48 protein-coding genes (1 of these 48 only partly in view) are annotated in these 56,538 nt (G+C 72.7%); 17 read left to right on the top strand and 31 right to left on the bottom strand.

The window, feature by feature from the left end; all coding sequences use genetic code 11:
- Positions 1–253: hypothetical protein (locus ACFYP3_RS16375; protein ID WP_388832217.1), on the top strand; the 253-nt coding region annotated here is incomplete at its 5' end.
- Between the two features lie 181 nt (positions 254–434).
- On the opposite strand, the gene ACFYP3_RS16380 is transcribed toward ACFYP3_RS16375, so the two are convergent.
- Positions 435–1,442, bottom strand: coding sequence for a stage II sporulation protein M (locus ACFYP3_RS16380; RefSeq protein ID WP_388832220.1), 1,008 nt, complete (start codon positions 1,440–1,442; stop codon positions 435–437).
- A 111-nt stretch (positions 1,443–1,553) separates the two neighbouring features.
- Between ACFYP3_RS16380 and ACFYP3_RS16385 the strand changes: the two genes are divergently transcribed.
- Both ACFYP3_RS16385 and ACFYP3_RS16390 read left to right on the top strand, forming a co-directional pair.
- Positions 1,554–2,534 carry an RDD family protein gene (locus ACFYP3_RS16385; RefSeq protein WP_388832223.1) on the top strand — a complete coding sequence of 327 codons (981 nt, stop codon included), beginning with the start codon at positions 1,554–1,556 and terminating at the stop codon, positions 2,532–2,534.
- Between the two features lie 17 nt (positions 2,535–2,551).
- Entirely contained in the window at positions 2,552–2,857 is a 306-nt protein-coding gene (locus ACFYP3_RS16390; RefSeq protein ID WP_388832226.1) for a hypothetical protein, read from the top strand.
- Positions 2,858–2,882: 25 nt separating this feature from the next.
- Here the strand turns inward: ACFYP3_RS16390 and ACFYP3_RS16395 are convergent, their stop codons facing one another.
- Both ACFYP3_RS16395 and ahcY read right to left on the bottom strand, forming a co-directional pair.
- Positions 2,883–3,503, bottom strand: a complete 621-nt coding sequence (locus ACFYP3_RS16395) for a hypothetical protein (RefSeq protein ID WP_388832229.1) — start codon at positions 3,501–3,503, stop codon at positions 2,883–2,885.
- A 163-nt stretch (positions 3,504–3,666) separates the two neighbouring features.
- A complete protein-coding gene (ahcY, locus tag ACFYP3_RS16400) occupies positions 3,667–5,103 on the bottom strand; it encodes an adenosylhomocysteinase (protein WP_388832232.1) in 1,437 nt (478 codons plus the stop codon).
- Positions 5,104–5,562: 459 nt separating this feature from the next.
- Here ahcY and lepB point away from each other — a divergent pair, with 459 nt between their 5' ends.
- Positions 5,563–6,270 carry a signal peptidase I gene (gene lepB / locus ACFYP3_RS16405; protein WP_388832235.1) on the top strand — a complete coding sequence of 236 codons (708 nt, stop codon included), beginning with the start codon at positions 5,563–5,565 and terminating at the stop codon, positions 6,268–6,270.
- Between the two features lie 91 nt (positions 6,271–6,361).
- Here lepB and ACFYP3_RS16410 read toward each other — a convergent pair whose 3' ends face one another.
- The 6 genes from ACFYP3_RS16410 to ACFYP3_RS16435 all read right to left on the bottom strand — a co-directional run bounded on the left by ACFYP3_RS16410 (position 6,362) and on the right by ACFYP3_RS16435 (position 12,034).
- Positions 6,362–7,285: a cation diffusion facilitator family transporter gene (locus ACFYP3_RS16410; RefSeq protein WP_388832238.1), complete on the bottom strand. Its 924-nt coding sequence runs from the start codon at positions 7,283–7,285 to the stop codon at positions 6,362–6,364.
- A 72-nt stretch (positions 7,286–7,357) separates the two neighbouring features.
- Positions 7,358–8,518 (bottom strand): mannose-6-phosphate isomerase, class I, encoded by a 1,161-nt coding sequence (manA, locus tag ACFYP3_RS16415; RefSeq protein WP_388832241.1) that lies wholly within the window; start codon positions 8,516–8,518, stop codon positions 7,358–7,360.
- A 40-nt stretch (positions 8,519–8,558) separates the two neighbouring features.
- Complete coding sequence (locus tag ACFYP3_RS16420) at positions 8,559–9,692, bottom strand: SIS domain-containing protein (RefSeq protein ID WP_388832244.1); 1,134 nt, start codon at positions 9,690–9,692, stop codon at positions 8,559–8,561.
- 44 nt (positions 9,693–9,736) lie between these two features.
- Positions 9,737–9,922, bottom strand: coding sequence for a Trm112 family protein (locus tag ACFYP3_RS16425; RefSeq protein WP_030015246.1), 186 nt, complete (start codon positions 9,920–9,922; stop codon positions 9,737–9,739).
- 289 nt (positions 9,923–10,211) lie between these two features.
- Complete coding sequence (locus tag ACFYP3_RS16430; protein ID WP_388832247.1) at positions 10,212–11,582, bottom strand: phosphomannomutase/phosphoglucomutase; 1,371 nt, start codon at positions 11,580–11,582, stop codon at positions 10,212–10,214.
- A gap of 77 nt (positions 11,583–11,659) precedes the next feature.
- Positions 11,660–12,034: a DUF3499 domain-containing protein gene (locus tag ACFYP3_RS16435; RefSeq protein WP_319734150.1), complete on the bottom strand. Its 375-nt coding sequence runs from the start codon at positions 12,032–12,034 to the stop codon at positions 11,660–11,662.
- Positions 12,035–12,127: 93 nt separating this feature from the next.
- On the opposite strand from ACFYP3_RS16435, the gene ACFYP3_RS16440 reads away from it, so the two are divergent.
- Positions 12,128–12,604, top strand: a complete 477-nt coding sequence (locus tag ACFYP3_RS16440; protein ID WP_078893109.1) for a metallopeptidase family protein — start codon at positions 12,128–12,130, stop codon at positions 12,602–12,604.
- Between the two features lie 51 nt (positions 12,605–12,655).
- Here ACFYP3_RS16440 and ACFYP3_RS16445 read toward each other — a convergent pair whose 3' ends face one another.
- From ACFYP3_RS16445 to ACFYP3_RS16455, 3 genes are all read right to left on the bottom strand, one after another.
- The gene (locus tag ACFYP3_RS16445; RefSeq protein ID WP_388832250.1) at positions 12,656–14,140 is read right to left on the bottom strand and encodes a DUF5719 family protein; all 1,485 of its coding nucleotides are present in this window, start codon (positions 14,138–14,140) and stop codon (positions 12,656–12,658) included.
- Complete coding sequence (locus ACFYP3_RS16450; protein WP_388832253.1) at positions 14,137–17,784, bottom strand: glycosyltransferase; 3,648 nt, start codon at positions 17,782–17,784, stop codon at positions 14,137–14,139. The genes ACFYP3_RS16445 and ACFYP3_RS16450 overlap by 4 nt, the downstream gene beginning before the upstream one ends.
- A 244-nt stretch (positions 17,785–18,028) precedes the next feature.
- Positions 18,029–18,292: a WhiB family transcriptional regulator gene (locus ACFYP3_RS16455; RefSeq protein WP_003983763.1), complete on the bottom strand. Its 264-nt coding sequence runs from the start codon at positions 18,290–18,292 to the stop codon at positions 18,029–18,031.
- Between the two features lie 630 nt (positions 18,293–18,922).
- On the opposite strand from ACFYP3_RS16455, the gene ACFYP3_RS16460 reads away from it, so the two are divergent.
- The 3 genes from ACFYP3_RS16460 to ACFYP3_RS16470 are packed head-to-tail and all read left to right on the top strand — an operon-like array spanning position 18,923 to position 21,794.
- Positions 18,923–19,492 carry a cysteine dioxygenase gene (locus tag ACFYP3_RS16460; protein WP_388832256.1) on the top strand — a complete coding sequence of 190 codons (570 nt, stop codon included), beginning with the start codon at positions 18,923–18,925 and terminating at the stop codon, positions 19,490–19,492.
- A 32-nt stretch (positions 19,493–19,524) separates the two neighbouring features.
- Entirely contained in the window at positions 19,525–20,484 is a 960-nt protein-coding gene (gene cofD, locus ACFYP3_RS16465) for a 2-phospho-L-lactate transferase (RefSeq protein WP_388832259.1), read from the top strand.
- Positions 20,481–21,794, top strand: coding sequence for a coenzyme F420-0:L-glutamate ligase (locus ACFYP3_RS16470; protein ID WP_388832262.1), 1,314 nt, complete (start codon positions 20,481–20,483; stop codon positions 21,792–21,794). Before cofD ends, ACFYP3_RS16470 begins: the two co-directional genes overlap by 4 nt.
- Before the next feature lie 69 nt (positions 21,795–21,863).
- On the opposite strand, the gene ACFYP3_RS16475 is transcribed toward ACFYP3_RS16470, so the two are convergent.
- Positions 21,864–22,856: a DNA-3-methyladenine glycosylase family protein gene (locus ACFYP3_RS16475; RefSeq protein ID WP_388832264.1), complete on the bottom strand. Its 993-nt coding sequence runs from the start codon at positions 22,854–22,856 to the stop codon at positions 21,864–21,866.
- Positions 22,857–23,203: 347 nt separating this feature from the next.
- A complete protein-coding gene (locus tag ACFYP3_RS16480) occupies positions 23,204–24,610 on the bottom strand; it encodes a peptidoglycan recognition protein (RefSeq protein ID WP_388832267.1) in 1,407 nt (468 codons plus the stop codon).
- A gap of 140 nt (positions 24,611–24,750) precedes the next feature.
- On the opposite strand from ACFYP3_RS16480, the gene ACFYP3_RS16485 reads away from it, so the two are divergent.
- The 4 genes from ACFYP3_RS16485 (at position 24,751) to ACFYP3_RS16500 (ending at position 30,763) form a co-directional block, all read left to right on the top strand.
- Positions 24,751–25,503 (top strand): TIGR03089 family protein, encoded by a 753-nt coding sequence (locus tag ACFYP3_RS16485; RefSeq protein ID WP_388832270.1) that lies wholly within the window; start codon positions 24,751–24,753, stop codon positions 25,501–25,503.
- Between the two features lie 226 nt (positions 25,504–25,729).
- The gene (locus ACFYP3_RS16490; protein ID WP_388832273.1) at positions 25,730–27,028 is read left to right on the top strand and encodes an LCP family protein; all 1,299 of its coding nucleotides are present in this window, start codon (positions 25,730–25,732) and stop codon (positions 27,026–27,028) included.
- Between the two features lie 222 nt (positions 27,029–27,250).
- Positions 27,251–28,993, top strand: a complete 1,743-nt coding sequence (locus ACFYP3_RS16495; RefSeq protein WP_388832276.1) for an LCP family protein — start codon at positions 27,251–27,253, stop codon at positions 28,991–28,993.
- Positions 28,994–29,053: 60 nt separating this feature from the next.
- Positions 29,054–30,763, top strand: a complete 1,710-nt coding sequence (locus ACFYP3_RS16500; RefSeq protein WP_388832279.1) for an LCP family protein — start codon at positions 29,054–29,056, stop codon at positions 30,761–30,763.
- 99 nt (positions 30,764–30,862) lie between these two features.
- Here the strand turns inward: ACFYP3_RS16500 and ACFYP3_RS16505 are convergent, their stop codons facing one another.
- Positions 30,863–31,888 carry a glycosyltransferase family 2 protein gene (locus ACFYP3_RS16505; RefSeq protein WP_388832282.1) on the bottom strand — a complete coding sequence of 342 codons (1,026 nt, stop codon included), beginning with the start codon at positions 31,886–31,888 and terminating at the stop codon, positions 30,863–30,865.
- Positions 31,889–32,181: 293 nt separating this feature from the next.
- On the opposite strand from ACFYP3_RS16505, the gene ACFYP3_RS16510 reads away from it, so the two are divergent.
- Positions 32,182–33,561, top strand: coding sequence for an LCP family protein (locus tag ACFYP3_RS16510; protein WP_388832628.1), 1,380 nt, complete (start codon positions 32,182–32,184; stop codon positions 33,559–33,561).
- Positions 33,562–33,597: 36 nt separating this feature from the next.
- Here ACFYP3_RS16510 and ACFYP3_RS16515 read toward each other — a convergent pair whose 3' ends face one another.
- On the bottom strand, positions 33,598–34,134 hold the full coding sequence (locus ACFYP3_RS16515; protein ID WP_388832285.1) for an acyl-CoA thioesterase: 537 nt from the start codon (positions 34,132–34,134) through the stop codon (positions 33,598–33,600).
- A 106-nt stretch (positions 34,135–34,240) separates the two neighbouring features.
- Here ACFYP3_RS16515 and ACFYP3_RS16520 point away from each other — a divergent pair, with 106 nt between their 5' ends.
- On the top strand, positions 34,241–35,554 hold the full coding sequence (locus ACFYP3_RS16520; RefSeq protein ID WP_388832287.1) for an LCP family protein: 1,314 nt from the start codon (positions 34,241–34,243) through the stop codon (positions 35,552–35,554).
- Positions 35,555–35,584: 30 nt separating this feature from the next.
- On the opposite strand, the gene ACFYP3_RS16525 is transcribed toward ACFYP3_RS16520, so the two are convergent.
- Both ACFYP3_RS16525 and ACFYP3_RS16530 read right to left on the bottom strand, forming a co-directional pair.
- Entirely contained in the window at positions 35,585–36,667 is a 1,083-nt protein-coding gene (locus ACFYP3_RS16525; protein ID WP_388832290.1) for a sugar phosphate nucleotidyltransferase, read from the bottom strand.
- 108 nt (positions 36,668–36,775) lie between these two features.
- Complete coding sequence (locus ACFYP3_RS16530; protein ID WP_030387007.1) at positions 36,776–37,933, bottom strand: acyl-CoA dehydrogenase family protein; 1,158 nt, start codon at positions 37,931–37,933, stop codon at positions 36,776–36,778.
- A 206-nt stretch (positions 37,934–38,139) separates the two neighbouring features.
- Here ACFYP3_RS16530 and ACFYP3_RS16535 point away from each other — a divergent pair, with 206 nt between their 5' ends.
- Positions 38,140–39,483, top strand: a complete 1,344-nt coding sequence (locus tag ACFYP3_RS16535) for a UDP-glucose dehydrogenase family protein (RefSeq protein ID WP_388832293.1) — start codon at positions 38,140–38,142, stop codon at positions 39,481–39,483.
- Positions 39,484–39,637: 154 nt separating this feature from the next.
- Here the strand turns inward: ACFYP3_RS16535 and ACFYP3_RS16540 are convergent, their stop codons facing one another.
- The 4 genes from ACFYP3_RS16540 to ACFYP3_RS16555 form a co-directional block, all read right to left on the bottom strand.
- Entirely contained in the window at positions 39,638–40,693 is a 1,056-nt protein-coding gene (locus ACFYP3_RS16540) for a membrane dipeptidase (RefSeq protein ID WP_388832296.1), read from the bottom strand.
- A 142-nt stretch (positions 40,694–40,835) separates the two neighbouring features.
- A complete protein-coding gene (locus ACFYP3_RS16545) occupies positions 40,836–42,014 on the bottom strand; it encodes a dipeptidase (protein ID WP_388832299.1) in 1,179 nt (392 codons plus the stop codon).
- Positions 42,011–42,547: a 5-(carboxyamino)imidazole ribonucleotide mutase gene (purE, locus tag ACFYP3_RS16550; RefSeq protein WP_388832302.1), complete on the bottom strand. Its 537-nt coding sequence runs from the start codon at positions 42,545–42,547 to the stop codon at positions 42,011–42,013. Before purE ends, ACFYP3_RS16545 begins: the two co-directional genes overlap by 4 nt.
- Positions 42,544–43,683, bottom strand: a complete 1,140-nt coding sequence (locus ACFYP3_RS16555; RefSeq protein ID WP_388832305.1) for a 5-(carboxyamino)imidazole ribonucleotide synthase — start codon at positions 43,681–43,683, stop codon at positions 42,544–42,546. The genes purE and ACFYP3_RS16555 overlap by 4 nt, the downstream gene beginning before the upstream one ends.
- Positions 43,684–43,871: 188 nt before the next feature.
- On the opposite strand from ACFYP3_RS16555, the gene ACFYP3_RS16560 reads away from it, so the two are divergent.
- Entirely contained in the window at positions 43,872–44,396 is a 525-nt protein-coding gene (locus ACFYP3_RS16560) for a GtrA family protein (protein WP_388832308.1), read from the top strand.
- A 34-nt stretch (positions 44,397–44,430) separates the two neighbouring features.
- Here ACFYP3_RS16560 and ACFYP3_RS16565 read toward each other — a convergent pair whose 3' ends face one another.
- Positions 44,431–45,696, bottom strand: a complete 1,266-nt coding sequence (locus tag ACFYP3_RS16565) for an ATP-binding protein (protein ID WP_388832311.1) — start codon at positions 45,694–45,696, stop codon at positions 44,431–44,433.
- 117 nt (positions 45,697–45,813) lie between these two features.
- Positions 45,814–46,491: a response regulator transcription factor gene (locus ACFYP3_RS16570; protein WP_030296931.1), complete on the bottom strand. Its 678-nt coding sequence runs from the start codon at positions 46,489–46,491 to the stop codon at positions 45,814–45,816.
- Positions 46,492–46,989: 498 nt separating this feature from the next.
- On the opposite strand from ACFYP3_RS16570, the gene ACFYP3_RS16575 reads away from it, so the two are divergent.
- Entirely contained in the window at positions 46,990–48,510 is a 1,521-nt protein-coding gene (locus tag ACFYP3_RS16575) for a peptide MFS transporter (protein ID WP_388832315.1), read from the top strand.
- 63 nt (positions 48,511–48,573) lie between these two features.
- Here ACFYP3_RS16575 and ACFYP3_RS16580 read toward each other — a convergent pair whose 3' ends face one another.
- The 7 genes from ACFYP3_RS16580 to ACFYP3_RS16610 all read right to left on the bottom strand — a co-directional run.
- The gene (locus tag ACFYP3_RS16580; RefSeq protein ID WP_388832318.1) at positions 48,574–49,887 is read right to left on the bottom strand and encodes a hypothetical protein; all 1,314 of its coding nucleotides are present in this window, start codon (positions 49,885–49,887) and stop codon (positions 48,574–48,576) included.
- Between the two features lie 14 nt (positions 49,888–49,901).
- Positions 49,902–51,026, bottom strand: coding sequence for a hypothetical protein (locus ACFYP3_RS16585; protein ID WP_388832631.1), 1,125 nt, complete (start codon positions 51,024–51,026; stop codon positions 49,902–49,904).
- 5 nt (positions 51,027–51,031) lie between these two features.
- Positions 51,032–52,120, bottom strand: a complete 1,089-nt coding sequence (locus ACFYP3_RS16590) for a hypothetical protein (RefSeq protein WP_388832321.1) — start codon at positions 52,118–52,120, stop codon at positions 51,032–51,034.
- Positions 52,121–52,137: 17 nt separating this feature from the next.
- Positions 52,138–52,791, bottom strand: coding sequence for an LPXTG cell wall anchor domain-containing protein (locus ACFYP3_RS16595; RefSeq protein ID WP_388832325.1), 654 nt, complete (start codon positions 52,789–52,791; stop codon positions 52,138–52,140).
- A gap of 113 nt (positions 52,792–52,904) precedes the next feature.
- Positions 52,905–54,086, bottom strand: a complete 1,182-nt coding sequence (hutI, locus tag ACFYP3_RS16600) for an imidazolonepropionase (protein ID WP_388832328.1) — start codon at positions 54,084–54,086, stop codon at positions 52,905–52,907.
- A gap of 110 nt (positions 54,087–54,196) precedes the next feature.
- Positions 54,197–55,537: a formimidoylglutamate deiminase gene (locus ACFYP3_RS16605; RefSeq protein WP_388832331.1), complete on the bottom strand. Its 1,341-nt coding sequence runs from the start codon at positions 55,535–55,537 to the stop codon at positions 54,197–54,199.
- Positions 55,528–56,538: the 3' portion of an allantoate amidohydrolase gene (locus ACFYP3_RS16610; RefSeq protein ID WP_388832633.1), read on the bottom strand. It continues 180 nt past the right edge of the window; only the last 1,011 of its 1,191 coding nucleotides appear in the window; its start codon lies beyond the right edge, outside the window; its stop codon occupies positions 55,528–55,530. The genes ACFYP3_RS16605 and ACFYP3_RS16610 overlap by 10 nt, the downstream gene beginning before the upstream one ends.

The following is a 56,538-nucleotide window of genomic DNA, read 5'->3' on the forward strand; positions in this document are numbered from 1 at the left end:
TGGCGTTGATTTTTGGCACGCTGTTGAGTTCTCAAGGAACGGACGCTTCCTTTGTACTCACCCTCTCGGGCTTTCCTCCGGGCTTTCGTTCTGTTGTGTTGCTGTGTTCTTGCGTTTCCGACTCTATCAGACTCTTTCGCGTCCGACTTCCTCGGTGCTTTCCGGTTCCGGCGCTTTCGCGCTTTCCCTTTCCGGCGATTCCGACTCTATCAGAAGTTCTCCACCGGATTTCCCGGCTCGGATTCCTGAATGAGGAGTCGGCTACGCCCCACTGGAATTCAATTCCTTGATGGGGGCGAGAGATAGGTTAAACCATCGCTGCCGAACTTGTCCAGTTCGAGGCAACCGTTCGAATCTACCTCCCCGCGCGCTCCGTGTCAACGGTCCTCGCGGGACGACGAGGAGACTAGCAGCTCAGCGCTCTGGTGCGCACATCAGGCAGCGGTCGGGAGGGTCGCCGTCCGGTCCGCGGCTTCCACGTCGCCCACCTCACCCGCACGGGAGGCCCGGCCGCCCAGGACGAAGACGTAGATCAGGAAGGCGGCCTCGGCGAGGATGCCGATGGTGATGCGGGCCCAGGTGGGGAGGCCGGACGGGGTCACGAAGCCCTCGATCAGGCCCGAGACGAACAGGACCACGGCCAGGCCGATGGCCATGCCGAGGGCCGCGCGGCCCTGTTCCGCCAAGGCGGTGCGGCGGGTGCGGGGGCCCGGGTCGATGACCGTCCAGCCCAGGCGCAGGCCGGTGCCCGCGGCCACGAAGACGGCGGTCAGTTCGAGCAGGCCGTGCGGGAGGATCAGTCCGAGGAAGACGTCGAGGCGGCCGGCGGAGGCCATCAGTCCCAGTCCGACGCCGAGGTTGGCCATGTTGAGGAACAGGATCCAGAGCACGGGAAGTCCGAGGAAGGCGCCGAGGACGAGGCAGATCGCCGCCGCCTGCGCGTTGTTCGTCCAGACCTTCGCGGCGAACGAGCCCGCCGGGTGGCTGGAGTAGTACGTCTCGTACTCGCCGCCCGGCTGCGTGAGCGCCTTCAGGTCCGCCGGGGCCGCGATGGCGCCCTGGACCTCGGGGTGCGTGGCTATCCACCAGCCGATGAGCACGCCGAGAGCCGTGGAGAGCAGCGCGGTCGGTATCCACCAGCGGCGGCTGCGGTAGACCGCGGCCGGGAAGACCGCCGTGAAGAAGAGGGCGGCGTCGCGCCAGCCGGCCCGGCGGGTGCCCGTCACCGTGGCGCGGGCGCGCGCGACCAGCTGGGTCAGCCGGCCCGTGAGCATCGGGTCGGGGGCGCTGGACTGGAGCAGGGAGAGATGGGTGGAGGTGCGCTGGTAGAGCGCGACGAGCTCGTCGGCCTCCTCACCGGTGAGCTTGCGGCCGCGGCCCAGGAGCTGCTCCAGGCGGTCCCATTCCGCCCGGTGTGCCGTCACGAAGACGTCGAGATCCATCCGGTTGCCGCTCCCCTGCCCCAGGTCACCTGCTGCTGCCTACTCCTCGTGTGGTCAGCTTGGCAGACTGGAGGCCGACGGGGCGGGGCAGGTCACATGAGAGGTGCTGCGGTGAGCGATCTGGTGACGGGGGACGCGGTCGTCCTGGGGTTGCGGCCCGCGAGGCTGCCGAGCCGCGGGCTGGCGATCGTCCTGGACCTGATCGTGTACGTCACCGGCTACGTGCTGCTCTCGGTCGGCCTGGCCCTCGCGACCTCTTCGCTGGACGACGCCGCGCAGGCGGCGGTGGGGGTGGCGAGCTTCCTGCTGTTGATGGTCGGTGTGCCGATCGCGGTCGAGACGCTGTCCCACGGGCGTTCGCTGGGCAAGCTCGCGTGCGGGCTGCGGGTGGTGCGGGACGACGGCGGGCCGATCCGGTTCCGGCACGCGCTGGTCCGCGGGGCCATGGGGGTGGTGGAGCTGCTGCTGACCTTCGGGACGGTGGCGTGCATCGCCTCGCTGGTCTCGGCGCGCGGCCGGCGGCTCGGGGACGTCTTCGGCGGGACGCTGGTGGTCCGCGAACGGGTGCCGGGGGCCCGGGTGATGCCGGTGCCGCCGCCTCCGCCGTGGCTGGCCGGGCGGTTCACCGGGCTGGACCTGTCGGCGGTGCCGGACGGGCTGTGGCTGGCGATACGGCAGTACCTGACGCGGATGAACCAGCTGGATCCGCAGGTGGGCGCCTCCATGGCGGCGCGGCTCGCGGACGACCTGGTGGCGCGCACGGGGGCGCCGCCGCCGGTGGGTGTGCCGGCTGCCGCGTTCCTGATGGCGGTCGTGCACGAGCGGCAGAGCCGGGACGCGGCCCGCGCCTTCGGACCCGGTGTCGCGCCCGCGTACGCGCCGCCCGGCGCGCCCGCGACGCCCGCCGCGTGGGGGCAGCCGGGCCCCGGGGCGTACGCACCGCAGGCCGCTCCGCCGGCGACACCGCAGGCCCCGGCCCCGGCCCTCGCCCCGGCCCACGAGCCGGCTCCGGCTCCGGTCCCGGTGCCGGGCGCGATGCCCGAGCCGCCCGTGCCGCCCCGCCCCGCGACGGGGTTCGCGCCCCCGGCCTGATCGTCTAGCCTGCGCGCATGTCAGCGAACCTCGCCTTCACCTTCCGCGTCACGGGCATCGACGACGAGGCCGGGGCGCAAGCCGTCGTCGGGGAACTCCGCGAACTGATGCGCGACGAGTGCATCGACCGCCAGGTCACGATCGACGTCCGGCGGGAGGACGGCGGCCACGTCGTCGTCGGCGCCACCGACTTCCCGGTCTCCGTCAGCCGCGCCCACCTGTGGTGCCCGGAGTTCGAGAAGTCCGTCGCCTGGTACGCGAAGGAAGCCGTGCCCTCGGCGGCCTGCGCCGTCGAGTGGAGCCACCCCGACGAGCAGGGCTGACCCGGGCCGGGGAGCCGGGCGGGCGTCAGTCCTCGGGAAAGGTCGAGGGCGGGGTCTCCAGGTGTTCCAGTTCGATGCCCGGGGCCGCGAGGACGACGTCACCCGCGAGGTGGACCGTATGGACCTCGCCCGTGTCCAGGGCGGTGACCTGGTACTCGTCCACCAGGAGCGGGCCGCTGTCGGTGGGGTGTTCCTCGCGGCCGAGGAGGGCCCACGCCTGGTCGACCGTACGGGGGGCCAGGACCGGGTCGGTGAGGGCGAGGAGCCGGACGCGGGTGGCGGGGGCGCCGGGGGTCAGGCGCAGCAGGCGGGCCGTGGCGACGAGGAAGGCCGGGGAGGTCCCGGTGAAGCCGGGCGCGGCGATGTTGCCCTCGGTGGCTTCGGTGCCGGTGGGGTCGGTGCGGACCCAGGTGACGCCGTCGATGGCGGCCCCGCGGACCTGCCAGCTCGCGGCGTTGACTTCGAGGCGGATGGGGCGGCCGAGCTCGTCGATCGCGAGGTCGACGGAGCCGCGGTGGTCGCCGTTCGGGGCGGTGAGCTGGGAGACGTAGCGCCAGCCGGAGGGCCCGGGGGCGCAGTGGAAGTGCTCCTCGCCGAGGGGGGTGTGGTCGTGCGGGTCGTGGAGGGAGTAACGGCCGCGGGGCATGGTGCGCACACTTCTTGGGATCGAGGGCGTCGGGGGCTCGGGGCGTCGGCTGGTCGAGGGATACGGGGCAGGCCCCCGGCACGGATGCCGGGGGCCTGCTTCACGTTGCCGCCGCTGATCAGGCGTTCTTTCAGGAGCTGATCAGGAGCTGATCAGGGGGTGATCAGTAGCGGTAGTGGTCCGGCTTGTACGGGCCCTCGACCTGCACGCCGATGTAGGCGGCCTGCTCCGGGCGCAGGGTGGTGAGCTTGACGCCGAGGGCGTCGAGGTGCAGGCGGGCGACCTTCTCGTCGAGGTGCTTGGGCAGCACGTAGACCTCGGTCGGGTACTCCTCGGGCTTCGTGAAGAGCTCGATCTGGGCCAGGGTCTGGTCCGCGAAGGAGTTCGACATCACGAAGGACGGGTGCCCGGTGGCGTTGCCCAGGTTCAGCAGACGGCCCTCCGACAGCACGATCAGGACCTTGCCGTCGGGGAACTTCCAGGTGTGGACCTGCGGCTTGACCTCGTCCTTGACGATGCCCTCGATCTTCGCGAGACCGGCCATGTCGATCTCGTTGTCGAAGTGGCCGATGTTGCCCACGATGGCCTGGTGCTTCATCTTGGCCATGTCGGCGGCCATGATGATGTCCTTGTTGCCGGTGGTCGTGATGAAGATGTCCGCCGTCTCGACGACGTCGTCCAGGGTGGCGACCTGGTAGCCGTCCATCGCCGCCTGCAGCGCGCAGATCGGGTCGATCTCGGTGACGATCACGCGGGCGCCCTGGCCGCGCAGCGACTCGGCGCAGCCCTTGCCGACGTCGCCGTAGCCGAAGACCACGGCGGTCTTGCCGCCGATGAGGACGTCGGTGGCACGGTTGATGCCGTCGATCAGCGAGTGGCGGCAGCCGTACTTGTTGTCGAACTTCGACTTCGTCACCGCGTCGTTCACGTTGATCGCCGGGAACAGCAGCGTGCCCTCGGCCATCATCTCGTAGAGGCGGTGAACACCCGTGGTGGTCTCCTCCGTCACGCCGCGGATCTCGGACGCGAGCTGGGTCCACTTCTGGGGGGACTCGCCGAGGGTGCGGTTGAGCAGGGTGAGGATGTGGGCGTACTCCTCGGAGTCCGCGGTCGACGGGTCCGGGGCCGCGCCGGCCTTCTCGAACTCGACGCCCTTGTGGACGAGGAGGGTGGCGTCACCACCGTCGTCGAGGATCATGTTCGGGCCGCCGGTGGGGGTGTTCGGCCAGGTCAGCGCCTGCTCCGTGCACCACCAGTACTCCTCCAGCGTCTCGCCCTTCCAGGCGAAGACGGGGATGCCCTGCGGGTCCTCCGGGGTGCCGTTCGGGCCCACCGCGATGGCGGCGGCCGCGTGGTCCTGGGTGGAGAAGATGTTGCAGGAGGCCCAGCGGACCTCGGCGCCGAGGGCGGCCAGCGTCTCGATCAGGACCGCGGTCTGGATCGTCATGTGCAGCGAGCCGGTGATGCGCGCGCCGGCCAGCGGCTGCGCCTCGGCGTACTCGCGACGGATCGACATCAGGCCCGGCATCTCGTGCTCGGCCAGGGTGATCTCCTTGCGGCCGAACGCGGCAAGGGACAGGTCTGCGACCTTGAAGTCCATGGGTGCTGCTCCTCATGGTTCGAGAGGTGGGTACGGCTGGTCCGTGCGCCGTCCTGGGGACGGGACACCGAGCACAGTCCGTCGGGGGTCCTCTCTCCCCTCGGCCGGTCGCGAGGACCGCCCGACCCGCCATCAGCAGCGACGCCTGACACTGACGACGAATCTACACCGATCGGTGGAGTGAGCCCCAGTCAGACGAGGAAGGACGGGGAAGAAGGCGTGCGGCGGTGTGAGGCCCCCCGGCGGGCGTTTTCGGGACCCATCGGACGAACGCGCCCCGTGACAACGATGTCAGACAGGCGGTGCGGACCGGGCCGGCCCCCGTCGTGGCGGTCGGCGGTCTGCTCCTCGCCGACGCACGGACATCCCGGACGTGCTGCGCGAGATCCCCTGGTCACGGCCCCGACCGCGGTCCGTACGATGCGGCGCGCACGGGAAACGGATCGAAGGGCGGGGCGGATGGAACGCAGGCGGGGCCGCAGACGCGGCATCGGGGCGATCGTGCTGCTGGTGGCGGGCGGGTTGCTCGTACTCGGCGGGACGGTCTATGGGGCCGTGTCCGACGGGCACTCGGAGGTGGACTACGAGAGGCACCGCGTACCGAGCGTCCACATGCGGCCGACGTACGCGTCGGGGGACAGCGGCTGGTTCTCCATGGGGGCGGCGGGCGAGGAGCTGGAGATCGGGCGCGGGGACGTGGTGCTCGCGTCGGTTCCGCAGTGGCGGGCCGGCGGGCTCCTGCTGTCGCGGGTGGTGGCGCGCGGCGGCGACCGGATCGAGCACCGGCGGGGCGAGAGCACGCTGCGGCTCAACGGGGAGCCGTTGGAGGAGCCGTACATCCTGGACCGATCGGTTCCGGCGGTCGTGCAGTTCGACGTGACGGTGCCCGAAGGGCGGATCTTCGTCATGGGTGACAACCGCGGGAACTCCGCGGACTCCTCGATGCACCTCGCCCAGGACGGCGGCACCATCGCCCTGTCGGCGATCCGCGGCGAGGCCGTCGCGGAGCCGACGGAGCTCGTCGTCGCGGGCGGCCTCGGGGTCGTCGGCGCCGTCGTGTTCCTGCTCGGGGGCGTGCTGGGGGTCGTCGCGCTGGTGGCGCGCCGCGGGAAGCCGGCGGCGGCGCAGCCCGCCTGGGGTGTCGCCGCCCCCGGCTCCTCGGACTGAGGGCCGGCGCCCGCGGGGCGGGGTGTGCGGGGCGGGGTGTGCGAAGGCCCCCGCGGGCCGGTGCTCGCGGGGGCCTTCGTGCGTCCGTGGGTTACTTGGCGGCTTCGGGGCGGTAGATGTCCGGCTCCAGGTAGATCACGCGGGCGATCGGGACGGCCTCGCGGATGCGGGCCTCGGCGGCGTTGATCGCGTCCGCCACCTGGGTCGCGGTGTCGTGGCCCTCGACGGCGATCTTGGCGGCGACCAGGAGCTCCTCCGGGCCGAGGTGCAGGGTCCGCATGTGGATGACGCGGGTGACGACGTCCCCGTCGACGAGCGCGGTCTTGATCTTCTCGATCTCTTCGAGGCCGGCGGCCTCGCCGAGCAGCAGGGACTTGGTCTCCGCGGCCAGGACGATCGCGATCGCGATGAGCAGGGTGCCGATGCAGAGGGTGCCGACGCCGTCCCAGACGCCGTTGCCGGTCAGCAGGGCGAGGCCGACGCCGCCGAGCGCCAGGACCAGGCCGATGAGCGCCCCGAGGTCCTCCAGGAGGACGACGGGCAGCTCGGGGGCCTTGGCCCGCCGGACGAACTGGGTCCAGGTCTGCTTGCCCCGGATCTCGTTCGACTCCTTGATCGCGGTGTGGAAGGAGAAGGACTCGGCGATGATCGCGAAGAGGAGGACGCCGACCGGCCAGTACCAGGCCTCGATCGGGTGCGGGTGGTTGACCTTCTCGATGCCCTCGTAGATGGCGAACATGCCACCGACGGTGAAGAGCACGATGGAGACGAGGAAGGCGTAGATGTAGCGCTCGCGCCCGTACCCGAAGGGGTGTTGCGGGGTCGCCTCGCGCTGGGCCTTCTTTCCGCCGAGGAGCAGCAGGCCCTGGTTCCCGGAGTCCGCCAGCGAGTGGACGCTTTCCGCGAGCATCGACGAGGAACCGCTGAAGAGGAATGCCACGAATTTGGCTACAGCGATGGCGAGGTTGGCGGCGAGTGCCGCCACGATCGCCCTGGTACCGCCCGACGCGCTCATGGGTGCAGGATGTCCTTCCTAGCCACTGATTACCGGCCGCACATTGTTGCAGCCGACGGGACGGACACGGCGTCAGACCACCACGGTGGCCCGGAAGACCGTCCCGCTTCCGGACAGTTCGACCTTTTCGCCCGCCGGTACGAAGACCGATTCGCCGGGGGTCAGCGGCAGTTCGCCGGCCGTCACCGAACCGGCCGTGCAGAGCAGGATCTGCGGGGCGTCGTACGCCAGCACGCGGGAGGCTCCGCCGGGCGCGAGGAGGAAGCGGGAGAGCCGGAACTCGTCGATGGGGCTCTCGTAGACCTCCTCGCCGCCGTCTCCTTCGGGGCGCAGCACGTTCGGGTCGCCCGGCTCGAAGCGCGCGATCTTCAGCAGTTCGGGCACGTCCACGTGTTTGGGGGTGAGTCCGGCGCGCAGCACGTTGTCGGAGTTGGCGAGCAGTTCGACGCCGAGGCCGTCGATGTAGGCGTGCGGGACGCCGGCGCCGAGGAACATCGCCTCGCCGGGCTGGAGTCGGACGTGGTTGAGCAGCATGGCCGCGATGACCCCCGGGTCGCCCGGGAAGTGGTGGGCGAGGGTGGCGTACGGGGCGTACGGTCCGCCCAGGCGCTCGGCGGCGACCGCGGTCTCGTGGACGGTGTGGGCCATCTCGGCGCGGTCCGCGGTCAGTACGGCGGTGAGCATCTCGCGCAGGGCCGCCTCTTCGGGGTGCGCGTGCAGCAGGTCGACGTACGGCTTGAGGCTGTCCACGTCCAGGCCCGCGAGGAGGTCGGCGGCGTCCAGCGGCGCGCGGAAGCCGCACAGTCCGTCGAACGCGGTGAGCGCGCAGATCATCTCGGGCTTGTGGTTGGGGTCCTTGTAGTTGCGGTGCCCGGCGTCGATCGGGACGCCGCGGCGCTCCTCGTCCTCGAAGCCCGCCTTGGCCTGGGCCTGGTCGGGGTGGACCTGGAGGGAGAGCGGCGCGCCCGCGGCGAGGATCTTGAGGAGGAAGGGCAGCCGGGGACCGAACTTGGCGACGGTGGCCGCGCCGAGCTCGCCTTCGGGGTCGGCGGCGATGACGTCCGAGAGGGCGACCTGGCCGGCGCCGCGGTCGAGGCGGGAGGGGGCACCGGGGTGGGCGCCCATCCACAGCTCGGCCTGGGGCTCACCGGTGGGTTCGACACCGAGGAGCGCGGGGAGGGCCGTGGTGGATCCCCAGGCGTAGGGGCGGATCGTGTTCGTCAGGCGGTCCATCGTCGTCTTCCTGGATAGAGCCGGGGCAGGTGCGTGAACCTCAGCCGTGTCCCCCGGAGGCCAACGCCAGGTAGGCGGTGGCGAAATCCGTGACGGCGAGGAGTTCGGCGAGCTGCTCCAGCTCGACGCCCTCCTCCGGTTCGAGCTCGCTGATGGCCGTGTCGTGGCTGAGGGCGAGCTCGCGTGCGGCGGGGGCGGCGGTGAGGCCGCCCGCCGGCCGGTCACGCAGCAGGACGACGCGGGCGCGCAGGGCCTGGGGCTCTTCGACCCGGTCGCGGAAGAAGTCGTCGGGGTCGGCGCCCGCCGCGAAGGCCCCGGCGAGCAGGATGCCGTGGGCGGGCAGCGCCTCCGGGAGCGCGGCGGCCAGTGCGGGGCGGCCGGCGAGCTCGGCGAGGGTGGCGGCGAAGCGGCGGCCGGCGGGTGCGGCGCCGGCGCCCTCGCTCCAGATGAGCGGGAGGGAGTCGGCCAGCTCGGCGGCGAGGGTCTTGGCCGGGTTGGAGTAGGTGGCGATGGCGGGGCCGCAGCGTTCGGCCGTGCGGTCGAGCCGGTCGGCGACGAGCTGGAGGGTGTCGGGGGCGGCGGTGATCAGGCCGACCTTGTCCAGGAGCAGCAGCAGGGGCGTGAGGAGGGCCCACAGGGCTCCGGGGCCCGCGGCGGCGGATTCGTCGTACTCCTGGTACGGGGCCTTGGCCATCGGGACGAGGAGTCCGTGCGCGCCGTCCACGGCCTCGCTGAGCGGCGAGCGCTCGGGGGCGACGGCGACGACGGTGCAGCCGCGCCGGTACGCCTGCTCGGCGAGGACGGCCAGCCCGGGCTCGGTGCCGTCGGTGGTGGCGATGAGCAGCAGGTCGATCGGTCCGGCCCAGCCGGGCAGGGCCCAGCGCAGGGCGCCGGCGGCGTGCGCGACGCCGGTGGGGTCGAGCCGGATCACCGGCGCGGAGGCGCCGGCGAGGGCCCCCAGCAGGTCGGCGACGCCCGTGGCGGCGGTGCCGGGCCCGGCGATCAGGACCGCGCGGGGGCGGCCGTCGGGCCGCAGCTCCGCGAGGCCCGCCTCGTTCGCGTGCCGGGCCGCGGTACGGACTCTCGCGCCGGCCTCGGCCGCGCCGCGGAGCAGGCCCCGTCGGTCGACGCGGGCGAGATCGTCCGGTGCGTCGAGGAGCGACTCGTCGAGCATGGCGGCCTCCGGCGGTGTTGACGGATCCAGGGTTGCGGAAGTGATCAGGCGGGGCGGCGGGCCTCGTCGACCAGGAGCACCGGGATGCCGTCGCGGACCGGGTACGCGAGGCCGCAGTCCTGGCCGGTGCAGATCAGCTCGGGGGCCGTCTCGTCGGCCGACTTGTCCTCGAGGGGCGAGTGGCAGGCGGGGCAGGCGAGGATCTGCAGGAGGCCGGCTTCGAGCGGCATGGGGCGTTCCCTTCGGGCATACGGATGGTTCCGGGGTGGGGCGAGGTCAGCGTACCGCCGAGTCAACTCCGGTGCGGTGTCGTGGGGGCGCCGTCGGGCCCGAAGCCGCAGCTGGGGCGGCGGTCCGCCGGGGCGGGCGTGGCCGCGGGAACCCGGCTCCGCGCGGCGGTCCGCCGGAGCGGGCGGCTGCGGGAACCCGGCTCCGCCGGGCACCGGGCTCCGCCCGGACCCGCGCCTCGAACGTCGGCGGGCTGGAGGGGGCGGAGCCCGGGTGTCGGCCGGTGTGCGGTCAGGCGCGGATGAGGGTGAGGACCTCGTCGCGGACCTTCGCCAGGGTGACCTCGTCCCGCGCCTCGACGTTCAGGCGCAGCAGGGGTTCGGTGTTGGAGGCGCGGACGTTGAACCACCAGTCCCCGGCCGTGGCCGTCAGACCGTCCAGCTCGTCGATCGTGACACCCTCACGGCCGCCGTAGGCGGCCTTCACCGCCGCCAGCCGGGCCGCCTGGTCGTCGACCGTCGAGTTGATCTCCCCCGAACCCGCATAGCGGTCGTAGGAGGCCACCAGCTCCGACAACGGACCGTCCTGGCCACCCAGCGCCGCCAGCACGTGGAGCGCCGCCAGCATGCCCGTGTCCGCGTTCCAGAAGTCCCTGAAGTAGTAGTGCGCCGAGTGCTCACCACCGAAGATCGCACCCGTCTTCGCCATCTCCTCCTTGATGAAGGAATGACCCACCCGCGTACGCACCGGGGTGCCGCCGTTCTCCCGCACCACCTCCGGCACCGACCAGGAGGTGATCAGATTGTGGATCACCGTGCCCGACCCGCCGTTGCGCTCCAGCTCACGCGCCGCGACCAACGCCGTGATCGCCGACGGCGACACCCCCTCACCGCGCTCGTCCACGATGAAACAGCGGTCCGCGTCACCGTCGAAGGCGATACCCAGGTCGGCGCCCTCCGCCAGGACACGGGCCCGCAGGTCCACGATGTTCTTCGGGTCCAGCGGGTTCGCCTCGTGGTTGGGGAACGTGCCGTCCAGCTCGAAGTACATCTCCGTCACCTCCAGCGGCAGGCCCTCGAACACCGTCGGGACGGTGTGACCGCCCATGCCGTTGCCCGCGTCCACCACCACCTTCAACGGACGGATCGACGACAGGTCCACCAGACCCTTCAGATGCGCGGCGTAACCGGTGAGGGTGTCCTGCTCCGTGACCGTGCCCGCGACGGTGCCCTCCGCAATCGCGGGCGCGCCCTCCTCGGACCACTTCTCCACCAGCTCACGGATCTGCGACAGACCCGTGTCCTGACCCACCGGAGCCGCGCCCGCCCGACACAGCTTGATGCCGTTGTACCGCGCCGGATTGTGCGACGCCGTGAACATCGCACCCGGCAGCCCCAACGAACCCGACGCGTAGTACAGCTGGTCCGTCGAACACAGACCGATCAACGTCACATCCACCCCACGCGCCGCCGCACCCCGCGCGAACGCCCCCGACAGACCCGGCGACGACGGCCGCATGTCATGCCCCACCACGATCGCCGAAGCACCCGTCACCTCGACGAACGCACCACCGAACAGCTCCGCCAAGGACTCGTCCCACTCGTCCGGCACGACACCACGCACGTCGTACGCCTTGACGATGTTCGAAAGATCTGCGGCCACTGCCTGCCCTCCTGAGGTTCTGTGCGGTTCGGCAAACCTACCTTGAACCAGGAGTGCCTTCCGAGGCGATCGGGGCGTCAGGAATCGGGCGATCTCAGGACGCGCAGGTGTCCGCGACGGGTCTCGCCGGTGACCGGGCGGCCCTGGCCGGAGCCGCCGGCCTCGGCCGCGCGGCCGGGCGGCCGGGCGGCTTCGCGGACCGCGTTGGCGAGGGCTTCGAGGTCGTCGCCGCTGGGGCGGGACGGCCCGGAGCCGTCGGACAGGCGGACGACGTCCCAGCCGCGCGGGGCGGTCAGGCGCTCCGAGTGCTCGGCACACAGGTCGTAGCAATGGGGTTCGGCGTAGGTGGCGAGCGGGCCGAGAACTGCGGTCGAATCGGCGTAGACGTACGTCAGTGTCGCGACGGCAGGGCGGCCGCACGCGGTGCGCGAACAACGACGTACAAGGCTCACGACGTTGGACGGTACCGCACTCTTGACCGGGCCGCGACGACTCCACCGCCGCTCACTCCCCCGTGTCGTGCTCGGGGCTACCCTGCGGGGGTGATGGACACCCCTCTGCCCCCCTGCCCCGGCGAGCCCCCCGCGGGGGCTCCCACCGAGCCGCGTCCGCGCCGGCGGGACCGGCACGGACGCGGGATGCGCGGGCCGGTGGCCCCTCCGCAGGTGCCGCTGGCGGCGAGCCGGGCGGAGTTGTTCGGGGACCTCGTACGGGACTCCGTGGAGCGGCTGGAGCGGCGTTGGCCGCAGCTGGCCGAGGTGGAGTTCCTCGTCGGTGACGTCCCGGGTCCGCCGGGTGGCGCGGACGGCGGCTGGAACGACGAGGCGGTGCCGCTGGGTGCGGTGTCGGAGTCCCGCGAAGGGCGGCCGGCCCGGGTGGTGGTCTTCCGGCGGCCGGTGGAGATCCGCACGAAGACGCGGGACGAGAAGGCGATGCTGGTCCACGAGATCGTGGTGGAGCAGGTGGCGGAGCTGCTGGGGCTGTCGCCCGAGACCGTGGACCCGCGGTACGGGCAGGACTGACGGAGGCGGGGACCCCCGGGGGTCCCCGCCTCGTCGTCCGGTGGATCCGGGTTACCCGGTCAGGACCGAGAGGTCCTGGGCGGCCCGGGGGACGGCGACCGTGGAGTGGTCGTCCGACAGGGTCTGGACGGTGAACATCGCGATGCCCTCGGCGGGGAGGGACAGGGTGCGGGCCGCGTGGACCGGGCCGCCCGAGAGGGTCTCGACGGTCAGTGCGTAGGAGCCCTTGCCGCCGGCCGGGGCCGGCGACAGCGTCTGGGTGGTGCCCGCCTTGACGGTGACCTCCTGGGAGGCCGGCTCGCCGCCGCCGGTGCCCGGCGAGGCCGTCACCTTGACCTTGGCGTCCGCCGCGGGGGCGGTCAGCGACAGCAGGGTCGTGTTCTCGTCGGGCCGGTTGTCGGCCACGGTCGCCCGGGTGCCGACGGGTCCGGCGGCCGGGACGAAGCCGAGCTCCTGCTTGGCGCCGCTGCCGCGGACCACCCGTACCGCCGCGACGACCGGGGCGGCCTTCTTGGCGTCGGCCGGGCCCAGCAGCAGCGAACCGGGCTCGCCGCGGGTCAGGTCCTTGAGGTCCAGGACGGCCGTCATACCGGCCTTGACGTGCAGTTGTTCGCTGCCGGCCGGGCTGATCGCGCCGCCGGGCGCCGCCAGGCGCACCTTCAGGTCCGCGTCCTCCTCGCCCGGTACGAAGGCCACGAGCCGTACGGAGGCGGCGTCGGCCGGGATGCCCGGCAGCACCAGCGAGCCCGCCGGGTCCGTGGAGGCCGGCAGCCAGTCGGCGCCGACGCCCTCCTCGGCGACCTGCACCGAGGCGCCCACCCGGCCCGCGCGGGTCGTCACGTGGGCGGTGGCGTCGGCGAGCTGGGCGCCCGGGACGAGGGAGGAGAGCAGGACGGTCTTCGTGGACTTGGGGTCGACGCGGATGTTCTCGCTGGTGCCGCCCTCGGACTTGGCCAGTCCGTCCGGGCCGAAGAGCTTGATGTCGACGATGGCCGCGGCGTCGTCGGGGTTGGTGAGGTGGACGTAGTCCTCGCGGCCCTTGGCCGTGCTCACCGCGGGGAACCAGAAGTCGGTGCCGGGCGCGGTGCAGCCGACGCCGAGCACGCCGCGGGCGCGGCCGACCGAGACCTTGGTGGTCAGCTGCGCCGTCCAGCCGGGGGCGAGGACCCCGTCGGCGCTGCCGGTGAGGGCGGGCGCGTCGGCGCCGTTGGCGGTGGCTCCGACGGCCTTGCCCGGTTCCTTGGCCTCCAGCACCGGCTTGGCGTCCTTGGTCGCGCCGAGCAGCCGGGCCGAGCCCTTGCCCTCTCCGGCGGGGGCGCCCGGGGTGAAGGAGGTGTACGTGGTCTCCGCGATGTCCGAGGAGCTGGGCCCCGGGCACACCAGCAGGGACCGCTCCACCGGCATCCGGGCCGCGGTGGCCGCCTTGCCGTCGGCGGTCTTGCCGTCGGCGGCGGGGGCGGTGAGGGCGGCGATGCCGGTGAGGGCGGCGAGCGCCGCGGTCACGGCGGCCAGCGTCAGGGGTGCGCGCTGCTTCACTGCTGGGGGCTCCCGTCAGGACGCGGGTCGTGCGGTGCGTGGGGGTCGTACGGTGCGTGGGGGTCGTACTGCTCGTACTGCTCGTACTGCTCGTACGGGTACTGCTGCGGGTACGGGGCCTCGTAGGCCTGCTGTCCCTGCTGTCCCTGCTGGCCCTGGTCTCCCGGCCGGCCCTGGTCGTATCCCGGGCACTGCTCGTACGGGCCCGGCTGCTGGGGCTGCGGCTCGTAGGCGTAGCCGCCCTGGTCGCCGTAGGGCTGGTAGGCGTACGCCTCCTCGCCGTAGACCGGCTGCGGCGGGATCTGCGCGTACGGGTCGGCGACCGCGGCGGTCTCCACCGGTACGGGGGCGGGCTCGGCCTCGGCGCGCAGCCGACGGGCACGACGGCCCTCGCCGGCCTCGCCCGGGCCGGGCTGGGACGGGATCGCGGCCTCCTCCTCGGGCAGGTCGTCGTCGAGCCGGGCGCGACGGCCCGGCAGGGCCATCACCAGCAGGACCAGGGCGAGGAGGCCCTGTGCCCAGTACCAGGCGCTCTGCACGAGGGAGTCCTCGTGGACGAGGTCGAGGCGGCCGCCGGCGGCGGGCAGTTCGAAGCCCTGGGCCCAGCCGTCGAGGGTCTTCGCCTTGAGGGGCTTGCCGTCGAGGGTGGCCTGCCAGCCGGCGTCGGCGCGGTCGGCGATGCGCAGCACGCGGCCGGCCTCGCCCGAGGGGATCTTGCCGTGGGCTTCGACGGGGCCGGCGGCGACCGGGATCGGGGCCTCGCCCTGCTTGCCGGAGATGATGACGGCGCGGGGCAGCCAGGGTTCGACGCCCCACAGCGAGGTGCCGTCCTGCTGGTGGCGCCGGCTCAGGCCCGGGGTGGCGTCGAGGACGCGGCGGATCTCTTCGGGGCCGCCGGGGCGGAACATCACGAAGCGGATGGCGTAGGCGCTGAGCTGGCTGGACTGGTCGGCGCCGGAGCCGGCGACGAGATTGGAGACGACCTTGTCGAGGCGGGGGTCGCCGCCGGTCCGGGCGGTGATCTCGGCGTCGCCGAGGCGGCCGCCGGAGCCGCGGACGAGGCTGTAGGAGACGGTGGCGGGCGGGTCCAGGTCGAGGATCAGGGTGCGGGTCTGGTTGTCGTCGCCGCCGGCGTCGGCGACGAAGGCGGGGACCTGGACGGGGTCGCGGCGTTCCAGCGGGCCGTCGGCGCCGGCGATCATCCAGGTGGCGGCGGCGACCAGCGGGCCCGCGGCGGCGGCGAGGGCGATGAGCGCGGCGAGCGGCTGGCGCCAGCCGAAGCTGCGGGCGGCGACCCGCTCCTTGGCACCGTCCGCGCCGATCGCGGCGGCCGCGAGCAGGGCCAGTCCGTAGACGAGGCTGGCGGGGCCGGCCCAGGCGGTCCGGTTGACGAGGACGGCGAGGAGCAGCGCCGCCAGGGCGGCGGCCCAGGCGGTGTGGACGGCGAAGCGGCGGTCGGTGCGCAGCAGGGCGGCCAGCGCGGCGAGGACGATGCCGGCGAGCAGCAGGCCGGCGCCGGTGCCGGGGCCGCCGGGGTCGATGCCGAGCAGGTCGAGGGCGCCGGCGGCGCCGGTTCCGTAGGGCAGTCCGGCTTCCCGGAGGAGGCGGCCGGGGTGCGTGAGCAGGCCGATCGACCAGGGGGCGAGCACGACCAGCGGGACGGCGAGGGTGGCGAGCAGCCGGGGGGCGTACGCCTTCCAGTGCGCGCGGCGCAGGACGAGTGCGGCGGTCCCGAGGACGGCGGCGAGCGGCCAGACGACGGGGGTGAAGGCGGTGGCCAGGGTCAGCAGGAGCGTGTACGTCCACACCGCGCGCAGGCTGCCCCGCCTGTCGGCGGTCGCCTCGCCGCCGCCGAGTGCGAAGGCGGCGACGGCGGAGCGGGCGATGAGCGGCAGCACGACGGCGAGGACGGCGGTGCCGAGGCGGCCGCCGGCGAGGGCTCCGGTGACGGCGGGCAGGAAGGCGTAGGCGATGGCGGCCCAGGCGCGCAGCAGTCGGGACTCGACGAGCGGCCGGGAGGCGAAGTAGGCGGTGAGGCCGGCGAGCGGGACGGATCCGACGAGCAGCAGGGTCAGTGCGGCCTGGGTGGAGCCGAACAGCAGGGTGGCGAGGGCGCCGAGGACGGCGAGGTAGGGGGGCGCGGAGGCGGTGGAGCCGGTGCCGACGGCGTGCCAGCCGTCGGTGTAGGCGCGCCATAGGTCGGGGCCGCTGTCGGGGGCGGGGAGCAGGGCGCCGCCCATCAGGGAGCCGCCGACGAGGAGGGCGCGGCAGGCGGCGAGGGAGACGAGCAGGAGGAGGCCGAAGAGGACCGGCGCGGGGTTGCGGGCGATCCGCTTGAGGCGGGCGAAGCGTTCCTCGGCCACGGCGTAGTCGCCGTCCTCGCCGGGGGCGGTCAGGATGCTGCCTCCGCCGTGCCGGCCGGCGGGGGCGACGTCGGTGTCGCGGTCGCCGCCGAAGTAGCCGGCGAGCTGTTCCGCGTTGGCCCGCAGGGAGGCTCCCGGCGGGGGGAAGAGCGGGCGCAGGTCGGCGGCGGGGACGACGGGGCGGCGGCGGGCCTTGCGGGCGGCGAGGATCCGGCCGGGGCGCAGCAGGGTGGCGAGGAGGCCGGTGATCTCGTCGACGGCCTGGCCGGGGGCCTTGCCGATGAGGTAGGCGAGGGTGCGCAGGACGGTGCCGAGCAGGACGCGCAGCAGGACGTAGGGCAGGGCGCGGCCGGAGCTGTTGGCGAGGATGGTGTAGACGGCGCCGGCCTTGTCGACGCGGTGCGGGCCGGCCGCGGTGCGGCCGGCGCAGTCGACGGTGCGGCGTTCGCGGGCGGAGGCCTCGGCGTGGCGCAGGACGGCGTCGGGGGCGACGAGGACGGTGTGGCCGGCGCTCTGGGCGCGCCAGCACAGGTCGACGTCGTCGCGCATCAGCGGCAGGCGGCGGTCGAAGCCGCCGAGGTCGTCGTAGACGTCGCGGCGGACCAGCATGCCGGCGGTGGAGACGGACAGGACGGGGCGGACCTGGTCGTGCTGGCCCTGGTCCTGTTCCCGGCGGTCGAGTCCGGTCCAGCGGCGGCCGCTGCGGGCGATGGTGACGCCGGCTTCGAGGAGCTGCTTCTTGTCGTACCAGCCGCGCAGTTTGGGGCCGATGACGGCGGCGTCGGGGTTCTCCTCGGCGACGCGGAGCAGTTCGGTGAGGGCGTCGGGTTCGGGGGCGCTGTCGTCGTGCAGGAGCCAGAGCCACTGGACGGGTTCGCCGTGGGGGAGTTCGGGGAGGTCGTACGTGTCGTCGCGCCAGGTACGGCTGACGGGATCCCAGCCGCTGGGGCGCTTGAGGTACGGGAGGTCCTCGGGGGTCAGGGTGCCCGCGCTCCGGGCGGCTTCGTCCACGGCCGTACCGAATCCGGTGCGGCGGGCGAGGTGCAGGACGCGGTCGTCGCCGAGGGCCTCGGTGAGCAGGCGCGCGGATTCGTCGGCGCTGCCGGTGTCGGCGGCGACGTGGTTCTGGGCGGGGCGTTCCTGGCCGAGGAGGCCGGCGAGTGTCCGCGGCAGCCAGCGGGCGCCGTCGTGGGCGACGAGGACCGCCGTGACCACGTGCCGGGGGAACTCGGGTGTGGCGGGGGCCTGGTGGGAGGCCGCCGACTGGCTGTGCAGGGACATCGCGCTACTGGCCCTCCGGCCTGGGGGTCCCCCCGGACGGGGCCGGGGGGAGGGTCCGGGGGTGGTGTGCCCTCGGAGGCTGCTGGACAGCGCCCCACCCTAACGGCTGGCAACACAACGGTCCGCCTCCTGCGGGGAAGGTGCAGGAGGCGGACCGTTCGTCGTGCTGTGCGTGATTCGTTCCGTGCGTTCGATATGTCGTGCGTGGTGCGGTGGGTGCCGGGTCGGTGGTGCCCCGGCCGTTTCAGACCGCTGCCTTTTTCAGCCGGCGGCGCTCGCGCTCGGACAGGCCGCCCCAGATGCCGAATCGCTCGTCGTTGGCGAGGGCGTACTCAAGGCATTCGGAGCGGACTTCGCAGGCGAGGCAGACCTTCTTGGCCTCGCGGGTGGAGCCGCCCTTCTCGGGGAAGAAGGACTCGGGGTCGGTCTGGGCGCACAGAGCGCGCTCCTGCCATCCGAGCTCCTCGTCCGCCTCCTCGACCAGCAGTTCCTGAAACAGCTCGGTCATGTGCGCCCCTCGCTCTGTCTGTGCGTCCCCGTGGTGATGCCGTCACTGATCGCTACGTAACGACACGAGTGAAATTACAAGTGCGTGGCTCCGGAGCAGTCAAGCCGGGATCTGCTATTGGGCCCCTTATTCACTCTGCGGAACCAAGCGTATGCAGAAAGTGTTCATATCGCCAAAAATCGTGACACATGCATCAGGTGTCGCGAGACTCCCCCCTTCACCCGTTATCCACGTGCCACCTGCGGGCGGGGTTGCGATCCGTCCGGAGAAGCGGCGCAGATCACATTCCGGTCACGAGATGACGGGTTGGGTTTGAGCCCTGGCACAGCGCCACTTGCCCTGCCGTGCATTGCACAAACCTTTCTCCGTACGCAGTAACCGGATGAGGTGAAACTTTTACACCAAACCGGACATTGGGTTGACAGTCCGACCTCCGAACCGTTCTCCTTGTTCGCATGTCAGCGCCCGCAGTCGCCACCCGGACCCCCATTCGTGGGTTCCTGTGCGCTGCCCAGGTTCGCTGTTGCTGTTGCAGCTGTTGATGCCCCAGGAGCCCCGGCTCCCGTGAGCTCCGGCCCGCCCCCACAGCAACCGCCAGCACGACTGACATCCGTCGAGGTAACCCCCACGATGAACAGCACGTACAGCGCCACCCCCACCGCCGCCGCCCCTGCCGCCGCCGGGCCCGCGCCCGTCGAGAGCGACCTGCAGATCGCCGGCGACATCCTCGCCGTCCAGCACCTCCTCCAGCCCGCCCGGGAACATCCGGCCACCGTCGCCGAGTTCGTCGGCCTCGCCCGCTCCATCGCCGAGGACCGCGCCTCCTGGGAGCACCTCGTCCGCTACGACGCCACCACCCGCTGGTACCACCGGCTGCGCACCGGCCCCGGCTACGAGGTCTGGCTGCTCAGCTGGGTCCCCGGCCAGGGCAGCGGCCCGCACGACCACGGCGCCTCCTCCGGCGTCCTGACCGTGCTCGAGGGCGAGCTCACCGAGCACACCTCACGCGGACGGCTCACCCACCGCCCCGGAACCCAGCGCGTCCTCGCCCCCGGCTTCGCGCACGAGGTCGTCAACGACACCCTCGACGGCGCGGTCAGCCTGCACGTGTACTTCCCCGGCCTGACCGAGATGCCGATGCACAGCTGCTCCCCGGCCGAGTCCCGGCCGGAGACCGAGACCGAGTCCGTACCCGCCTGACCCTCCCGCCGCACCGCTGACAGACTGTCCGCATGCGCATTGTTGTTCTGGCCGGCGGTATAGGCGGCGCCCGGTTCCTCCGCGGACTCAAGTCGGCAGTGCCCGACGCGGACATCACGGTCATCGGCAACACCGGTGACGACATCCACCTGTTCGGGCTCAAGGTGTGCCCCGACCTCGACACGGTGATGTACACCCTCGGCGGTGGCATCAACGAGGACCAGGGTTGGGGCCGCACCGACGAGTCCTTCACCGTCAAGGAGGAGCTCGCCGCGTACGGGGTCGGCCCCACCTGGTTCGGCCTCGGCGACCGCGACTTCGCCACCCACATCGTCCGTACGCAGATGCTCGGCGCGGGCTACCCGCTGAGCGCCGTCACCGAGGCCCTCTGCGACCGCTGGCAGCCCGGGGTGCGGCTGCTGCCCATGTCCGACGACCGGGTCGAGACCCACGTCGCGATCACCGAGGCCGGGACGGGAGAGCGACGGGTCATCCACTTCCAGGAGTACTGGGTCCGGCTGCGCGCTGCGGTGGACGCGGAGGCCGTCGTACCCGTCGGCGCCGAGCAGGCCAAGCCCGCGCCCGGCGTGCTGGAGGCCATCGCCGCCGCCGACGTGATCCTCTTCCCGCCCTCGAACCCCGTGGTCTCGGTCGGGACGATCCTCTCCGTGCCCGGCATCCGGGAGGCCGTGGCCGCCGCCGGGGCGCCCGTGATCGGCCTCTCCCCCATCGTCGGGGGCGCGCCCGTGCGCGGGATGGCCGACAAGGTGCTGGCCGCGGTCGGCGTCGAGGCCACGGCCGCGGCGGTCGCCCTGCACTACGGGACCGGGCTGCTCGACGGCTGGCTGGTGGACACCGCCGACGCGGACGCCGTCGCCGAGGTGGAGGCCGCCGGCATCACCTGCCGCGCGGTGCCGCTGATGATGACCGACCTGGAGGCCACCGCGGAGATGGCCCGGGCCGCGCTGGACCTGGCGGAGGCCTCCCGGTGACGGAGCCGACCCCCGGGCGCGCGCCCTCGTACGAGGTGCGGGCCGTCGGCGGGATGCCGGAGGTCAGGCCGGGCGACGACCTGGCGAAGCTGATCACGACGGCCGCGCCCGACCTGCGCGACGGGGACGTCCTGCTCGTCACGTCGAAGATCGTCTCCAAGGCCGAGGGCCGGATCGTGGAGGCCGACTCGCGCGAGGCGGCCATAGACGCGGAAACCGTACGGGTCGTCGCGCGCCGGGGCCCCCTGCGCATCGTCGAGAACCGGCAGGGCCTGGTGATGGCCGCCGCCGGGGTGGACGCCTCCAACACCGCCCCCGGCACCGTGCTGCTGCTGCCCGAGGACCCCGACGCCTCGGCCGCCGCGATCCGCGCCGGCGTGCGCGACGTCCTCTCCGTGGACGTGGGCGTGGTCGTCACCGACACCTTCGGGCGGCCCTGGCGCACCGGACTCACCGACGTGGCGATCGGCTCGGCCGGCGTGCGGGTCCTGGACGACCTGCGCGGGGCCACGGACGCGCACGGCAACCCGCTGAGCGCGACGGTCGTGGCCACCGCGGACGAACTGGCCGCCGCCGGCGACCTGGTCAAGGGCAAGGCGGCCGGACTGCCCGTGGCCGTCGTGCGCGGCCTGACCCACGTCCTGGGCGAGGGCTCCACGGCTCGGGACCTGGTGCGCACCCCCGCCGACGACATGTTCCGGCTGGGCACCTCGGAGGCGGTACGGGAAGCCGTCACGCAGCGCCGTACCGTACGCGCCTTCACGGCGGAGCCGGTGGACCCGGGCGCGGTCCGGCGGGCGGTGGCGGCGGCCGTGACCGCCCCGGCCCCGCACCACACGACGCCGTGGCGGTTCGTGCTGCTGGAGTCCGAGGCCTCGCGGACCGCACTGCTCGACGCGATGCGGGACGCGTGGATCGCGGACCTGCGGGCGGACGGCAAGTCCGAGGAGTCAGTGGCGAAGCGGGTGCGGCGCGGGGACGTGCTGCGCAACGCCCCCTACCTGGTGGTGCCGTGCCTGGTGACGGACGGCGCGCACCACTACGGGCACGCGCGCCGGGACGCGGCGGAGCGGGAGATGTTCGTGGTCGCGATGGGCGCGGGCGTGCAGAACCTGCTGGTCGCGCTGGCCGGGGAGCGGCTGGGGTCGGCGTGGGTGTCCTCGACGATGTTCTGCCGGGACGTGGTGCGGGAGGTGCTGGGGCTGCCGCGGGACTGGGACCCGATGGGGGCGGTCGCGGTGGGCCACCCGGCCTCGGCTCCGCCCGGGCGGCCGCCGCGGACGGCGGAGGACTTCATCGAGGTCCGCTGACGCGGTCGCGGGGCGCGGGACGCGGGACGCGGGACGCGGGACGCGGGACGCGCATGCGGGTCGGACGCGTCAGAGCCGGCCGATGTCACTGCGCGGCATGCGCGGCACGCGGCGGGGCGGGGTGTGACCCGCGAGGAGGATGAGCCGGGCGGCGCGGTGGCGCTGCCCGGCGTACGGGGCGAGGAGCTCCAGCATGGCGTCGTCGTCGGTGTCGCGGTCGCCGACGAGGGCGTAGCCGATGATGCCGGGCAGGTGGAGGTCGCCGGTGGTCACGGCGTCGGGGTCGCCGTTGCTGCGCTGGAGGGTCTCGGCGGAGGTCCACGGGCCGATCCCGGGAACGGCCTCCAGCCTGCGCACCGCCTCGGCCGGGGGCATGGCGGCGGCCTCCTCCAGACGGTTCGCCACGCGGGCGGCCCGGACGATGGTCGCGGAGCGCTTGGAGTCGACGCCGGCCTTGTGCCAGTCCCAGGACGGGATCATGGCCCAGGTGCGGGCGTCGGGCACGACGTACATGTCCTGCGGGCCGGGCGCGGGCTCGCCGTACTGCCGCACGAGGCGGCGCCAGGCGCGGTAGGCCTCGTCGGCCGTGACCTTCTGCTCCAGGATCGTGGGGACCAGGGACTCCAGGACCATGCCGGTGCGCAGGAGCCGCAGGCCCGGGCGGCGGCGGTGGCTGGCGTGCACGAGGCGGTGGCGGGGGACGAAGGCGGCGGGGTCGTCGCCGGCACCGAGGAGCACGGGCAGCCGATCGAGGAACCAGTCGGCGCCGGGGCCCCAGGCCTCGGCGTGCACCTGCTCGCCCGCGCGGGTCACGCGGAGGGTGGCCGGGCCCTGCGGGGTGCGGGCGGTGCGCCAGACCGAGCCGTCGGGGGTGGTGCGGAAGGTGGGGTCACCGGGGCCGCGCCGGAGGGGGCCGAGGGTCAGGCCGAGGTCGAGCGGACCCTCGGGGGTCCACCGGCGTTCCCTGGCGCCGGCGCCGGCGGTGGCCCCCCGGCTCGGGGGGACGGCGGTGCGGCCGCCGCGCACGGCGGTACGGGTGAGGGGATCGAAGCGGCCGGCCATGCGTCGAGCGTAGCCCTGCCGGATGCGCGACCCCCAACCCCCACCGGCCTCCGCCCGGACCCGCGGCTATCGGCGGGGCTGTAAGGACCGGGGCTCCGCCCCGAACCCCGCCGGGCTCCGCCCGGACCCGCTCCTCAAACGCCGGAGGGGCTGGATGTGGCCGCGCTGCGCTCACATGCCGCCCGGCGGGGCTGGACATTCCAGCCCCGCCGGCGTTTGAGGCGCGGGCGCGGAGCGCCGTAGGAGGTCCGGGGCGGAGCCCCGGCAGCGGTGGGACCGTCGGGGGCGGACGGGGGCCGAGGCCCGGGGGTGGAGCCGCCCGCACGGCCCCTGCGGACCGCCGGAGGCTAAGGGCGGCCTTGGAGGCGGGCCGAGCTCGTCCGCGTCGTCGGGAGCTTGCCGTACAGCTTCTTGCCCGGGCATTCCGTGGCGAAGCCGTCGCGGTGGCCCGAGATGACGTTCATCGAGACGTTCTTGCCCTTGGGGTAGCGGTTGCCGCCGCCCGACGTCAGGGTCGTCTTCGCGCGCGGGTCGCGGCCGAAGAGGCCGAGCTTCCAGGCCGTGAGGCGGGCGACCGCGTCGAGCGCCACGGCCGGGGGCGCCGCCGAGGTGTAGGTGCCGAGCACCACGACGCCCATGCTGTTCGTGTTGAAGCCCATGGTGTGGGCGCCGAGCACCGCCTTGGAGACGCCGCCCGCGCGGCCCTCGTAGACGGTGCCGCACTTGTCGACGGCGAAGTTGTAGCCGAGGTCGCGCCAACCGCTGCTGATCACGTGGTAGCGGTACAGGCTGCGCAGCACCGCCGGGGCGTCCTTGCAGGCGTAGTTGTTGCCGGAGGCGCTGTGGTGGACGAAGGCCGCCTTCACCGTGCTGGTGTAGACGAAGGCCTTCTCGCGCAGGGACTCGTCGGCGCCCCATCCCTTGCGGGTGACGATGCGCGGCCGCGGGCCGATGAACGGGGCGGCCGCCGCGGTCAGTTCGCCGTCGCTCGCGAACACGGCGTCGGCGGTGGAGTCGGCCTTGTTCAGCTCCGGGATCTCGTCGGCGCCGAGCGCGGCGTGCGGGACGTTCGCCGCGGAGGCCTCGGCCATCTCCATCGTCATGCCGGGGGGCACCAGCTCCCCCTTGTCGTCGCCCGCCGGGCCGCCGTTCTTGCCGTCCACCGCCCTGACGGGCACGTCCGCGCCCGGGTCCACGAGTTCGATCCGCATGCCCGAGGGCAGCCGGGATGCCGGGCGGGTGGCGGGCGCGTCGCCGGGTTCCGCCTGGACGCGGACCTCGACGCCGTCGGACTCGCCGACCCACAACGGGGCGGTGGCGCCGCGGACGCGGCCGGACGCGCGTTCCGCCGCGCCGGGGTCGGCCGCGTGCTCGCTGTTGTGGATCTCGACGTCCTGCCAGTCGGACCAGGTGGCGGTCCGGGCGGAGCGGGTACGGACCTGGACGCGGCCGTGGAGTTCGGTGCCGGCGTCGTCCCAGACGACGCCGACCAGCGAGAACGTCTTGACCTCGCGGGCGCCGAGGCCCTGCGTCTCCGGCCCGCGGGGCGCGGCGCTCATGCCGGGCACGCCGGGGGTGCGGACCGCCGAGGGCCCCAGGGGGACGAGCGGCAGCGACTGGGTGGACCCGCCTGGGGTCACGGGAGCGACCGCACCCGTGGAAGGAGCGGCCAGGGCCTGAGTAGGGAGCGCGAGGGGCAGGGCCAGTGCGGCGGCCGTCGCGACGCCGATCGAGGAAGCAAGGAATCCACGCATGAAAAGGATGGTGAGCACCCGCACGGCCCGGCGCCATCCGAGAACTGACGGTGCGTCCGGTGCCGCGCCCGGTACCCCTCCCCCGTACGGTGGAGCCGACGGCCCCCGTACGGGGGACGGGCCCGCGTACCCTGTGCCGGGTGAACGCCACTGACCGCACCCCTGCCGACCTGCTGCGATCCGCGCTCGCCGCCGATCCGGGCCGCCCGCTCGTCACCTTCTACGACGACGCCACCGGCGAGCGCGTCGAATTGTCCGTCGCGACCTTCGCCAATTGGGTGGCCAAGACCGCCAATCTGCTCCAGGGCGACCTGGGCGCGGAGCCCGGCGACCGGCTCGCGCTGTTGCTCCCGGCACACTGGCAGAGCGCGGTCTGGCTGCTCGCCTGCGCCTCGGTCGGGGTCGTGGCGGAGATCGGCGGCGATCCGGCCGGTGCGGACCTCGTCGTCAGCGGGCCGGACACGCTGGAGCAGGGTCTCGCGTGCCGCGGCGAGCGGATGGCGCTCGCGCTGCGGCCGCTGGGCGGACGCTTCCCGCAGGCGCCGCCGGCCGGGTACGCGGACTACGCGGTGGAGGTGCCGGGCCAGGGCGACCGCTTCGCCCCCTTCGCTCCGGTGAACGCCGACGACCCCGGGCTGGTCGTCGGCGGCGAGGAGCTCTCGTACGCGGCGCTCACCGCCCGCGCCCGCGAGGACGCGGCGAAGCTCGGCCTCGGCGCCGAGGCGCGGGTGCTGACCGGGCGCGGCTACGACACCTGGGACGGGCTCTCGGCCGGGCTCTACGCCCCGCTGGCCGCGGGCGGGTCCGTGGTGCTGTGCCGGAACCTGGACCGGCTGTCGGCGCAGGGGCTGGCCCAGCGGACCGAGAGCGAGCGCGTCACCCACACCGTGTAGCCGCGTCCGGGCCGGCCCGGCCTCCCCGCCCGGGCCGTCAAGCGGTGCGTACCCGCACCCGTCACCCACACTGCTCAACCGCGGGAACGGGCGATTTGTCACCCGGACGGCCCTAGACAGACCCCCGCCCCCAGGCTGCCCCGGCGGCGCGGGGGCAGGATCGGCAGTGGCCGCACTCACCCGTACGGCCGGGCCTGAGGTCGTAGCGGCGAGGGGACGGACGCCAGTGACGGGCAGCGCGGGCATACCGGGCGGCACCGGTGGGGCCGCGGGAGCCGGACGGCCCCCGCGCAACCGCCGGCGCCGGCTGCTGCGCTGGATCGGCCTCGGGCTGGCCCTCCTGGTCCTGGCGGGGGCGGCCACCGGCTGGTGGCTCTACAACAAGCTCGACGGGAACATCACCGAGGACACCTCCGCGGCGGCCGAGCTGGGCCGCTACGAGCGCGAACGGCCGGCGCACCTCGCCACCGGCGCGCAGAACATCCTGCTGATCGGCTCGGACTCGCGCTCCGGCAAGGACAACGCCCCGTACGGGCAGGACAGGGGAACCGAGCGCTCGGACACCACGATCCTGCTGCACCTGCCGGAGGACCGCAGGAGCGCGACGGCGGTGTCGATACCGCGGGACCTGATGACGGAGATCCCGCCCTGCCTGCAGACGGACGGGAGCCGCACCGGCGACCGGTTCGCGCAGTTCAACTGGGCGTTCCAGTGGGGCGGGGCCGCCTGCACGATCCGTACCGTGGAGAAGCTCACCGGGATCCGCGTCGACCACCACATGGTGATCGACTTCGGCGGGTTCAAGAAGATGGTCGACGCCATCGGCGGGGTCGAGATCTGCCTCAAGGAGCCGATGGACGACTCCGAGGCCAAGCTGCGGCTGGCCGCCGGGCGGCAGACCCTCCAGGGCGAGCAGGCGCTGGGCTTCGTCCGGGCCCGGTACAGCCTGGGCAACGGCAGTGACACCGAACGGATGGAGCGCCAGCAGCAGTTCCTCGGCTCGCTCGTCAAGAAGGTGAAGAGCAACGGGGTACTGCTGAATCCGGGGCGCCTGTACCCGCTGCTGGACGCGGCGACCTCCTCGGTGACCACGGACCCCGGGCTGGCCTCGCTGCGCGGCCTGTACGAACTCGTGCGCGGCATCCGGGACATACCCACGGACCAGGTGAAGTTCCTGACCGTGCCCCGCCGGCCCTACGCCGCCGACCCGAACCGGGACGAGCTGGCGGAGCCGGACGCGGCGCGGCTGTTCCAGCAGTTGCGGACCGACCAGCCGGTGACGGTCGCCCCGCCGGAGCCCGTGACCTCCCCCACACCCGCGTCCTCGGCCACCCCCGCGCCCACCTCCTCCGCCACCCCCTCGACCACGCCCCCGCCCGAGCCCACGGACGGCACCGGACCTGCCACGACGGCAGAGCCCACGGCGGAGCCGACGGAAGGGACGGCCACGGGCGGAACCGTGACGCCCCCCGTTCCCGTCCCCACCTTCACCGGCACCACGGCGGAGAACGCCGACTGCCGGTAAAGCAATCCCAAAAGCCGGTGACCGAACCGAGCGGGATGGGCGGTTCACCCCGTTATAAGGGGAGTGGAATTTGTCACCAGCATGGTTTGCGGCCGAACAGGGCGGATAGGGTGAGCGATCCGGTGCCCGGCCGGACCAGAGACCGGGCGCCAGCAGCCGGATCGTTGACCGGGCGCCTGGGGGAGGCGCGTCGCGAGGCACCGACGGAGGATTCGAGCAACCGTGGATGCGCAAAGCCGTGGACGGGCGGACGAGATCGACCCCGCCGACCAGTGGGTGCTCAATCCCCGCACAGGCAACTACGAACTGCAACTGGGCGACTCCGCTGCGCAGGCGCAGCCGCGGCCCAGGGTCGCCGCGCCCCGCAGGTCGGCCTCGGCCCCTGCCGCCCCCACCGCCCCCTCCCCCGGCGTACCGAAGCCCCGCCGCGGCGACGGCCCCCCCGGCGGCCGGCGCGGCGGACGCACCCGCAAGGGCGGCGGTGGCGGTGGACGCCGTAAGAAGGCGCTGCTGATCACCAGTGGGACGCTGGCGTTCCTGCTGGTCGGCGGCGCCACGGCGGCGTACCTCTACTACGACCACCTGAACGGCAACCTGAGCGTCACCGACGTCGCGGGAGCGGGCACGGGCGGTTTCAAGAAGGACCAGGCCATCAACATCCTGGTCATCGGGACCGACAAGCGCAGCGGCGCCGGCAACGAGGGCTACGGGGACAAGGACAGCGTCGGTCACGCCGACACCACGATCCTGTTCCACGTCTCGAAGGACCGGACGAACGCGACCGCGCTGTCCATCCCCCGCGACCTGATCACCAACATCCCGGCCTGCCCGACGAAGCAGCCCGACGGTTCGACGAAGACGATCCCGCCCGTCAGGAACACCCGCTTCAACACCAGCCTGGGCCAGGAGGGCCGGGACGCGGGCTGCACCATGCGCACGGTCAAGGAACTCACCGGGATCGAGGTCGACCACTTCATGATGGCCGACTTCAACGCCGTCAAGACGCTGAGCACGGCGGTCGGCGGCGTACCCGTGTGCCTGGACAAGGCCGTGAACGACGAGGAGGGTTCGCACCTCAAGCTGGGCCCCGGCGAGCACCGGCTGGAGGGCGAGCAGGCCCTCGCCTTCGTCCGTACCCGGCACGGCTTCGGCAACAACAGCGACCTCGACCGGATCAGGATCCAGCAGCAGTTCCTGGGTTCGATGATGCGTGAGATGAAGTCCAAGGAGACGCTGACCAGTCCCAAGAAGTTCCTGTCCCTCGCCGAGGCGGCCACCAAGTCGCTGGGCGTGGACTCGGGGATCGGGTCCATCTCCAAACTCACCGACCTCGCGGGTGAGTTGAAGAACATCGACACGAAGAACGTCACCTTCACCACCCTGCCCGTGAAGGACAACCCGGCCGAGCCGGAGGGCAAGAAGGCGACCGTCGTCGTCGAGAAGTCGCTGGCCGACCCGCTGCTGCAGATGATCCGGGGGGACGTCTCGCTCACGGAGGTCGAGAAGAAGGAGCAGGCGGCGAAGGAGGCGGCCGACGCGGACGCGAAGGCCCAGCAGGACGCGCTGCTCCAGGGCAACCGGGCGGCCGCGGCGGACGTGCGGGTGAGCGTCTACAACGGCGGTGGGCCCTCGGGCGCAGCCTCCACCACGTTGAACTGGCTGCAGAACACCAAGGGGATGTCCAAGTCCAGCAACCAGGGCAACGCCCCGGCGAAGGTCGGTGCCACGCAGCTGGAGTACGCGCCCAACCAGGCCGACCAGGCCCGGGCGCTCGCGGACGCCCTGGGGCTGCCGGCCACCGCGCTGAAGATGGGGACGGCGGACGCGGCGGCGAAGGCCCCGATGAAGCTGACGCTGGGTCCGGACTTCGACAAGCCGGGGGCACCGCTCGGGGCGCCGGTCCCGCAGCAGCTTCCCGAGGACGTCCAGCAGGCCCAGGCCGACAAGGCGGTCTGCGCCAAATAGCGGCACGCAGCCGGTCGTACCGGCACACAGACGACCAAGAAGGATCTTGAGGGGGGACGCGTGAGGCACAGCAGCGTGCGGGGGGAGGGGGCGACCGCCCAGGCAGCCGGGGACATACCCGGCGACGGGGCGGACGCGCCCGGCGTGGTGCCCGCACCACGGGGCGGCTCCAGAGCCGTCCGGCGTGCGGCCGCCCGCCAGCGCCCCACCAGGCGGGGGCGGCGGCGCGTGCTGCGCTGGGTGTCCTCCGTCCTGTCCCTGCTCATACTCGGGACGGCGGCGGCCGGATACCTCTACTACCGTCATCTGAACGGCAGCATCCAGACGGACGCGCTGAACCTCGGCGAGACCAAACTGGGCGGTTCCAAGCCCAACGCCTTCGGGCAGACCCCGCTGAACATCCTGCTCATCGGCTCCGACGCGCGCAACGACGCGGAGAACCAGGCGCTGGGCGGGGCCACGAACACCTTCGACGGCCCGCCCCTCGCGGACGTGCAGATGCTGCTGCACCTGTCCGCCGACCGCAGCAACATGTCCGTGGTCTCGATGCCGCGCGACACGATGGTGATGATGCCCAAGTGCACCGAGCCGGGCGGCAAGGTGTACCCCGCCAGCAAGGGGCTCGTCCAGACGAACGAGTCCCTCCAGCGCGGCGGACCGGGCTGCACCGTCGCCGCGTGGATCGAGCTGACCAAGATCCCCATCGATCACTTCATGATGATCGACTTCAAGGGTGTGGTGTCCATGGCGGACGCCATCGGCGGGGTCCCGGTCTGCGTCGAGCAGAACGTGCACTCCCGCACCCGTGACGGCAAGGGCTCGGGCCTGAAGCTGCCGAAGGGCGAGAACATCATCCAGGGCGAGGTCGCCCTGCAGTGGCTGCGCACCCGCTACGGCTTCGAGGACGGCACCGACATCGGGCGCACCCACGCCCAGCACCAGTACATGAACTCGATGGCCCGGGAGTTCCGCAAGAACGCCAAGCTCACCAACCCGGTGAAGCTCAACAGCCTGGCGCAGGCGGCGATCCAGGCCATGGTCGTGGACACCGGCCTGAACAAGATCGACAAGCTGTACGACCTCAGCATGGAGCTCAAGAAGGTTCCGCCGGGGCGCATCACCATGACCACCATGCCCTGGGTGTACAGCACGAAGCCCGGTATGGACGGACGCGTCGAGCCCATGGCGGGCGAGGCCGAGGACCTGTTCCGGATGGTCCGCGAGGACATCGCGCTCGACGGCAAGGGCTCCGGCAGCCCGGAGGGCGGGGCCTCCCCCTCGCCGGGCGCGAGCGGTGGCCCGTCCGCCCCGGCCCCGCAGCCGACCAGCGCCCCGACCACGGCCCCCGCGGCCCCGCCGGCGAAGATCGTGGTCGGCGTCCGCAACTCCACGGGCGGCAAGGACGGCGCCCAGGCCAGGGTCAGGAACCGGGCGAACGACGTGGCGGCGGTGCTCGCCGCCAAGGGCTTCACCAAGGCCGCCGCGGACACCCAGACGGGGGCCGAGGACACCACGGTGGTCCGCTTCGCCACCGACGCCCAGGCGGCCGACGCGGCGGCCGTGGCCACGGCGCTGGGCCTGCCCGCCGCCTCGGTGCAGAAGTCCGACCAGGTGGCAGGGATCGTCCTGTTCGTCGGCAAGGACTGGCGGACCGGCGACGCGCCGGCCGCGCCGCCGCCCGCGCCGACCGTGGCGCCGACGTCCGCCCACGCGCTCAACGGCGACAACGACAAGGCCTGCATGCCGATCCAGCCGGGCTTCACCTGGTAGCGGGTCCCCCGGACCCTCGGAGCACGCGGAAGGGGCCCGGCGCGGAAGCGGTTCACACCGTCTCCGTGCCGGGCCCCTCCGTACGTCCCGACGTGCGGGTCAGACCTGCGAGGAGTCCCGGTGCACGGCCGGGCGGCGGGTCGCGATGAGCCTGTCCGCCAGGGCCCGCGGGCTGGTCAGGAAGCCGAAGCCCCAGCACAGGTGCATGGTCGCCAGGGCGACGGGGATCTGCGCCCGGGCCTTCAGCGGCAGCCCCTTGCCGGCCGGTACGGAGCCCACGGCGATCGCGGCGAGGTAGCCGGCCGGGACGGCGAAGCCCAGGGGGGTGACCGCCACGCCCACGACCACGCCGGCGGCGAGCGCGCAGACGAGGGTCGGCGGGGCCAGGTAGCGCAGGTTGATGGAGCCCGAGTGGTAGCGGGCCACCACGTGCCGCCAGCGCCCGTAGTCCTTGTACTGCTTGGCCAGGGCCTTGACGGAGCGCCTGGGGCGGTACTGGACCTTCAGCTCCGGCGAGAACCAGATCAGGCCGCCGGCTTCGCGGATGCGGAAGTTCAGCTCCCAGTCCTGGGCGCGGATGAACTCCTCGTTGTAGCCGCCCTGCTGTTCCAGCGCCTCGCGGCGGAAGACACCGAGGTAGACGGTCTCCGCCCGGCCCGCCTGGCCGCCGGTGTGGAAGGGCGCGTTGCCGACGCCGATCTTCGAGGTCATCGCGGCGGCGACGGCCTCTTCCCAGGCGTTCTCGCCTTCGGCGTGCATGATCCCGCCGACGTTCTGCGCCCCGGTCTCGTCCAGCAGGCGGACGGCGGTGGCGATGTAGTTCGGCGAGAGCATGCCGTGGCCGTCGACGCGTACCACGATCGGGTGACGCGAAGCCTTGATGGCGGCGTTGAGCGCCGCCGGGGTCCGGCCGGTGGGATTCGGGACGGTGTGGACTCGGGGATCCTCGGCGACGAGTTCGGCGGCGATCTCGTCGGTGCGGTCCGTGGACGGCCCGAGTGCGATCACCACCTCCATCTCGCCCGCATACTCCTGTTCCAGGATGTGGCGGACGGAATCGCGGAGGTAGTGCTCCTCATTGAGCACCGGCATGATCACCGAGACTGCGGGCTGCTGGGCGGGCATGTGGTCCTTCAAGGTCGGGTATCGGTGTCACGTTACCGCGTACGGGGGAACCGGGTGCGCGCCGAGTGATCGGTAAGGACAAACGCTGATCGTATGGGCCTACTGTTCTGTCGAATCAGCTGAATCGGACTCGTCTCTCGACCGGTCTCCCTGCTGCTCCCGCGGAGGTGTCCACCGTGCCCCAGCCGCACCGTCCCACCCGTCCCGCCGGGCCGTCCCAGCCGCAGCGCGCACGGCGCGGCGGCGGCGCCGGCGGCCCGGCCCGGCGTCGGGGCGAACGCCCCCGGTGGGGGGTGCGGCTCGCGGCCGGGCTGTCGGTCGTGGTGCTGGGCTCCGGGGCCGTCGGCCACGCCGTGATGACCGGCCTGGACACCGGGATCGAGCGGGTGGACCCGTTCAAGGACATGAAGAACCGCCCGCGGGCGGGGCACGGCCTGAACTTCCTGCTGGTGGGCACCGACGGCCGGGAGAAGATCACCCCGGAGGAGAAGCGCGAGTACCGCCTGGGCGGCGCGCCCTGCCACTGCACCGACACGATCATGCTGGTGCACCTGTCGGCCGACAACGAGCGGGCCAGCGTCGTCAGCCTGCCCCGCGACAGCTACGCCGAGGTGCCCGCGCACCGGGACCTGGTCACCGGCAAGGCGCACCGGGCCCACTCCCTGAGGCTGAACGCGGCGTACGCGGAGGGCGGCCCCAACCTGACCGTGCGGACCGTCGAGAACATGACCCGGGTGAAGATCGACCACTATCTGGAGGTCGACTTCACCAGCTTCATGAAGACCGTCGACGCGATGGGCGGCGTGGACATCTGCACGGCCAAGACCATGCGTGACCCGAACACCGGCCTCGACCTGTTGCCCGGCACCCACCGCCTCAGCGGCGGCCAGGCCCTGCAGTACGTGCGCTCGCGCCATGTGGACGGGGCCTCCGACCTGGGCCGGATGCAGCGTCAGCAGCGCTTCGTCGCCGCCCTGATCAAGCAGGCGACAGGCGGCGGGGTGCTGCTGAACCCGGTCAAGTTCAAGGAGGTCAGCTCCACCCTGCTCGGCTCGGTGCGGGCCGACAGGGACTTCGGCTCGGAGCAGATGCTGGCGCTCGGGCAGGCGATGCGGGACTTCACCCCCTCCTCCTCGGAGTTCGCCTCGGTGCCCATCGGCGACCCCTCGTTCCGCCTCAAGGGCATCGGCTCCACCGTGAAGTGGGACGAGCCGAAGGCGGCCAAGCTGTTCGAGGCCCTGCGCGAGGACCGCCCGCTGGCCCCGGCCCGGCCCGGGAAGAGCGGCAGCCGGCCCGCGGCCGTGCCGGTGGACGTGCCCCCCCAGCAGATCCGGGTCCAGGTGGAGAACGGGACCCGGATCGACGGGCTCGGCGGGCGGGTCGACACGGCCCTGCGCGCCACCGGCTTCGACACCACCGGGGCCCCGGGCAACGGCGCCAGCCGCGACGTCAAGCGCACGGTGATCACGTACGACCCGCGCTGGGACCGCTCCGCCCGTTCGGTGGCGACCGCCCTGCCGGGCAGCGAGCTGCGGGCGGTGGCGGGCCAGGGCCGGACGGTGCTGGTGATCGCGGGCACGGACTACCGCAAGGTGGTGCCGGTCCGCGCGGAGGACCCGTACCAGGGCGCCGTCGGCGTGGTCACCGGCGACCAGGTGGTCTGCGGGACGTAGGCCCCGCCGTGCCCGGGCGGGCCCGTGGCGGGGACGTCAGTCGTCGAAGCCCTGGGCCGCCCGCTCCTCGCGCAGGGCCATGATCGCCTGGCGGCGGGCGAGCCGGTGGGTGCGGCGGATCTGGGCTTCCTGGTAGCGCCGCTCGTCCCGTTCCGTCTCCGGGAGCACCGGCGGGACCGGGCGGGGCTTGCCGTCGGCGTCCACGGCCGCGAAGACGAGGTAGGCGCTGCCGACCTGGGTGGCGGGCGTGGACTCGTTCCACCGCTCCGCGAGGACCCGTACGCCGATCTCCATGGAGGAGCGGCCGGTCCAGTTGCACTGCGCCTTCACGTGGACGAGGTCGCCCACGCGCACGGGGGCGAGGAAGACCATCTCGTCCATGGACGCGGTGACCGCCGGGCCACCGGAGTGGCGTCCGGCCACGGCGCCCGCCGCGTCGTCCACCAGCTTCATGATCACGCCACCGTGCACCGTGCCGAGGAGGTTGGTGTCGTTCGCGGTCATGATGTGGCTGAGGGTCGTACGGGAGGCCGCGGTCGGCTTCCCGGGCAGCTCGCCCGGTATCTGTGTCATACGGACACCTTAGAGCCGTACCAGAGGCATCAGCTCTGCAACAGCCCCGGTACGGATCCGGCCCCGGGCTGTCGGACGGCACGCCCGGGCAGGCATCCTAGGGCGCATGAATGACTGGCCAGAAGGTCGTGACGACGGCTACGGGCGCGGCAGCGCCCAGCCGCAGCCCGAGGGCGTACAGCGGATGCAGCACGTCCGGCGACAGCCGCAGCAGCCGCAGCGGCCCGCGCAGCCCCCGCGCCCGCAGCGCCCGGCGGGCGCGCCGCCCGCGCACGGCGTGCCCCCGCAGCAGGCCGGCGGCCACGACACCTACGGCGGTTACGACAGCGGTTACAACACCGGACAGGTCTACGGTGCGCCCTCCGGCGGCGCCCCGGGCGGTCCGGCGGGTCCCGGCGGCCCCTCCGGCCCCGGCCGTCCCGGCCGCGCGCCCGGTCCCGCGCCGGACTGGCGCAGGCGGATCAAGATCGGCTCGGTCGTGCTGGTCTCCGCGCTGCTGGTGACCACGGTCTCCACCTACTTCTGGGCCGACTCCAAGGTGCGCCGCGAGGTCGACCTCTCCAAGGTCATCGAGCGCCCCAAGGAGGGCGACTGCACGACGTACCTGATCGTGGGCTCCGACAGCCGTGAGGGGATGTCCGACGAGGAGAAGAAGAAGCTCCACACGGGCTCGGCCGAGGGCAAGCGGACCGACTCGATGATGATCCTGGCGAAGTGCTCCAGCGGGAACACGATGATCTCGCTGCCGCGCGACTCGGACGTGGAGATCCCGTCCTTCGTCGGCTCCCAGTCCGGCAAGAAGTTCCCCGCGCAGGGCCGCCGGGTCAAGCTCAACGCGGCGTACGCGGAGGACGGCCCGGAGCTGCTCGTGCGGACGGTGGAGCACAACACCGGTCTGCGCATCGACCACTACGCGGAGATCGGCTTCGCCGGCTTCGCGAACATCGTGGACGCGCTGGGCGGCGTGGAGCTGGACATCGAGGAGGGCTTCAAGGACGAGAAGTCCGGCGCCGACTTCAAGGCGGGCAAGCAGACCCTGAACGGCGAGCAGTCGCTGGCCTTCGTTCGGACCCGCTACGCCTTCGCCGAGTCCGACCTCCAGCGCACGAGGAACCAGCAGAAGTTCCTGTCGGCGCTGGCGAGCCAGGCGGCGACCCCGTCCACGGTCCTCAACCCGTTCGACCTCTACCCGCTGCTGGGCGCCGGACTGGACACCCTGATCGTGGACAAGGACATGGGCCTGTACGACATGGGTCAGATGTTCTTCGCGATGAAGGGCGTCAACGGCGGTGACGGCGTGTCGATGAACATGCCGATCTCCGGGCAGCGCGGCGGCAACCTCGTCTGGGACAAGGCGAAGGTGCAGCAGCTGGTGAAGCAGATCCAGAACGACGAGAAGGTCACCGTCCGCGGCAACTGACCGCGGCGGTACCCGCTCCCCGGACTCCGGTCAGGCGTCCGGGGAGAAGCGGATGGCGGCGGCGGGCAGCTGCGCCTCGCACCACACCCGGGCCCCGGCGCGCAGTTCGTTGTCGGCCCCGACGACGGCCCCGTCGCCGATGACGGCGCCGTCCAGCACGGTCCGCGCGCCCACGGCGGAGCGGGCGCCGATCAGGCTGGCGCTCACCTGGGCGTCCGGGCCGATCACCGCACCGTCGAGGACGATGCTGCCCTGGACGACCGCACCGGCCTCGATCCGGGCACCGGCTCCCACGACGGTGCCCCCCGACAGCTTGGCTCCGGCCGCCACTTCGGCCCCGGGCAGCACGAGGGACTCGCCGCGGCGTCCGGGGACGGCCGGGGAGGGGACCACGCCGCGGACCAGGTCCGCGGAGGCCTGGATGATGGACTCGGGCTTGCCGAGGTCCATCCAGTAGGTGTTCTCGGTGACGCCGTGCAGCTTGGCCCCGGCGGCCAGCAGGCCGGGGAAGGTCTCGCGCTCGACGGAGACCGGGCGGCCGGCCGGGATGGCGTCGATGACGCTGCGGCGGAAGACGTAGCAGCCGGCGTTGATCTGGTCGGTGATGATCTCCTCGGGGGTCTGCGGCTTCTCGGTGAAGGCCAGCACCCGCCCCTCGGAGTCGGTGGGGACCAGGCCGAAGGCGCGCGGGTCCTCGACGCGGACCAGGTGCAGGGAGACGTCGGCGTCCGCCGCCTCGTGCGCCTCGACGAGACCCGCGATGTCCAGGCCGGTGAGGATGTCGCCGTTGAAGACGAGCACGGAGGAGTCCGGACCGCCCGTCAGGCGCCGTCCGGCGTTGCGGATGGCGCCGCCGGTGCCGAGGGGCTCGTCCTCGACGACGTACTCCAGGGTGAGGCCGAAGTCGGATCCGTCGCCGAAGTAGGGCTCGAAGACCTCGGCGAGGTAGCAGGTGGCCATCACGATGTGCGTGACACCGGCGGCCGCGGCCCTGGCTATCTGGTGGGCGAGGAAGGGAACCCCGGCCGTCGGGACCATCGGCTTGGGCGTGTTCACCGTCACCGGACGCAGGCGCGTCCCTTGTCCGCCGACCAGCAGGATCGCTTCCGTCATTGCGTTCTCCCCAACCGATTCCGGCGTACGAAGGTCCAAATTTAGCCCATCCGGGGCGTGCGAAGGCCGGAGACGGATGTGGGCATCCGCCTCCGGCCTGGGAGGACGTTACGGCAGGTTGCGGGCCATGACGATCCGCTGGACCTGGTTGGTGCCCTCGTAGATCTGGGTGATCTTCGCGTCGCGCATCATGCGCTCCACCGGGTAGTCACGGGTGTAGCCGTAACCGCCGAGGAGCTGGACGGCGTCCGTGGTGACCTCCATGGCCACGTCGGAGGCGAAGCACTTGGCCGCGGCGCCGAAGAAGGTCAGGTCGCCGTCGACGCGCTCCGACTTGGCCGCGGCCGAGTACGTGAGCTGGCGGGCGGCCTCGATCTTCATGGCCATGTCCGCGAGCATGAACTGCACGCCCTGGAAGTCGCCGATCGGCTTGCCGAACTGCTTGCGCTCCTGGACGTAGCCCTTGGCGTAGTCCAGGGCGCCCTGGGCGATGCCGAGCGCCTGGGCCGCGATCGTGATGCGGGTGTGGTCCAGGGTCTTCATCGCCGTGGCGAAGCCGGTGCCCTCGGCGCCGATCATGCGGTCGGCGGGGATCCGGACGTTGTCGAGGTAGACCTCGCGGGTCGGGGAGCCCTTGATGCCGAGCTTCTTCTCCGGGGCGCCGAAGGAGACGCCCTCGTCGGACTTCTCGACGACGAAGGCGCTGATGCCCTTGGAGCGCTTCTCCGGGTCGGTGACGGCCATGACCGTGTAGTACTCGGAGACGCCCGCGTTGGTGATCCAGCGCTTCACGCCGTTGAGCACCCAGAAGTCCCCGTCGCGCACGGCGCGGGTCTTCATGCCGGCCGCGTCGGAGCCCGCGTCGGGCTCGGAGAGCGCGTACGAGAACATCGCGTCGCCCTTGGCGAGCGGGCCCAGGTACTTGGCCTTGAGCTCCTCGGAACCGGAGAGGATCACCGGGAGGGAGCCGAGCTTGTTGACGGCCGGGATGAGGGAGGAGGACGCGCAGACGCGGGCCACCTCCTCGATCACGATCACGGTGGCGAGGGCGTCGGCGCCCGCGCCGCCGTAGGTCTCGGGCACGTGCACGGCGTGCAGGTCGCTGGCGACCAGGGCGTCGAGGGCCTCCTGCGGGAAGCGGGACTCCTCGTCGACCGCGGCTGCGAACGGCAGGATCTTCGCCTCGGCGAGCGAGCGGACCGACTCGCGGAGCATGTCGTGCTCCTCGGCCGGGCGGTACAGGTCGAAGTCGGCAGAACCCGCCAAGATCTCTCACTCCCCAGGGTGATGCGTGATGCTAACTACCGTTAAGTAACCCAAGCTTAGTGTCCCGGTCACGGATGGCGATATGGACGGCCTACGTGAGTTGCGTGACAGCGGTGTCGACAGCGGCCGCCTCCTGGGGAACGTCCCCGCCGGTGGGCCCGACTATGCTCAGTGGCCGCAAACGGCCCCGCACCTCTGGAGCACCCATGGCCCCCCTCAGGATCACAGTGATCGGCACCGGATACCTCGGCGCGACCCACGCCGCGGCGATGGCGGAGCTGGGGTTCGAGGTGCTGGGCCTGGACGTGGTGCCCGAGAAGATCGAGATGCTGGCGTCCGGCCGGGTGCCGATGTACGAGCCCGGGCTGGAGGAACTGCTGGCCAAGCACGTGGCCGGGCTGCCGGGCTCGACCGGCCGGCTGCGGTTCACCACCTCCTTCGAGGAGGTCGGGGAGTTCGGCGACGTCCACTTCGTCTGCGTGAACACGCCGCAGAAGCACGGCGAGTACGCCTGCGACATGTCCTACGTCGACTCCGCGATGGCCTCGCTGGCCCCGCACCTGACCCGGCCGGTCCTGGTCGTCGGCAAGTCCACCGTGCCGGTGGGCTCGGCGGAGCGGCTCGCGGCGAAGCTGACCGAGCTGTCCCCGGCGGGCGAGGACGTGGAGCTCGCCTGGAACCCGGAGTTCCTGCGGGAGGGCTTCGCGGTGCAGGACACCCTGCACCCCGACCGGATCGTGATCGGCGTCCACGGCGAGCGCGGCGAGAAGCTGCTGCGCGAGGTGTACGAGACGCCGATGTCGGAGGGGACCCCGCTGGTCGTCACGGACTTCCCGACCGCCGAGCTGGTCAAGACCGCCGCCAACTCCTTCCTCGCGACGAAGATCTCCTTCATCAACGCGATGGCGGAGGTCTGCGAGGCCGCCGGCGGCGACGTGGTGAAGCTGGCGGAGGCCATCGGTTACGACGAGCGGATCGGCGCGAAGTTCCTGCGCGCCGGGATCGGCTTCGGCGGCGGCTGCCTGCCCAAGGACATCCGGGCCTTCATGGCACGCGCCGGCGAGCTGGGCGCCGACCAGGCGCTGACCTTCCTGCGCGAGGTCGACTCCATCAACATGCGGCGGCGCGGACACATGGTCGAGCTGGCGCGGGAGGCCGTGGGCGGCTCGTTCCTCGGCAAGCGCGTCGCGGTGCTCGGCGCCACCTTCAAGCCCGACTCGGACGACGTGCGCGACTCGCCCGCGCTGAACGTGGCCGGACAGATCCACCTTCAGGGCGGGCAGGTCACCGTCTACGACCCCAAGGGCATGGACAACGCCCGGCGCGTCTTCCCGACCCTCGGGTACGCGGACTCCGCGCTGGCGGCGGCCCGGGGGGCGGAGGTCGTCCTCCACCTGACCGAGTGGCGCGAGTTCCGCGACCTCGACCCCGCGGAACTCGCGGGCGTGGTGACGGACCGGCTCGTGCTGGACGGCCGCAACGCGCTGGACCCCGTGCGGTGGCGCGCCGCCGGATGGACGTACCGGGCGATGGGCCGGCCGCGCGCCTGACCCCTGCGGGGTTGCTCGGCGGGCGTGCCCGACACCGCCGCATCCCGGGTGCGGCGCCTCCCCCGGACTCCGTCCGGGGAGACCCCCAGGGGGCTCTGCCCCCGGGCCCCCGCGCCTCGAACGCCGGCGGGGCCGGTTTGGCCCGGCGGGGCTGTCAGCGGGTCGAGCGGCGGGAGGTGAACTCCGCGTCGCGGACCACGCGGAGGGTGTTGCCCCAGGTCAGGAGGGCCAGGTCGGCTTCCGGCCAGCCCCGCTCCAACAGTTCCGCGATCAGTCGCGGGTAGCCCGAGGGGTCGGTCAGACCGGCCGGGCGGGAGCCTTGGGGTTCGGTGCCGAAGGCGGCGCCGAGGCCGACGCTCTGCGGGCCCGCGACCGCCCGTACGTGGTCGAGGTGGTCCGCCACCGCGTGCAGGGAGTCCCCGGTGCGGGCGGCGTCGAAGGTGACCATCGCCAGGCCGTTCGCCTCGCCCAGCGCGAGCAGCACCTCGTCGGACACGTTCCCCGGATGCGGGTTCAGCGCGGCCGCCGCCGTGTTCGAGATGATCGTCGGGGACTTTGACGCGCCCGCGATCTGGCAGGCGACCACCGGCGGGCAGCCGTTGACGTCCAGGATCATCGCCAGCCGGTTCGCCTCCCGGACCACCTCGTGGCCGAAGGCCGTCAGTTCGTCCTGCGCCCAGGGCGCTCCCGCGGGCGCGAGGATCCGTACGCCCAGCGTGTGGAAGGCGCGCAGCGCGCCCAGCGAGTCGGTCAGCGTACGGCCGGGCACGGGGCCCAGGAACGAGGCGATGCGGCCGCGGTTGTGGGCGTCCGCCATGTCGTCGGCGCTGAGCGCCAGGCGGAGGCTGTCGGGATAACGGCGGATCAGGGCCAGCGCCACGTCGATCTGTTCCAGGGTGTCGGAGACCACCTGGTCACCGGTCATGTCCCCGCGGGGGCGGCCCTGCGGTACGAGCAGGGACCAGAACTGGGCCCCCACTCCCCCGGCGCGCAGCCGCGGGATGTCGGTGTCGACGTTGACGTCGGGGGTGTCGATGTCGTGGTAGGGGCTCTGGCGCAGGGTCCAGACGAGCGTGTTGCACCCGTCCGCCACGGGGTGCACGGACAGCAGCGCGACGGCCCTGTCGAGGGCGCCCGCCGGCACTTCGGGTGCGGGGAGGTCTTCGGCTCCGATGCCCACGGAGTGGGGTTCGTCCTGCAGGTCGGCCATGGCGTTCGCTCCGGTCTCGGCGGCAGCAGGGAGAGATGGGACGGTGCCACCGTGACATGGGGGACGGGCGGGACGCCCGGCGGATGTGGCGTTCGGGTGAATCCGCAGGTCACACCCGATCACCACATCCGCCGCGCCGCTTCTAGATCACCGCGTTAGACGGGCCCCGGGACGCGGAGAGGTCCCGTGCCACTGCCTCCGCGTCGCGCAGCACCCGTACCGCGTTGGACCACGTCAGCTTCGCCAGGTCGGCCTTGGACCAGCCGCGCGCCAGCAGCTCGGCGACCAGGTTGGGGTAGCCGGCCACGTCGTCCAGACCGGACGGCGTGAAGGCCGTGCCGTCGTAGTCGCCGCCGATCCCGATGTGGTCGACCCCGGCGACCTCGCGCATGTGGTCCAGGTGGTCGGCGACCGTGGCGGCCGTGGCCACCGGGCGCGGGCGCTCCGCCTCGAAGGCCCGGTGCAGGGCCATCGCCTCGGGGGAGGTGTCGAGGTGGTGGAAGCCGTGCGCCCGCAGGTTCTCGTCCGCGGCCAGCGTCCACTCGACGGCCGCCGGGAGGACGAACTTCGGGACGAAGGTGGCCATCGCCACGCCGCCGTTCGCCGGCAGCAGCGCCAGCACGTCGTCGGGGATGTTGCGCGGGTGGTCGCAGACCGCCCGCGCCGAGGAGTGCGAGAAGACCACCGGCGCGGCCGAGACCGCGAGCGCGTCCCGCATGGTCGTCGCGGCGACGTGCGAGAGGTCCACCAGCATGCCGACGCGGTTCATCTCGCGGACGACCTCGCGGCCGAAGTCGGTCAGGCCGCCGTGCCGGGGCTCGTCGGTCGCCGAGTCCGCCCAGTCGATCGTGTCGTTGTGCGTGAGCGTCATGTACCGCACGCCCAGCCGGTGCAGGGCGCGCAGCGTGGCGAGCGAGTTGTTGATGGAGTGGCCGCCCTCGGCGCCCATCAGGGAGGCGATCCGGCCGTCGGCGCGGGCCGCCTCCATGTCGTCCGCCGTCAGCGCCCGCACGAGGTCGCCGGGGTAACGGTCGATCAGCTGGGCGACGAGGTCGATCTGCTCCAGCGTCGCGCTGACCGCCTCGTCGCCGGCGTAGTCGGAGCGGACGTACACGGACCAGAACTGCGCGCCGACCCCGCCGGCGCGCAGCCGCGGGATGTCGGTGTGCAGGTGGGCGGACTGGTCGCCCGCGATGTCCCGTCGCGCCAGGTCGTAGCGCACCTGCTCGCGCAGCGCCCAGGGCAGGTCGTTGTGGCCGTCCACCACGGGGTGCTCGGCCAGCAGCTCGCGCGCCTCGTCCAGACGCTGCGCCGCGCTCACTTGCCGAACCCGAAGGACTCCGCGTTCGCGACCTTCGTACGCAGCCGCTTGCCCTTCTCGGTGGCCTGGTCGTTCAGCTCCTGCTGGAAGTCGCGCATCCGGGCCAGGAGGTCCTTGTCGTGCGCGGCGAGCATCCGTACGGCCAGCAGCCCCGCGTTGCGCGCGCCGGCGACCGAGACGGTGGCGACGGGCACCCCGGCCGGCATCTGGACGATCGACATCAGCGAGTCCATGCCGTCGAGGTACTTCAGCGGCACCGGCACGCCGATGACGGGCAGCGGCGTGACCGAGGCGAGCATGCCGGGCAGGTGGGCGGCCCCGCCCGCGCCCGCGATGATCGCCTTCAGACCGCGGTCGGCGGCCTGCTCCCCGTACGCGATCATCTCGCGCGGCATCCGGTGCGCGGAGACGACGTCGACCTCGTAGGGGATCTCGAACTCGTCGAGGGCCTGCGCGGCCGCCTCCATGACGGGCCAGTCCGAATCGGATCCCATGACGATGCCGATGAGGGGGGCGGCGGTGGAGGTGCTCATTCGGTGACCGTTCCTCTGAGGTAGTCGGCAGCGTGGCGTGCGCGCTCCAGCACATCGTCCAGGTCGTCGCCGTAGGTGTTGACGTGGCCGACCTTGCGGCCGTGTTTCACGTCCTTGCCGTACATGTGGATCTTCAGCTGGGGGTCGTGGGCCATGCAGTGCAGGTACGCCGCGTACATGTCGGGGTAGTCCCCGCCCAGCACGTTCGCCATGACCGTCCAGCGGGCCCGGGGGCGGGGGTCGCCCAGGGGGAGGTCCAGGACCGCGCGGACGTGGTTGGCGAACTGGGAGGTGACGGCACCGTCCTGGGTCCAGTGGCCGCTGTTGTGCGGGCGCATCGCCAGTTCGTTGACCAGGATCCGGCCGTCGGTGGTCTCGAACAGTTCCACGGCCAGGTGGCCGGTCACGCCGAGTTCCTTGGCGATGCGCAGGGCGAGGGTCTGGGCCTCGCCGGCGAGGGCCTCCGAGAGGTCCGGGGCGGGGGCGATCACCGTGTCGCAGACCCCGTCCACCTGGCGGGACTCGACGACGGGGTAGGCCACCGCCTGGCCGTGCGGGGAGCGGACGATGTTCGCCGCGAGCTCGCGGACGAAATCGACCTTCTCCTCCGCGAGGACCGGGACGCCCGCCTTGAACGGGGCCTCGGCGTCCTGCGGGGTACGGACGAACCACACGCCCTTTCCGTCGTACCCACCGCGCACGGTCTTGAGGATGACGGGGAACCCGCCGACCTCGTCCGCGAAGGCCGCCACGTCCGCCGGATCGCTCACGATCCGGTGGCGGGGGCTCGGCGCGCCGATCTCGTCGAGCTTGGCGCGCATCACCCCCTTGTCCTGGGCGTGCACCAACGCGTCGGGCCCCGGGCGGACGGCGATGCCGTCCGCTTCCAGGGCCCGCAGGTGCTCCATGGGTACGTGTTCGTGGTCGAAAGTGATCACGTCACAGCCGCGCGCGAAGGCACGCAACGTCTCCAGGTCGCGATAGTCGCCGATGACGACATCGCTCACGACCTGGGCCGCCGAGTCCTGTGGGGTGTCACTGAGGAGCTTGAATCTGATGCCGAGGGGGATACCCGCCTCGTGGGTCATGCGGGCGAGCTGACCGCCGCCGACCATGCCGACTACCGGGAACGTCACTCCTCCAGGGTATCCGCCGGTATTCCGCCATCCGGACGTGCCCTGGCCCGTAAGCGTCGGTGTGCCGTGCGTCGCACGGTGTCCGAAGGCACAGACGGGGCTGTGGGGGGACACTTACGATGGGCGGGTTGACGCAGAAGACCGGACGTCCTTCGCGGGGCGGTGACCGACAGGGACTGAACCTACTGATGAGCACGCCGGGGAACGGATCTGTTCTCGAACGCGTACGCGGTCTCGTGCGAGAGGTCGCCAAGTTCGGGGCGGTCGGTGGTCTGGGTGTGCTGGTCAACCTGGGTGTCTTCAACCTGATCCGGCACACGACCGACCTGCAGGTGGTACGGGCGAGCGTGATAGCCACCGTGGTGGCCATCGCCACGAACTACCTGGGCTTCCGCTACTTCGCCTACCGGGACCGCGCCAAGAGCGGCCGTACGCGCGAGCTGGCCCTCTTCGCCGCGTTCAGCGCCATCGGCCTGGTCATCGAGAACGGTGTGCTGTACACCGCCACCTACGGCTTCGGCTGGGACGGCTCGGTGGCCAGCAACGTCTTCAAGTTCATCGGCATCGGCACCGCCACCGTGTTCCGCTTCTGGTCGTACCGGACCTGGGTCTTCAAGGCCCTGCCCGAGACCGCCGGGCCCGAGCCGGAGCCCGTGGCGGCGACGGTGCCCAGGCCGGAGCGGCGGCCGGAGCCGGCGCCCGCGACCAACTAGGGAGAACGGGTGGGCGCCGGGCGCGCCCGACGACCTAGCGCACGGTGGCCTCGGGCTCGACGCGTTCCGGCGCCGTCCGGCTCAGGAACAGCGCGAACACCGGCGGCTGCGTCTGGAGCAGTTCGAGGCGTCCCCCGTCCGCCTCCGCGAGGTCCCGGGCGACCGCGAGGCCGATCCCGGTGGAGTTGCGGCCGCTGATGGCCCGCTCGAAGATCCGGTTGCCGAGGTCCGGCGGGACCCCCGGCCCCTCGTCCGTGACCTCCAGCACCGCCTGGTTGCCGATCACGCGCGTACGCAGCGCGACCGTGCCGCCACCGTGCATCAGCGCGTTCTCCACCAGCGTGGCCAGCACCTGCGAGACCGCGCCCGGGGTGCCGACGGCGCGTACGCCCTGCTTCCCGGAGCGCACGATGGCCCGCCCCGCGCTGCGGTAGGCCGGCCGCCACTCCTCCACCTGCTGTTTGACGACCTCGTCGAGGTCGAAGGGGACCGCGGAGCCGGTCCGCGGGTCGCGCGAGTTCGTGAGCAGCCGCTGCACCACGTCCGTGAGCCGTTCCACCTGGGTGAGGGCGATCGTCGCCTCCTCCCGCACGGTGTCCAGGTCGTCGGTGACCGTGATCTCCTCCAGCCGCATGGACAGGGCGGTGAGGGGGGTGCGCAGCTGGTGCGAGGCGTCGGCGGCGAGGCGCCGCTCGGCGGTCAGCATCCGGCCGATCCGTTCGGCGCTGGAGTCCAGCACGTCGGCGACGCGGTCCAGCTCGGGGACCCCGTACCGCTTGTGCCGGGGGCGCGGATCGCCCGATCCGAGGCGTTCCGCGGTCTCGGCGAGGTCGGTGAGCGGGGAGGCCAGCCGGTTCGCCTGGCGTACGGCGAGCAGTACGGCGGCCACGACGGCCAGCAGCGCCACCGCGCCCACGACGGCGAGGGTCCGCCCGACCTCCTTGGTGACCGTGGAGCGGGACTCCTCGACGGTCACGACCTCGCCCGTTTCGCCGCGCGCCGTGCCGCGGATGACGCTGTCGGGGATCGGTGCGCCGACCTCCACGGCCCGCTGGCCGGGGACGGTGATGCGGGCGTAGTGCCCGACGTCGAGCTGCTCGGCGAGGGCGACCGGGTCGATCGGCTTGTGCTCCAGGACGTTCGCCTCGACGATGCCCACCAGCCGCAGCGCCTCGGACTCGATGCGGTCCTGGGCGCTGCTGGTGATGGTCCGGGTCTCCACGATGACGAGGGAGACGCCGAAGACGGCGATCACGACGAGCACCACGGCGAGCGTGGAGTTGATGAGGCGGCGGCGCATGCCTTAGAGCATGCCCTAGCGGGAACCTGCCCCGGCGCCGGTCCGGGGCGGGCCGGAGCGGGCTCCGGGCGGGCCCGGAGGGGGCAGGAGGGGGCCGGTGCCGGGCCGGCCCCGGGCTCAGCTCTTCTCGAAGCGGAAGCCGACGCCTCGGACGGTGGCGATGTAGCGGGGGTTCGCGGCGTCGTCGCCCAGCTTCTTGCGCAGCCAGGAGATGTGCATGTCGAGCGTCTTGGTGGAGGACCACCAGGTGGTGTCCCAGACCTCGCGCATGAGCTGGTCGCGGGTGACGACCCGGCCGGCGTCGCGGACCAGGACGCGCAGCAGGTCGAACTCCTTCGCCGTGAGCTGCAGCTCCTCCTCCCCCATCCAGGCGCGGTGCGATTCGACGTCGATCCGCACGCCGTGGGTGGCGGGGGCCTGGGCGGCCTCGTTGGCGCCGCGGCGGAGCAGGGCCCGCACCCGGGCGAGCAGCTCGGCCAGCCGGAAGGGCTTGGTCACGTAGTCGTCGGCGCCGGCGTCCAGGCCGACGACCGTGTCGACCTCGTCCGCGCGGGCGGTGAGGACCAGGATGGGAAAGCCGTGGCCCTCGGCACGCAGCCGCCGGGCGACCTCCAGCCCGTCCATGCCCGGCAGGCCCAGGTCGAGGACGACGAGGTCGACGCCGCCCTGCAGTCCCGCGTCCAGGGCGGTGGGGCCGTCCTCCCGGACCTCGACCTCGTACCCCTCCCGGCGCAGGGCACGGGCCAGGGGTTCCGAGATGGATGCGTCGTCCTCGGCGAGCAGTACACGCGTCATGTGGGTGATGGTAGTGCGCGGCGACCGGATCGAGAGGCCTCCCTGCACACCCCTGTCTATCTGCGCTTATGAACTACTAAGCGCCTTCGAATATGGTCGAACGGTTCCCGCCGCACCTGTGATCCATCTCTCAAGTCCTTTCATATGCCGCAGTGTCGTGTCGTATGGTGGCGAGACGCCTGATGCACTACCTCAGGGACCTTTGTGCCGAAAAACGCGCCAAGGGTCTCTATTTCTGTCCTGACCGGACAGGCCAGTCTTTATGGGACTCACCTGTCCGGGCTTGATGACAGTGAATGACCTGTGGGCCGGGCCCCCTCGCGCGAAGGTGCGGGAGCGGGCGTGGATCCCGGTTACGGATGCTCTCTTCGCCCCCAACCCCATGGGGGGCGAGACCCCGAGGCGTGGGGTGGGAGATCCGTCGCCGGTGCCGGCCACCCCCCACCGGGCGCGGATGAGCTCACGAAGCCAAGCGTCCCGAGCAAGCAAGGATCGACCATGGCTTCCAGCCTGACGACGGCTTCTCAGAGCCCCGCTCACGAGAAGACCCTCTTCGGCCACCCGATCGGCCTGGCCACGCTGTTCATGACCGAGATGTGGGAGCGCTTCTCCTACTACGGCATGCGTGCGCTTCTCGTCCTGTACCTGGTCTCCGGCGGTGTCGACGCCGCGACCGGCAGCCAGGGCGGTGGCCTCGGCTTCACTGCGGCGACGGCCACGGCGATCTACTCCGTCTACGTGGCCATGGTGTACCTGATGGCCATGCCCGGCGGCTGGTTCGGTGACCGCGTCTGGGGCGCCCGCAAGACGGTCGCCATCGCCGGTGGCGTGATCATGGCGGGCCACGTGTCGCTCGCGCTGCCCGGCCAGATCGCGTTCTTCGTCGGTCTGCTGCTGGTCGCGGTCGGCTCCGGTCTGCTGAAGGCCAACATCTCCACGATGGTCGGCCACCTGTACCGGGGTGTGGACGACCCGCGCCGGGACAGCGGCTTCACGATCTTCTACATCGGCATCAACGTGGGTGCCCTGCTCGCGCCGATCGGCATCGGCATGGTCGGCGAGCTCGTGAACTGGCACCTCGGCTTCGCGCTGGCCGCCGTCGGCATGGGCATCGGCCTCGTGGTCTACCTGCTCGCCGGCCGCACGCTGAGCCCGAAGAGCAGCCTCGTCCCGAACCCGCTGAGCCCCGCCGAGCGCAAAGCCGTGATCGTCAAGGCGCTCGCCGTCCTGGCCGTCGTCGCCGTCTTCTACGCCGCCGTGGTCGCCGCCGACATGTACACCATCAAGTGGGCGCTGTACCCGATCACCGTCGCCGGTCTGCTCATCCCCGTCGCCGTCCTCGTGCGCATCAAGCGGGACAAGGACCTGTCGACCGTCGAGCAGACCCGGATGAGCGCCTACATCTGGTTCTTCGTGGCCGCCGCCGTCTTCTGGATGATCTACGACCAGGGCGGTTCGACGCTCTCGCTGTTCGGTGACAAGAACTCCGAGCGCGCCCTGTTCGGCTGGGAAGTCCCCACCGTCATCTTCCAGTCGCTGAACCCGCTGTTCGTGGTGGCCCTGGCCCCGGTCTTCGCCGCCGTGTGGGTGGCCCTGGCCCGCCGCAACCGCGAGCCCAGCACCATCGTGAAGTTCTCGGTGGCCCTGATCATCGTCGGCGCCTCGTTCTTCGTCTTCGCCCTGCCGCTGAGCCAGACCGCCGGCAACGACACCAAGGTCACCATGTGGTGGCTGGTGCTCATCTTCCTGATGCACACGCTCGCCGAGCTGTGCCTGTCGCCCGTCGGCCTGTCGGTCACGACGAAGATGGCGCCGCAGAAGTACGGCTCCCAGATGATGGGTGTCTGGTTCCTCGCCGTCACCGCCGGTGACTGCGTCACCGGTCTGATGGGCCTGGCCGACGTCCAGCTGAACGGCGTCGGGGTGATCCTCTTCCAGGCGGTCGCCGCCGTGCTCGCCGGCCTCGCGATCTTCATGTACCGCACGAAGGTCAACGAGCTGATGGGTGCCAAGGGCTGACGCTCGCGCCCCGCACCACGCAACGGCCCGGCACACCGGAAGGTGTGCCGGGCCGTTCGCGTGTCAGCGGGTGCCGCGCAGGCGGCGCCACGGGGTGAAGGTGAACACCGCTGCGCCGAGCAGGATCACCGTGCCGGCGACCAGGGCCAGGGCCTTGATGCCGCCCTCGTCCTCCGCGCCGGTCTCGGCGAGGCCGCCGCCCGAGGTGCTGCCGCCGGAGGCCGTCGAGGACCCGGAGCCGCCCGGCTGGGCGGCGGTGTCCAGCTCCAGCGAGACGCCGCTGCTCGTGGCCTTGCAGGGGACGTTGATCGGGGTGGAGCCGGGGGCCATCGTGACGTCGATGGTCAGCTGGTCGGGGCTCAGCGTCACCTTGCCGGACTTGCCGGGCTTGTAGGTGCCGGTCATGTCGCTGAGGCTGACCGGGGCCTTGTCCGGGATCGGCTCGGCGTTGGCCGGGCCGGAGACCTTGACCGTGCCGCTGTCCGCCCCGCCGAGCTTCACGTCCATCGAGGGCTTGAGGGCTCCCGCGGGCAGGGCCATGGGCGCCGCCATCGCGCCCTTGGCCGTCTTGACCGTGAGGTCGTAGCTGCCGCCGTTCTTCTTCGCGTTGATGGTGACCGGGGTCTTGATGCCGCCCGGGACGACCGGCCCGCAGTCGAAGGCCACCTCGACCGCCTTGCCCGGGAAGTCGGTCTGGCCGCCTCCGCCGCCGGTGGTGGAGCCGCCGGTGGTCGTGCCACCCGTGGTCGTGCCCCCGGTGGTCGTGCCCCCGGTGGTCGCACCGCCCGTGGTCGCACCGCCCGTGGTCGTGCCACCCGTGGTCGCACCACCTGTCGTCGTACCGCCGCTGGAGCCGGCCGACACGTCGATGGTGGCCCCGACGCCCACGGCCCCGGTCGGCGCGCACTTGGTGACGAACGTGCCGAAGGAGAAGGTGACCGCCACGTCGTACTTGCCGGGAGTCAGCGTGATCTTCCCGGCCTTGGTCAGCTTCAGCTTGCCCTTCATCACCGACATCTGCATGGGCGCCTTCTTCGGGATCGGCGGGTTCTTCTTCTCCCCGACGACCTTCAGCTCACCGCCACCGCCACTCACGGTGATCCAGCCGGTGGGCTGGACCGCATCCTGCGGGATGTCCATCAGGTCGGTGTTGTTCGAGGCCGGCTTCACCGTCTCCCAGGACACGTCGACCTCGTCGCCGACCTTCGCCGAGGTCGGAGCGGTGACCTTGGCGGTGGTCTCCCCCTCCACGGGGCTGCCGCCGCCGGCCGGAGGAACGCATTTGACGTTGAACGTGGTCTCCGCGGCCTGGGCGGGAGAAGCCGTGATGGCGATGCCCGCGCCGCCGAGCAGCAGCGCGACCACGGCCGCGCTCACCCTCCGTTGGGTCTTCACAATGGTCCCTTCGTCGTCGAACGGTTCTCAGACGGTGCGGACGTCTGTGGTGCTGTCTCCGGCGCGCTGTCCGGGGTGAACCACGGCAGGACCGCCGTGGTGGTCGAAGGGGGCTCCGCGGGCGGCTCGGAACGGGCCGGTCCGGCCGGGCGCAGGGCCGGGATCCGAGGCAGCCGGGCCGTCACGGCCGTTGCCGCCTCGGCGGGGCCCGCGCCCCGGTGGCGGCCCGCCGCGGGCACGGCGCGCGGCCGGACCCGGTCGACGACGGCCATGCCGACGCGGAAGACCGCGGCCGGGATCACCAGCAGGAGCAGGCCCCAGAAGAGCAGCACCCCGTACGGGCGGTCCACGCCCCAGGGCTGGGTGGCCACCACGGTCTCGCCGTACTTGAGGGAGATCGTGTAGTCGCCGTGGGCGCCGGCGGTGAGGGCGACGTCGAGCGCGATCTCCGCCTTGCCGCCCGGCGCGATGGTGCCCTTCCAGCGGGTCTCCTCCCACAGCGGGGCGAACACCCCGTGGGCGGTGCCGAGCTGGAACACCGGGTCCTTGACCGGGGCCGAGCCGAGATTGCCGACGGTGACCTTGAACTTCCGGCTCGGCGGGGCGCCGAACCAGGTCAGCACCCCGTCCTCGCCCTCCAGCCGGACCCCGGTGAGCATCGCGAGGCGGGCCGTGCCGGATTCGGCGGGCAGTTCGGCCACCGGATGGTCGGTGATCTTCAGGGGGGCCGCGACGGTGGACTGGTCGCCGTTGACGGAGGTGACGTTGACGACGCAGGGGCAGGGTCTGGGCGGCGCGACCACGGCCAGCCGGGCGGTGAAGCGCCCGTCGTCGGCGACGGAGACGGCGGCGCCGTCGGCGTTGGCGCAGCTGTTGGTGCCGCCGATCATGTTCTGCCCGCAGACCAGCAGCATCACCAGCGTCCTGGCCCGCCAGCCGGTGCCGGTGACGGTGATGTCGGTGCCCTTGGCGGCCTCCTGGAGGGAGAGGGCGACGGTGGGTCCGCCCTCGTCGGCCGCGGCCGGGGCCGCGGGGAGCAGTGCGAGGGCGCACACCGCCAGCCCCGCCAGGAGGGACCGGACGATGCGGCCGGCCTTGCCGCGGACCGTGCCGCCGACCATGGCGCTCACCTGGACGCTCCCGTCAGTTCGTGTTCCGGTGCAGGGGTCGGGCCGGGACGCCCGGGCGTCTCGCCGGGCCGCTCGGCTGCGGGCGGGTCCCGCCGGGTGCGCCGGCCCCGTACGAGGAACAGCGCGGCCCCCGTGGTCGCGCCGAGGGCGAGCAGGCCCAGGACCGTCCAGCCTGCGGCCCGCCACGGCAGGAACCAGGCGGACGCGCTCCCCTCGGCCCGGGCGCCGCCGGGGGCGGTGACGGCGACGGTGACGCGGACCTGGTCGAGGACCGGGGCGCCGGGCCAGGGTTCGGTCAGCCGGACCCGCTGGCCCGGGAGCAGCTCCACCGGCAGGGCGCGGGCGCCGCGGCCCGGGACCTCGCCGAAACGGCCCTCGGCGCGCAGCGACAGCTCGGGGGCGAGGGCGACGTTGCCCCGGTTGACCAGGGTGTACGCGACGACCGCGGCCCCGCCCCGGCCCCGTACGGCGACGTCCTCGACGGTGAGGGCCGCCAGGGCGGGGCCGCCGACCCGCAGGTGGACCCGTACGCCCACCTCGCGGCCGGCCTCGGTGGCGACCACGGCGGCGGGGTGGTCGCCGGGCGGTGACGAGGGCGGCACGGTGATGGTGAAGGGGACCACGGCCCGGGTGTGGGGCGGGATCCTCACGGTGGTCCCGGCGCCGAAGCTGATCCAGGCGCCGGCGCCGGTGGATCCGTCGGCGGGGCGCACGGCGAAGGCCCCGTCGGCGGTGTTGTAGGCGTCGGCCCCGCGCAGGGTGACGGTGTGCTCCTGGTCGGTGGTGTTGGCCAGGGCGAGGCGGTCCTCCAGCACGGTGCCGGCGGTGCCCGCCATGTAGAAGTACGGGCGCGCGGCCGGCGGCCGGTCGCCGGCGCGGGGGACGGCCTGGCCCGCGGCGGGCTCGGCGGTCCAGCCCGGCTCGTCGGCGCTCGCGCCGTACGCGGGCGGCGCGAGCGCCGTGCAGAGCGTGGCGGCGAGCAGCAGCAGGCCGGCGCGCCGGCGGACGCGGCGGACGCGGGGGGCCCGGGGGGCCCGGGGGGCGGCGGAATCGCTGGGGACGTGGGGGATGTGGAGCACGGACATGGCCGGGGGCGCTCCGTTCAGGACCGGGCCCGCCGGCCGCGCCGGGTCAGCCAGAGCACGCCGGCGGCGCCGGAGAGCAGCACGGTGGCGCCGAGGGTGCCGAGGGCGAGGGCGGAGTCGGTGGGCCCGGTCTGCGGGAGGGTCTCCTCGCCCGAGCCGCCGGCGGCCGTGACGTCGAGCTCCAGGGACGGGCCGGGGCTGTTGCCGGGGGTGCAGGTGGTCGTGGTGCCCATCGCCTTGATGGTGAGCACACCGGCGGTGAAGGTGACCTTGCCGCTCTTCCCGGGCGTGTAGGTGCCCGAGAGGTCGGTGATCTTGATGGGGGTGTCGGCGGGCACGGCCTCGGAGTTGGGCGGACCGGAGACCGGGACGGACACCTTCTCGGCGCCGTCGACGAGGACGACGGCGCTCGGGCTCATCGCGCCCTTGCCCAGTTCGATGGGGCTGGACGAGACGCCCTTCTGGAAGGACATCGTCAGCTTGTACGCCTCGCCGTCCTTGACCGCCTTGATCTCGATGGGCGAGATCGCCGACTTGTCCCCGATCGGGGTCTTGCAGTCGTAGGCCACGTCGACGACGGCGGCATGGGCTGCGGGGGCGGCCAGCAGGACCGCCGATCCGGCCAGCGCGGAGGCCAGCGCGAGCGCGGTGGAGCGTGTGCGGTCGGACACCTTCGTCTTCCCCTCGGGCCACAAATAACTGACGACACATCAGATGGGTGGCTCAAGGTACGCCCGGGGTCCTACGGAGGGAAGACAAAGGACGGCCCCGGATTGACCGTTCGTCAGTGCACCCGGTGACCCCGCTGCCAGACGGCCGAGACGAGCGGAACGCCCGGGCGGTAGGCGAGGTGGACGTGGCTCGGGGCGTCCAGCAGGGCCAGGTCGGCGCGGGCTCCGGGGGTCACGGTGCCGATGTCCGCGCGGCGCAGGGCGCGGGCTCCGCCGGCGGTGGCCGACCACAGGGCCTCGTCGGGGGTCATCCGCATGTCGCGGACGGCGAGCGCGATGCAGAACGGCATGGAGCTCGTGTAGGAGGAGCCGGGGTTGCAGTCCGTGGACAGGGCGACGGTGGCGCCCGCGTCGATCAGGCGGCGGGCGTCGGGCCACACCGCGCGGGTGGAGAACTCGGCGCCGGGCAGCAGCGTGGCGACCGTGGTCGAGGCGGCCTGGGCGAGGGCGTCCACGTCGGCGTCGGTCAGGTGGGTGCAGTGGTCGGCGGAGGCGGCCTCCAGCTCCACGGCCAGCTGGACGCCGGGACCGTAGGACAGCTGGTTGGCGTGCACGCGCGGGATCAGGCCGGCGGCGGCGCCGGCGGTGAGGATCGCGCGGGCCTGGTCGCCGTCGAAGGCGCCCTTCTCGCAGAAGACGTCCACCCAGCGGGCGTACGGGGCGCAGGCCGCCAGCATCTCGCCGGTGACGAGGTCCACGTACGCGGCCGGGTCCTCGGCGTAGTCGGGGGAGACGATGTGCGCGCCGAGGTAGGTGACCTCCTCGGTGTGCGCGGCGGCGATGCGCAGGGCGCGGGCCTCGTCGGCGACGGTGAGGCCGTAGCCGGACTTGGTCTCGAAGGTGGTGGTGCCCTGGCGGCGGGCCTCGTCGAGGTGGCGCACCAGGTTGGCCTCCAGCTCGGCGTCGGTGGCGGCGCGGGTGGCGGCGACGGTGGTGCGGATGCCTCCGGCGGAGTAGGCGCGGCCGGACATCCGGGCGTTGAACTCCTGGGTGCGGTCGCCGGCGAAGACGAGGTGGCTGTGGCTGTCGACGAAGCCGGGGATCAGGGCCCGGCCCTGCGCGTCGAAGCGCTCGTCGGCGGCCGGGGCCTGTGCCGCCGGGCCGACCCAGGCGATCTTGCCGCCGTCGATGACGACCGCCGCGTTCTCGATCAGACCGAGAGGTGAACCGTCGCCGACCGACGGGTCGTTGGTGACGAGGCTGCCGATGTTGGTGATGGCGGTGGTGGTGGTCACTGGGTTCCTCTCAGAGCTGGTTGTCCCCCACCCCGCCCTTTCTCCGTTTCCCGGAGCTCCGGGAAACGGAGAAAGGGCGGGGTGGGGGAAGCCCGCCGCAGGCGGCAACGTCAGGCGCGGAGGGCCGCGATCGCTTCGGACAGGGCGGACGGGACGTCTTCGACGAGAGCGTGGGCGCCGTCGCGGACGACGTGGCGGCCGCCGACCACCGTGTGGCGGACGTCGGCGGCGGTGGCGGCGAAGACGGCCGTCTCCGCGCCCAGCCGGGTCGGCGTACCCGCCGTGCGGACGGAGTCCAGGGCGATCGTGGTGAAGTCCGCGAGCGCGCCCGCCTCGAGGCGGCCCGCGTCGGCCAGTCCGAGCGCCGCATGGCCGTCGGCGGTGGCGGCGGTGAGCAGGGCGTTCGCCGTCCAGTGCCCCCGGGTACGGCTGCGCAGGCGCTCGTTGAGCTCCATCGCGCGGGCCTCCTCCAGCAGGTCGATCACGGCGTGGCTGTCGCTGCCGAGCGACAGCGGGCTGCCCGCCTGCTGGAGGCGGGTCGCGGGGCCGATGCCGTCGGCGAGGTCCCGTTCCGTGGTGGGGCACATGCAGGTGCCGGTGGTGGTGGCGCCCAGCAGCGCGATGTCCGCGTCGGTGAGGTGGGTGTTGTGGACGCCGGTGGTGCGCGGGCCGAGCACCCCGTGGTCGGCGAGGAGCCGGGTCGGGGTGACGCCGTGGGCGCTGTGGCAGGCGTCGTTCTCGGCGGTCTGCTCGGAGAGGTGGACGTGCAGCGGAGCCTCGCGCTCTGCGGCCCAGCCGGCGACGGTGGCCAGCTGGTCGGCGGGCACGGCGCGCACCGAGTGGATCGCCGCGCCGATCAGGGCGTGCGCGCGGGGCTTGAGGGCGGAGGCGCGCTCGGCCCAGGCCTCGGCCGTGCCGTCGGAGAAGCGCCGCTGGTGCGGGTTCGGCGCCTCGCCGAAGCCGGCGGAGAGGTAGGCCGTGTCGAGGAGGGTGATCCGGATGCCGGCCGCGGCGGCGGCCTCGATCAGGGCCTCGCCCATGGCGTTGGGGTCGGCGTACGGGGCGCCGCCCGGGGCGTGGTGGACGTAGTGGAACTCGCCGACGTTGGTGATGCCGGCGAGCGCCATCTCGGCGTACACGGCGCGGGCGAGCGCGAAGTAGCTGTCGGGGGTGAGGTTCTGGGCGACCTTGTACATGAGGTCGCGCCAGGTCCAGAAGGTGCCGGAGCCGATCTGGACGGTGGAGCGCAGGGCCCGGTGGAAGGCGTGGCTGTGCGCGTTCGCCAGGCCCGGGACCGTCAGGCCGCGCAGGACCTCCGCGCCCGGGGGCGGGGCCTCGACCCCGGTGCGCAGGGCGCCGATCCGGCCGTCGGCCGTGACCTCCAGGGCGATGCCCGGCTCGACGTGGGTGCCGAGCCAGGCGTGCTCCAGCCAGTACGTCGTCAACGACATGCCAGGCCTTCCAGTACGTCGGCGAGGGCGAGGACGCCGGCCACGCAGTCGTCCTCGGCGGCGAACTCCCGCGGGGAGTGGGAGACGCCGGTGGGGTTCCGTACGAACAGCATCGCGGTCGGGACGGCCGCGGAGAGGATTCCGGCGTCGTGTCCCGCGCCGGTGCCGAGGACGGGGACGGACCCGCCCAGGATCCGGTTCATCTCGTCGCGCAGGGCGTGCTCGAACTCGACGACCGGGGTGAAGGACTCCCGGACGATGCCGAGGTCGATGCCGTCCTGTTCGGCGCGCTCCCGGGCGGCCTTCTCGATGGCGGTCACGACCGTGTCGAGGGTGGCCTGGTCGGCGGCCCGGGAGTCGAGCCAGCCGCGCACGAGGGAGGGGATGGCGTTGACCCCGTTGGGCTCGACGGAGATCTTCCCGAAGGTGGCGACGGCCCCGGCGAGGGCCGCCTCGGTGCGGGCCGCGAGGACGGTCGCCGCGTAGGTGAGCATGGGGTCGCGGCGGTCGACCAGCCGGGTGGTGCCGGCGTGGTTGGCCTCGCCGCGGAAGTCGAACCGCCAGCGGCCGTGCGGCCAGATCGCGGAGGCGATGCCGACACGGTCCCCGCTCAGGTCCAGGGCCCGGCCCTGTTCCACGTGGAGCTCGACGAAGGCGCCGATGCGGGCGAGCCGTTCGGGGTCGGCCCCGATGGCCTCGGGGTCGTAGCCGGCGGCCTCCATGGCCTGGGGCAGGCCGATGCCGTCGGCGTCGCGGAGCTCGTACGCCTTCTCCTTGGTCAGCTGCCCGGCGGCGAGCCGGGAGCCGACGCAGGCGAGGCCGAAGCGGGCCCCTTCCTCGTCACCGAAGTTGGTGATGGCCAGCGGCCTGGAGAACTCCGCTCCCCTGCTGCGGAGTTCGTCCAGGGCCGCGAAGGAGGACACCACCCCGAGGGGGCCGTCGAAGGCCCCGCCGTCGGGGACGGAGTCCAGGTGCGAGCCGGTGACCACGGCGTCCCCCGC

The sequence above is a fragment of the Streptomyces sp. NPDC005533 genome, assembly GCF_042871845.1.
Taxonomy (GTDB): Bacteria; Actinomycetota; Actinomycetes; order Streptomycetales; family Streptomycetaceae; genus Streptomyces.

Excerpts from the sequence above, each read along its gene's own strand:
- ACFYP3_RS16380 (WP_388832220.1), bottom strand. The coding sequence starts at position 1,442 with ATGGATCTCGACGTCTTCGTGACGGCACACCGGGCGGAATGGGACCGC.
- ACFYP3_RS16390 (WP_388832226.1), top strand. The coding sequence starts at position 2,552 with ATGTCAGCGAACCTCGCCTTCACCTTCCGCGTCACGGGCATCGACGAC.
- ACFYP3_RS16395 (WP_388832229.1), bottom strand. The coding sequence starts at position 3,503 with ATGCCCCGCGGCCGTTACTCCCTCCACGACCCGCACGACCACACCCCC.
- ahcY (WP_388832232.1), bottom strand. The coding sequence starts at position 5,103 with ATGGACTTCAAGGTCGCAGACCTGTCCCTTGCCGCGTTCGGCCGCAAG.
- lepB (WP_388832235.1), top strand. The coding sequence starts at position 5,563 with ATGGAACGCAGGCGGGGCCGCAGACGCGGCATCGGGGCGATCGTGCTG.
- ACFYP3_RS16410 (WP_388832238.1), bottom strand. The coding sequence starts at position 7,285 with ATGAGCGCGTCGGGCGGTACCAGGGCGATCGTGGCGGCACTCGCCGCC.
- manA (WP_388832241.1), bottom strand. The coding sequence starts at position 8,518 with ATGGACCGCCTGACGAACACGATCCGCCCCTACGCCTGGGGATCCACC.
- ACFYP3_RS16420 (WP_388832244.1), bottom strand. The coding sequence starts at position 9,692 with ATGCTCGACGAGTCGCTCCTCGACGCACCGGACGATCTCGCCCGCGTC.
- ACFYP3_RS16425 (WP_030015246.1), bottom strand. The coding sequence starts at position 9,922 with ATGCCGCTCGAAGCCGGCCTCCTGCAGATCCTCGCCTGCCCCGCCTGC.
- ACFYP3_RS16440 (WP_078893109.1), top strand. The coding sequence starts at position 12,128 with ATGGACACCCCTCTGCCCCCCTGCCCCGGCGAGCCCCCCGCGGGGGCT.
- ACFYP3_RS16450 (WP_388832253.1), bottom strand. The coding sequence starts at position 17,784 with ATGTCCCTGCACAGCCAGTCGGCGGCCTCCCACCAGGCCCCCGCCACA.
- ACFYP3_RS16455 (WP_003983763.1), bottom strand. The coding sequence starts at position 18,292 with ATGACCGAGCTGTTTCAGGAACTGCTGGTCGAGGAGGCGGACGAGGAG.
- ACFYP3_RS16460 (WP_388832256.1), top strand. The coding sequence starts at position 18,923 with ATGAACAGCACGTACAGCGCCACCCCCACCGCCGCCGCCCCTGCCGCC.
- cofD (WP_388832259.1), top strand. The coding sequence starts at position 19,525 with ATGCGCATTGTTGTTCTGGCCGGCGGTATAGGCGGCGCCCGGTTCCTC.
- ACFYP3_RS16475 (WP_388832264.1), bottom strand. The coding sequence starts at position 22,856 with ATGGCCGGCCGCTTCGATCCCCTCACCCGTACCGCCGTGCGCGGCGGC.
- ACFYP3_RS16480 (WP_388832267.1), bottom strand. The coding sequence starts at position 24,610 with ATGCGTGGATTCCTTGCTTCCTCGATCGGCGTCGCGACGGCCGCCGCA.
- ACFYP3_RS16505 (WP_388832282.1), bottom strand. The coding sequence starts at position 31,888 with ATGCCCGCCCAGCAGCCCGCAGTCTCGGTGATCATGCCGGTGCTCAAT.
- ACFYP3_RS16515 (WP_388832285.1), bottom strand. The coding sequence starts at position 34,134 with ATGACACAGATACCGGGCGAGCTGCCCGGGAAGCCGACCGCGGCCTCC.
- ACFYP3_RS16520 (WP_388832287.1), top strand. The coding sequence starts at position 34,241 with ATGAATGACTGGCCAGAAGGTCGTGACGACGGCTACGGGCGCGGCAGC.
- ACFYP3_RS16525 (WP_388832290.1), bottom strand. The coding sequence starts at position 36,667 with ATGACGGAAGCGATCCTGCTGGTCGGCGGACAAGGGACGCGCCTGCGT.
- ACFYP3_RS16535 (WP_388832293.1), top strand. The coding sequence starts at position 38,140 with ATGGCCCCCCTCAGGATCACAGTGATCGGCACCGGATACCTCGGCGCG.
- ACFYP3_RS16540 (WP_388832296.1), bottom strand. The coding sequence starts at position 40,693 with ATGGCCGACCTGCAGGACGAACCCCACTCCGTGGGCATCGGAGCCGAA.
- purE (WP_388832302.1), bottom strand. The coding sequence starts at position 42,547 with ATGAGCACCTCCACCGCCGCCCCCCTCATCGGCATCGTCATGGGATCC.
- ACFYP3_RS16560 (WP_388832308.1), top strand. The coding sequence starts at position 43,872 with ATGAGCACGCCGGGGAACGGATCTGTTCTCGAACGCGTACGCGGTCTC.
- ACFYP3_RS16565 (WP_388832311.1), bottom strand. The coding sequence starts at position 45,696 with ATGCGCCGCCGCCTCATCAACTCCACGCTCGCCGTGGTGCTCGTCGTG.
- ACFYP3_RS16570 (WP_030296931.1), bottom strand. The coding sequence starts at position 46,491 with ATGACGCGTGTACTGCTCGCCGAGGACGACGCATCCATCTCGGAACCC.
- ACFYP3_RS16575 (WP_388832315.1), top strand. The coding sequence starts at position 46,990 with ATGGCTTCCAGCCTGACGACGGCTTCTCAGAGCCCCGCTCACGAGAAG.
- ACFYP3_RS16585 (WP_388832631.1), bottom strand. The coding sequence starts at position 51,026 with ATGGTCGGCGGCACGGTCCGCGGCAAGGCCGGCCGCATCGTCCGGTCC.
- ACFYP3_RS16590 (WP_388832321.1), bottom strand. The coding sequence starts at position 52,120 with ATGTCCGTGCTCCACATCCCCCACGTCCCCAGCGATTCCGCCGCCCCC.
- ACFYP3_RS16605 (WP_388832331.1), bottom strand. The coding sequence starts at position 55,537 with ATGTCGTTGACGACGTACTGGCTGGAGCACGCCTGGCTCGGCACCCAC.